The organism is Geomonas diazotrophica (genome assembly GCF_018919385.1).
Classification (GTDB): Bacteria; Desulfobacterota; Desulfuromonadia; order Geobacterales; family Geobacteraceae; genus Geomonas; species Geomonas diazotrophica.
In genome coordinates, this window is the sequence record NZ_JAHLMF010000003.1 from 229,146 (window position 1) to 270,000 (window position 40,855).

The following is a 40,855-nucleotide window of genomic DNA, read 5'->3' on the forward strand; positions in this document are numbered from 1 at the left end:
CTCCTGCTGTTTTTGGTCATCGAGGTGGCTGGGGCACGCACTTGGGTGAATCTCTTTCTGGAAATGCTGGCCCAGCCCACGAGGTACCAAGCCTCCAGCGAGCAACTGGTCGCACAGCGCTGGGGGAACCTTGTGCAGGAGACGGGGATTGCCGCCGGTCTCTCCGCATTGTTCGCCGGGGCGTATTTCTTTTACTACCGTGGGCGTTTGAGTGCCCGGATGCTCATTTACCTGCTACTCGCCCTTTTCATCTGTGACGTCGGCCGAGTGAACGCCAAATTCCTGGTTCTTACCAACGAGCCCCAGCAGGTCAAGGGGGTGAAGACACCTGAAATCCAATTCCTTTCTGCCATGCCCAAGGAATACCGGGTGATCCCCATGGACGGCGACCCGATGCAGTACGCGACTGCCGGCATACCGGTGATGTTCACCTCCAATCCGGTTCAGCAGCGCCGTTGGCAGGAGTTTCTGGACAGCTTCAACTTGCTTTCCAGTATGCCGGACATCATCAACGTGAAGTACTTGTTGCTGACCAAGCAGCAGTTCGATCAGGACAAGGGGACTTTACTCGCCAAGTACCGGCCGGCTTTCACTTCCCCGGACGGAAACAGGATGATTCTAGAGAACCCCAATGTCCTGCCCAAGGCGTGGCTCACACCGGTTGCGGTCCAGGTCCCCAGCGCCACCGAAGCACTGGGCGCCCTGCAGAACCCGCAGTTCGATCTCAGGGTGGTTGCGCTGGTGGAGTCGGCCCCCCCCATCCCGATGCTGGTTCCCGGCGCCGCTCTCCCGGTGATGGGCCCCGGGCAGGTGCGCATCAACAAGTACGAGGCGGAAAAGATAGACCTCGACGCCGCGGTGTCGATGAACTCGATGCTGGTTATGGGGGAGAAGTACTACAAGGGATGGAAGGCGACGGTGGATGGCAAGCCGACCGAGATCTACCCGGTCGACCACGTGTTGCGCGGCATCTACCTGACCCCCGGCACGCACAAGGTCGAGATGGTTTTCGATCCGACGCCGTTCAAGATCGGCAAGACCCTGACCCTGGTATCCTTCGCCATCTTCGCCCTCTTCCTCGGCCGCGAGGTCTGGCTGGCGCGCAGGGCGAAAGGGGCCAGACCATAAACCGAACACTGTCACGCAAAGCCGCCAAGACGCAAAGGAAACCGGAAGTCATTGACTTTCCCCTTTGCGCCTTTGCGGCTTTGCGTGAGTAGGCATCTATGGACTCTTGAATGCAGAATCTCAACTTTGACCTGGAAACCCTGGACGAGCTCTCCGGGTACGACCTGCGCATCATACAGCCGCGACACGGGTACCGGTTCTCGGTGGACCCGCTGCTTTTGGCGGACTTCGCCGGGGTACGAAACGGTGAGTCCTGCGTGGACCTCGGGACCGGGTGCGGTGTGATCGCGCTGCTCCTCGCACGCCTCTCCGGCAACTGCTCGGTCACTGGAATCGAGTTCCAGCCGGCCATGTTCGATATCGCTGCGCGCAACGTCGCCCTGAACGGGCTCTCGGAACGGGTCGACATCGTGCAGGACGACGTGATCTCCCTGAAGACGCGCTTCCCGGTGGACAGCTTCGACCTGGTGGTCTCTAATCCTCCGTACCGCCGTCCCGGCACCGGAAAGATCAGCCCCCGCGCCGGACGCGACGAGGCCCGACACGAGACGAGCGCGACGCTGGCCGATTTCATGGCGGCGGCAAAGTATCTGGTGAAACCTTCCGGCCGCATCTGTTTCATCTACCACACCTGCCGACTGGCTGAGCTTATGGCCCAGGCGGCTCAGCAAAAGCTCGCGCCGCTGCGGCTGCGCATGGTGCACGGCAACAGCTCGATGGACGCCAGGATGTTCATGATCGAGTTGGCGAAGGGAAGAACGGGAGAGCTGAAAGTGGAGCCCCCCCTGATGGTCAGAGGTGAGGGGAGTGGTTATTCAGATGAAAAGCTGAGAATCTATAGGCTTCAACGCAAAGACGCGGAGCCGCAAAGTCGCGGAGACGAAACGGGTGCAACCCCTTAAGCCTCCTTGGCGCCTTTGCGTTAATGCTTTTAGCCTTTGTCCTGGTGTTCTTTGTCTTTACGGATGAGGCTTTCGAAGACGGCGCGGAGTTCGGGGTCGGTGACTGTTTCGGCTTGTTCCTTGATCCAGGCCTGTTCGTCCTCACTCAGCTTGCGCCGCTTCGGCGCCTGCTGGGGCTTGGCGGCCGCTGATCTGACCTTGCCCCCCTTGAGCTGGATCTCTTTTACCAACTCCTCGTCCAGGGCTTCATTCACCTTGGCGATGAGGTCTTTCTTCAGGTAGGTGAGCTGCTGCAGCCACGGGGAGCTGTCGACATGAAGGGTGAGGGTGCCTTCGCGGAAGGAGGCAGGTTGGGCGTGTAGGGCGATCTTGCTGCCGACCGCTTCGTCCCACACTTCCCAGATGCGCCCCTCTTTGAGCCGCAACTCGGCAGGGGTGCCGCGCAAAAGGGCGGTCAGGAGATCGGTGACCGGGGCCGGCCGTTTCATCTTGGGGCGTTTACTGCTCGTCTTCAACGGGGTGTCTCTTGCGGTACATCCTGCCGCCGATGATCTGCCCGAACACGGCGCTGGATATGCTGAAGGGGATGAATCCCCACCCCAGACCGGTCTTGATCCTGAAGTAGATAATGGCGGGGATGGAGATGTGGACGTAGAAGTACCAGCCGAAGGAAAACTTCGGGTAGGACTGCCTCTGGTACCCCAAGGGGATGTTGATCAACGTGGCCACTACTACGAGTGCCGCTGCGTAAAGCACGGTTTCCATGTTTACCTCTCGGGTCGGTAATACTATGGGTTTGACCTCTCTTTGTCAATGTGCTTCTATGGCGTTGCTTTGCGCTCAGTATAAGGAGTTGTTGTGATAAAAGACGGAGACTTCGTGGCCATCTTCAATTCCATCCACCGCGTGATGGAGGCGGAGCGGCTGCTCAAGGATAAACAACTCAAGATCCTGCTCATTCCGGCGCCGCGTGCGCTCGCGGCCGACTGCGGTCTGGCGATCCGGTACGCCGAGGACGTGCGGGGCGAGGTTGAAGGGACGCTTGCCGCCGCGGGGCTCTTGCCACGCGACCTGTACAGAAAAAACGGAGACAGCTTCGAGAAGATAGGAGAAGAGCAATGAACAACCTTGACGTGAGGGGGATGGCCTGCCCGCTGCCGGTCGTGCAGGTGAAGAGGGCGCTCGAGGCGGCACAGGGCGCGGAACTGCGCGTGCTGCTCGATGACGGCGCGCCGCGCGAGAACGTGAAGCGTTTCGCCCAGGGGCGCGGCTACCGGGTGCAGGAAGAACAGCTCGAAGGCGGCTTCGCCTTCACCATTACCGGCCCCGGCACCCCGACTGCACGCGAAGCGGCTCCCGCTGCTGCCGTTGCCGCAGGCCCGACGGTGATGCTGATCGGCTCGGACCGTATGGGGGACGGCCCCGAGGATCTGGGACGCCTCTTGATGAAGAACTTCATCATGACGCTTCTGGACCTGAGCGAACTGCCGGACCGGATCTTCTTCGTCAATACCGGCGTGCTGCTCGCAGTCGAGGGGTCCGAGGTGGTCGAGACGCTGAACGAGCTGGGCAACCGCGGCGTCGAGGTGCTCTCCTGCGGCATCTGCCTCGACTTCTTCAAGAAGAAGGAATCGCTCGCCGCCGGCGGGGTGACCAACATGTTCACCATCGCGGAAACCATGCTCAACGCACGCTCGGTCCTGCGGCCGTAACTGACGTTGTCACCGATAATTTCGCTTGACAATTTGCGACTATATCCACTAAAGTGACTCTCTTGCCGCGGGATACCTGTGCGCTTTTGCCGGGCCGTGCGGTTTTTTCTGGAAAATAAATACGTCATTTCGACGACTTATAGGCTTATAGATGTTCGCGACTCTTTCCGATAAACTCGACCTGGTCTTCAAGAAGCTCCGCGGGCAGGGGGTGATGACCGAGGACAACGTCAAGGATGCGTTGCGCGAGGTTCGTCTTGCGCTGCTCGAAGCCGACGTAAATTTCAAGGTCGTCAAGGATTTTGTCGAAAAGGTGCGCACGCGTGCCGTCGGCACCGAGGTGCTGCAGAGCCTTGCCCCCGGGCAGCAGGTGATCAAGATCGTCCACGACGAGCTGGTGCTCCTCATGGGCGGCAGCGAGGACAACTCGCTCGATCTTGCGGCCAAGCCGCCGGTGGCGATCATGCTGGTCGGCCTCCAGGGCGCCGGTAAGACCACCTCGTGCGGCAAGCTGGCCAAGTACCTCAAGGCGCAGCGGAAGAAGCCGCTCCTCGTCCCGGCCGACGTGTACCGCCCGGCCGCGATCGAGCAGTTGAAGGTGCTCGGCCGCCAGCTCGACATCGAGGTGTTCAACTCGCTAGCAAGCCAGAAGCCTTTGGACATCTGCCGCGAGGCGCACCGCTACGCGACCCTGAACGGTTTCGACGTCATCATCTACGATACCGCCGGCCGCCACCAGATCGATGATTACCTGATGGAGGAGCTGGAAGGTATCCGCGACGAACTCGCCCCGCGCGAGACCCTGTTCGTCGCCGACGCCATGACCGGCCAGGAAGCGGTCAACGTGGCGCAGGGGTTCAACGACCGTCTCGGCATCACCGGTGTCATCCTGACCAAGTTGGACGGCGACGCCAAAGGCGGCGCGGCGCTTTCCATCAAGGCGGTTACCGGGAAACCTGTTAAATTTGTAGGCTTGGGCGAGAAGCTCGACGCGCTGGACGTGTTCCACGCCGACCGCCTGGTCTCCCGCATCCTCGGCATGGGCGACGTCCTCACCCTGATCGAGAAGGCGCAGGCCACCTTCGACGAGAAGGAAGCCGAGCGTCTGCAGCAGAAGATGAAGAAGAGCGGTCAGTTCGACCTCGAAGACTTCAGAAGCCAGCTGCAGCAGATCAAGAAGATGGGCTCGCTCGAATCGATCATGAACCTGATCCCCGGCATGGGGAAGGCGATGAAGCAGATGCAGGGCGCCCAGCCTTCCGAGAAGGAGCTGAAACGGATCGAGGCGATCATCGACTCCATGACTCTCAAGGAGCGCGCCAACCACACCATCATTAACGGCAGCCGCCGCTTGAGGATCGCCAAGGGTAGCGGCACCAGCATACAGGAAGTGAACCAGCTCCTGAAGCGCTTCACGGAAGCTCAGAAGGTCGTCAAACAGTTGCAGAAAATGGGCCCCAAGGGATTGATGAAAGGAATGAAAGGCATGGGTAAAGGGATGCTCCCCTTTTAGGCCGCTTGCCTTTGACTATTGCACCAACTCAGATACAGTTACCAGAATCGTAAACACAATACACGCAATGGCGGATCCCAAGGATCCGAGAATACCAGGAGGAAGAAATGGCAATAAAGATCAGACTTGCACGTGCGGGCGCTAAGAAGAAACCCTTTTACCAGGTAGTGGTTGCTGACTGCCGTAGCCGCAGGGACGGACGCTTCATCGAGAACGTCGGCACCTACGACCCGAACAAGAACCCGGCGGTTTACAACCTGGAAGAAGGGAAGACTCTGGAGTGGCTCGGCAAGGGCGCTCAGCCGACCGACACGGTCAAGCAGATCCTGAAGAAGACCGGCATCTGGGAGAAGTTCGTCGCCCCTGCCGCTTAATATCTCTTAGTACCGGCCAGCCGGATATCCCACACTACAGAGGATAGCGACATGAAAGAGCTTGTTGAGACCATCGCCAGGGCACTTGTAGACGATCCGAACCAGGTGAGAGCAACCGAGGAGTTGGAAGAAGAAACCAACGTAATCAAGCTGACCGTCGCAAAAGAGGATATGGGACGTATCATAGGCAAGGAAGGTCGCACAGCTAAAGCGATCCGCACTTTGCTCAACGCTGTCTCCACAAAGGACAACAAGAAAGCCATCCTTAAGATTGTAGAGTGATAGATGTCCGGTAGTAACAAAGTATTGATTGGCAAGATCCAGGGTACGCACGGGATCAGGGGACAGTTGCGGGTCATTCCCTTTGCGGGGGATGCCTCGAGTATCTCGCAGCTAAAGAGCGTTTCCATCACGTCTCCGAAAGGGGTCATGGAGGAATTCTCCGTGGTCTCCGCCAAGCCCAACGGCAAACGGGTCATCCTGACCCTGAAGCCGTTTGACAACATCAACCAGGTGCTGCACCTGGTCGGCAGCGAGATCTACGCCGACCGGGTGGCGCTCCCGAAACTCCCCGATGACGAGTTCTACTGGTCCGACCTCCTGGGGCTCCAGGTTGTTACGTCGGATGGGGAAGAGCTGGGAGAGCTGGTCGACATCATCGAAACCGGCAGCAACGACGTCTACGTGGTCAAACACGACGGGCGCGAGGTACTCATCCCCGCACTCGAGGACGTCGTATTGTCTGTTGACCTGGCAGCAGGTCGCATGACGGTCTCTCTTCCCGAGGGGCTGCTCGATCTATGAAATTCGACATCCTGACCCTGTTCCCGGCTATGTTCGAGGGACCGCTGACCGAGAGCATCCTGAAGCGCGCTAGCGACAAGGGGCTCATCGAGATCGGCCTGCACAACATCCGCGACTGGGCCTTGGACAAGCACGCCACCGCCGATGACTCCCCTTACGGTGGGGGCGCCGGGATGGTGATGAAGGTCGAGCCGCTCTCGGGCGCCATCGAGGCGGTCAAGGAAAAACGGCCGGGTTCTAAGGTGATCCTCACCACACCGGGGGGGCGCCCTTTCACCCACCAGGTGGCGCAGGAGCTTTCCCGCGAGGAAGGGCTCATCATCATCTGCGGCCGCTACGAAGGGGTCGACGAGCGGGTGCGCACCCTGTTCGTGGATGACGAGATCTCCCTGGGGGATTTCGTGTTGACCGGCGGGGAGATCGCCGCCATGGTGATCGTCGACGCTGTGTCCCGGCTGGTGCCGGGGGTGCTGGGGCACGAAGAGTCGGCCCAGTACGATTCGTTTGCAGACGGGCTTTTGGAGTACCCGCAGTACACCAGGCCTCCCGAATTCAGGGGCGAGAAGGTTCCCGACATCCTCCTTTCCGGCAACCATGCCGAAATCGCCAAGTGGCGCAGGAAGGAGCAGATCAGGAGAACGCTCGCCTCCCGTCCCGAGCTCCTCGACGGGATCGAGTGGAGCAAGCAGGACAAGAAACTTCTGAAAGAGCTGGGGCTGGACCCCAACGTGAAGGCGAAGCCGGCGAAATTGTCCGCCGACGAGTCCACCGAAACTTCAGTGAAGGTGGAAGCCTTGGCGAAGGCGGACCTGTCCACCGAAGCTTTAGCGAAGGCGGAAGGTGGAAGCGCATGACCTCGGCAGCTAACTTCAGCCTGGCGCTGATCCACTTCCCGGTGTACGACAAGCACAAGGACGTGGTTGCGACCTCGGTAACCAACCTGGACATCCACGACATGGCGCGGTTGACGCGGACCTTCGGTCTGGCCCGCTACTACATCGTGACCCCGGTCGTGGAGCAGATCAAGCTCGTTGAGAAGGTGCGGGAGCACTGGCTCACCGGCTGGGGTTCCACCTACAACCCCAAGCGGAAGATGGCGCTTGAGACGCTGCAGTGTGAAGAGTCGCTGGAGTCGACCATCGCGGACATCGAGAGCCGTAACGGACGCAGGCCCAAGGTGGTCGTGACCGGCGCCTCAGGCAGACCCAACAGCGTGACGTTCGCAGAGCTGAAGGGGCTCATCGACGCCGATCCCGAGCAGCCCTATCTGCTGCTTCTGGGAACCGGTTGGGGGCTCATCGAGCAGGTGTTCAACAAGAGCGATCTGGTGCTGGAGCCGATCAAGGGAGCGGGTGATTACAACCACCTCTCGGTACGCTCCGCGGCATCGATCATGCTGGACAGGCTTTTCGGGCGCTAGGCGCCAAATGGATAGATTGGTAGTCGAGTAACGCAGGTCAACTGTCAGTATTAAGTCTTATGGCTAGAGGTTCCAGATAAGGGAGGAAGTACCAAATGAACAAGATTGACATGATTGAAATGGCACAGATGAAGAAGAACATCCCGGTTTTCGTTCCGGGCGACACCATCAAGGTGCAGGTTAAGATCGTCGAGGGTGACAAGAGCCGTATCCAGGCTTTCCAGGGCGTGTGCCTTGGCCGTCAGAACGGCGGCATTCGTGAGTCCTTCACCGTGAGGAAGATCTCCAACGGCGTCGGCGTGGAGAGGGTGTTCCCGCTGCACTCCCCGTCCATCGAGGCGATCGAGGTGGTGACCCGCGGCCAGGTCCGTCGTGCGAAGCTGTACTACCTGCGCAAGCTGCGCGGCAAGGCTTCCAGGATCAAGGAAAGAAAATACGTCGCCGGCCAGTAACAGGCTCGCAGTCGAAAAAGCCCCGGTCCGGCGACCGGGGCTTTTTTTGTTCACCCCGAAAGCGCAAAACCGTCAGCCACGGAGAAAATCGGAGAAAATCGGAGAGAGGCGAAAGACGTTAGGGGTAACCCAAAAGCTTCGCTTCTGTTTGGGTTTCTCAGAAGTTCTCAGATTTTCTCCGTGGCCAATGGTTCAGGTTTTACCATGACCGGTCTTTTCCCCGACAACCCGGACGCTCCCATCGACATGCTGGCACTGGAAGGGCAGGTGCTGCGGCGCGGCTACGCTCGCATCGCCGGCGTGGACGAGGCCGGGCGCGGTCCTCTGGCGGGTCCGGTGGTCGCTGCCGCAGTCATCCTCCCCACGGGCATGCTTCTCCCCGGGGTGAACGACTCGAAGCAACTCACCGAGGAGAAACGGGAAGAGCTCTTCGACGTCATCTACCGCGAGGCCCTGGCTGTGGGCGTCGGCATCGGGGATCATGCCCTGGTGGACCGCATCAACATCCTCCAGGCCACGCTCTCCGCGATGGGCGACGCCGTGCGTGCCCTGAGCGTCGCCCCCGACTTCCTCCTCATCGACGGCATCTCCAGCGTTCCCATGAACATCCCGCAGCGCACGGTGAAAAAGGGGGACTCTTTGAGCCTTTCCATCGCCGCCGCTTCCATCATCGCCAAGGTCACCCGGGATCGCATGATGGTGCAGTACGACGCCCAGTTTCCCGGTTACGGCTTCGCCAGCCACAAGGGGTACGGCGCCGCCTCGCATCTCGCCGCCATCGCGGAACTGGGGCCCTGCCCGATCCACCGCAAGAGCTTCAGCGGCGTCAAGGAACACTGCCCCGCCGAGCCGGGTGCAGCCCCCTGCGAGCCTTCTACCGGACTTTTCTCCTTCTAGCTGACTATTTTCCAGCCTTCGCTATCAGGTCACTGTACTTGCTGTTACACTGTTGTCTTGTTCACCGGGCGGCACTATCACTGCGGGGGGCGGCTATGCCAGTCAACAAAAGCAACGGTTCTGTCGGCGGCACCGGCGAATCCATCGCAGCCACCTACCTGAAAGGGCAGGGTTTCAAGATAGTCGAGTGCAACTTCCGCTGTCCCTGCGGGGAGATCGATATCGTCGCCCGTGACGGACGCACCATCGTCTTCATCGAGGTGAAGTGCCGCAAGAACGACAATTACGGGCCGCCTCAGCTCGCGGTGACGCCCTTCAAGCAGCGTCAGATTTCCAAGGCGGCGCTGGTCTGGCTCTCCAGGAAGAAGCTCTACGATGCCGAGGCGCGCTTCGACGTGGTCGCCATCGTGCTGCACGACCACGACCTGCCGGACATCGACCATATCCGTAACGCCTTCGATCTCGCCTACTAGAGCGGGTGCAGATTCCTTCTCATTCCCTATTCCCGGGAGAGAATCCCCTCTCCCAGGGGAAGAGGGAGGAGATCCCTGAGCATCCCCGCTCATCCCGGGAGAGGGAGAAGCCATCGCTACCGCACTGTAGGGGCGGATAATCATTCGCCCTGCTTAAAAGAACCACCAAGGAGGAACGTACATGCAGGTTGTTGCAGCGATCTACCGTCTGGCCATCTCCCTCTGGCTCGGAGGGGCCGCCCTCTTCACCTTCGTGCTCACACCGATCCTGTTCCGCTCCGAGAGCCGGGACGTCGCGGCTCGCATTGTGGGGCTCTTTTTCCCAGGCTACTTCCGCTGGGGTGTCGCCTGCGGCGTCATCGCTATCATCTGCCGCGTGGTCATGGCCGGCAAGGGTACGGTCCTCGCGGCCGCCATCATCGCCGTCATGCTGACGCTCTCCTCGATTCAGGCCTTCTACATCGAGCCGAAGGCCGCCGAGATCAAGAAGCAGATCCCTTCATTTGAAACGACCCCGAAGGAAGATCCCATGCGCCGCCAGTTCTCCAAGCTGCACGGTGTCTCCGCCGTCTGCAACCTCTCGGTGATCGCCGGCGGGGTCGTCCTCGTCATACTGCTCTAGCCGCTGTCCTCGCTCGCCGTCACTTCCTCCCCACGAAGGGGAGGGGGGCGGGGAGGGGTACGCCAACTCTCATGAAGCATTCAGGTTTACAAAGCCTCTTTCGCTGTGCTAGTAATGAGAAAAAAATTGCGGAGAAGCTCATGGATTTTACCGTTGCCCTGGCCCAGATAAAGCCTAAGCTGGGCTGCCTGGACGACAACATGGCCCTCGCCGAGGCCGCCATCGAGAAGGGTGTCGCCGCCGGCGCCGACCTGGTCGTATTCCCCGAGTTGGCCCTCACCGGCTACTTCCTGAAGGACTTGGTGCCCGAAGTCGCGCTGCGCCTGGATTCTCCCCAGATGGAGAAGCTGAAGAAACTTTCCGAGCGCATCTCGATAGCCATCGGCTTCGTCGAGGTGTCGACCGATTTCCGTTTCTTCAACTCCGCGGTCTACCTCGAGGGGGGCGAGATACGCCACGTGCACCGCAAGGTCTATCTGCCGACCTACGGCCTCTTCGACGAGCAGCGCTACATGGCCCGCGGGGAACGCTTCCGCGCCTTCGACACCCGCTTTGGCCGCATCGGGATGCTGATCTGCGAGGACATGTGGCACCTCTCCGCCCCCTACATCCTGGCGATGGACGGCGCCATGACCCTGATCTGCCTCTCCTCCAGCCCCGGCCGCGGGGTGACCGAGTCCGAGGGGCTGGGCTCCGCTGCCGCATGGCAGAAGCTGACCACCACGACCGCCATGTTCCTCAACTGCCGGGTCTTTTACTGCAACCGCGTCGGCTACGAGGACGGTATCAACTTCTGGGGGGGCTCCGAGGCGATCTCTCCCTCCGGCGAGATGACCGACCGGGGCGCGATCCTCGAAGAGGACTTCGTGCTGGCCAAGGTGGATGGCGGCGCCCTCAGGCGCGAGCGGATCTTCTCCCCGATGATGCGGGACGAGAACCTAGCCATCACCGTGAAAGAGTTAAAACGCATCGACAGGGAGAAAGGCTGCTAATGGGCGGGTTGACTGTAAATACGAAGCTGTTGCGCCAGATCCTGGTCGGGTTCGTGCGCGACGAGGTGTACAAGGTCGGCGTGCGCAAGGGGGTGCTCGGGCTCTCCGGCGGGATCGACTCAGCGCTGGTCGCCTACATCGCGGCCGAGGCGCTCGGGCCCGAGAACGTGCATGCCTACTGCATGCCGTACCGGACCAGCAACCCCGAGAGCGAGGCCCACGCCAGGCTGGTCGCCGAGAGCCTGGGGATAAACTTCAAGGTCATCGAGATCACCCCGATGATCGACGCGTACTTCACCCTGACCCCGGATGCCGACAACATGCGGCGCGGCAACAAGATGGCCCGCGAGCGCATGACCATCCTGTACGACCATTCCGCGGCCGTCGGCGGGCTCGTGCTCGGGACCAGCAACAAGACCGAGTTGCTTCTTGGGTACGGCACGCTGCACGGCGACATGGCGAGCGCGCTGAACCCGATCGGGGACATCTACAAGAGCCAGGTCTGGGCGCTTTCCGAGGCGATGGAGGTGCCGCGCGAGGTGATCGAGAAGAAGCCCTCCGCCGACCTCTGGGCCGGGCAGACCGACGAGCAGGAGTTGGGCTTCACCTACCGGGAGGCCGACGAACTCCTGTACCGGATGGTGGACCAGCGCATGAGCCGGGAGGAGCTGGTGGCCGCCGGTTTCGACGCGCAGTTCATCGACAACGTGCACAAGAAGGTGCAGGGGTCGCACTTCAAGCGCCGTCTCCCCATCATCGCCAAGGTCTCCAACCGCACCATCGATCGTGACTTCCGCTACGCGCGGGATTGGGGGAAATAGAACCTATTCTACGTTCTACGTTCTATGTTCTACGTAAACCCGAGAGGCTTTAAACACAGAACATAGAACGTAGAACATAGAACGGCTTCTTGCCGTTATGCCCGGAACTCTTTACATAGTAGCCACGCCGATCGGCAACCTCGAGGACATCACGCTGCGCGCCTTGCGCATCCTCAAGGAGGTCGACCTGGTCGCCGCCGAGGACACGCGCCACTCGCGCAAGCTCCTCACCCACTTCGGCATCTCCAAGCCGCTCACCTCCTATTTCGACCACAACAAGGAACTGAAGGGGGACCAGATCCTGGACCGGCTGCGCGAGGGGCTAAGCGTCGCCTTGATCACGGACGCGGGCACTCCCTGCATCTCCGACCCCGGCTATCAGCTCGTGCGCGACGCGGTGGCCTGCGGCATCTCGGTGGTTCCCATTCCCGGCGCCTGCGCCGCCATCACCGCGCTCTCCGCCTCGGGCCTTCCCACCGACTACTTCAGCTTCGCCGGCTTCCTTCCCAACAAGCAGGGGAAGAGGCGCGAGAGGCTGCAGGCGCTCGCTGGGGAGCGGGCCGTGCTGATCTTCTATGAATCTCCCAAGCGCCTGCTGGCGACCCTCGAGGACATGCTGGAGACGCTCGGCGACCGCGAGGTGGTGGTGGCGCGGGAGCTGACCAAGATGTTCGAGGAGTTTCTGCGTGGCACCCTCTCGGGGCTCATCGAAGAGGTGCGCGGGCGGGAGGTCCGGGGCGAGGTCGCCATACTGGTGACCCCCGCGCAGGAGCCGGAGTCGAATGCCGGCCCGGGGATGGAGGAGTTGCTGCAAAAGTACCTGGCGTCGGACGAGATGTCCCTGAAGGATGCGGTGAAGCGGGTGACTCTGGAAACCGGGCTCCACAAGAGCGCGGTCTACGCGGAGGCGCTGAGGATCAAGGGGTAGGTAGGATGAGCGGCAAGCCTTCCTCCCTCTCCCTCCGGGAGAGGGGCGGGGTGAGGGGCCTCTTTCTCTGCGGAGAAGGCTGGGCCGAAACGGCATCTCCCTCACCCGGCCTTCGCCCCCCCTCTCCCGGTGGGCGAGGGTGCAAGGGGTGAACCTTAACAAACGAGATGGGGCGAACGGTGATTCGCCCCATCTTTTTTTTTCTAGCAGAGTCGGCTGCCGTTGGGGACCGGGCGCTCCGGGGCGGCGAGCACGATGTCGCCGTTATCGTCTGCAAACCCGGTGATGAGCACCTCGGAGAAGAAGCGCCCGATCTGCTTTCTGGGGAAGTTGCACACCCCGAGCACCTGCCTCCCCACCAGCTCCTCACGCGTGTAGTGCTTCGTGATCTGGGCGCTCGACCTTCTCACCCCGGCCTCGCCGAAATCGACCACCAGCTTGTAGGCGGGCTTTCTCGCCTCGGGGAATTCCTCCACCTCCAGCACGGTTCCCACCCTGATCTCCACCTGCTCGAAATCGTTCCAGGTTATCTCTGCCATGTCAGTTGCCCCTGCTCGCGAAGAAGCGCTTGAAGGCTGATACGGTGCGCTCCACGCCGGCGCCGTCCACGTCCAGGTGGGTGACCAAGCGGATCACCTCGCCTCCCCCGATCAGGATCCCCTCGGCGGCCAGGGCCTTGCACAGTTGCGGGGCGGTTCCCGCCGGGGGGGTGACGAAGAGGATGTTGGTGCGCGCCGGGGTCACCAGGAGCTCGTCGATGTGACCCAGCCCGCTGGAGAGGAGCTCCGCGTTCTCGTGGTCCTTTGCCAGCCGTTCCACGTTGTGCTGCAGGGCGTGGATGCCCGCTGCCGCCAGGATCCCCGCCTGCCTCATGCCTCCGCCGGCCACCTTGCGCCAGCGGTGTGCCCGCCCGATCAGCTCGGCGCTGCCGCAAAGGACGGAGCCGACCGGCGCGCCGAGCCCCTTGGAAAGGCAGACCGACACGGAATCGAAATGCCGGGCGATCTCCCCCACCGGAACCCCGAGATAGACCGCGGCGTTGAAGACGCGTGCGCCGTCCAGGTGCATGGCGAGCCCCAATTCACTGGCCACGCCGGCCGCTTCCTCGAGGTAGGGGAGGGGGAGCACCCGTCCCCCCTGGGTGTTCTCCAGGCAAAGGAGTCGGGTCACGGCGTGGTGATGGTCCGCCGGCTTGACGGCGCGGCGCACCCGGTCCAGGCTCAGCGTCCCGTCTTCCTCGAAGTCCAGGGGCTGGGGCTGGACGCCGCCGAAGATGGCGCCCCCCCCGCCTTCCCAGCGGTAGATATGGGCGTCCTGCCCGGCGATGTACTCGTCGCCGCGCCCGCAGTGGGAAAGGAGCGCGGTCAGGTTGCTCATGGTGCCGCTGGGGACGAAGATGGCCTTCTCCTTGCCAAGGAGCTCGGCCGCCATCGCCTCCAGCCTGTTCACCGTCGGGTCCTCTCCGTAAACGTCGTCGCCCACCTCGGCGGCTGCCATCACGCGGCGCATGGCCTCCGACGGGCGTGTTACCGTGTCGCTTCTCAGGTCTACTGTCTTCATCTGCTCCTCTGCGTCTGGCTTATTGGAGGTCCACCGTTTTTCCACTCTTCGTTTCTGCGTTAGGGGTTGCGGCTATTTATTCGGCGCGGAACCTGTTCTCCCAGACCTTGTCCCCGGGGGTGACGCCGACCCCGTGGGCGGGGTTGGCGGCCAGGTGCCGCAGAATGATGAACACGGTCTCGACTTCTTCCGGACGTGCCAGGGTCATGGCCATGTCCGTGCAGGTGAAGTCGCGGTTGGGCTGGCGCCGCAGCATCTCCAGGATCTCCCCCTGCAGCTTCAGCACGCTGCCGGCGGCCTTCTTGCCCGCCTCCACCCCCGGCTGGTGGTACGCGTTCACGTTGATGAGCGACGCGTACAGGCCGACTGCCCGCTCGTAGAGCGCGATCAGCGCGCCGACGGTCGCGGGAGAGATTTCGCGGACGGTGATAGTAACCGATTCGCGCTCCTTTTCATAGAGGGCAGACCTGGTTCCCTGGAAAAAGCCGGAGAGGTAGTCTCCCGAGGTGGCTCCCGGCTCGACCAGCATGGACGCCCCTTCCCGGTCCTTAAGTATCTCGATGAAGGTGACGAAGAAGTTGGGAACCCCTTCGCGCAGCTGCTGCACGTAGGCGTGCTGGTCGGTGGAGCCCTTGTTGCCGTAAACCGTGATTCCCTGCAGCACCCTGTTCCCGTCCCGGTCCAGTTCCTTGCCGAGCGACTCCATGATGAGCTGCTGCAGGTAGCGGGAAAAAAGGATCAGCCGGTCTTTGTAGGGGAGGAGCACCATGTCGCGCTTCCCCTTGCCGCCGGTGGCGTGGAACCAGGAAAGGGCGAGCAGCGCCGCGGGGTTCTCCCTCGTCACGCGGCTGCGGGTCGCCTGGTCGCAGCTCCTCGCGCCGGCCAGGAGCTGGTCTATGTCGATCCCCTGCAGCGCTGCCGGGAGGAGGCCGACCGCCGAGGTCACCGAGGTGCGGCCGCCGACCCAGTCCCACATGGGGAGCATGCCCAGCCACCCCTCCTGCGAGGCGGTGCGGTCGAGCTCGCTGTCACTGCCGGTCACGGCGACCGCGTGGCCCGCGAAATTAAGTCCGGCCTTCTCGAACGCCTGGCGCGCCTCCAGCATGCCGTTGCGGGTCTCCTTGGTGCCGCCGCTTTTGGAGATCACCACGGCCAGCGTCCGTGGGAGCCCCGTGCCGATCTCGGCCAGCACCTTGTCCATCCCGTCGGGATCGGTGTTGTCGAAGAAAAACACTTTCATGCGGTCCTTTGCCCCCCCGAGGCTGTCCGCCACGAACTGGGGGCCGAGGGCGGAGCCGCCGATCCCGACGATCAACAGGTTCTCGAAGCGGTGTCCGTCGGGAGCCGCGATGTTGCCCTGGTGCACGGAGGAGGCGAAGGCCTTCACCGAGGCGAGCGTGGCCTGGATCTCCTCGGCGAGTTCCGGTGTCGGCGCCAGTTCCGGCGCCCTGAGCCAGTAGTGCCCCACCATGCGCTGCTCGTCGGGGTTCGCCACCGCCCCCGCTTCCAGTTCGGCCATTTCCTCGAAGGCCTTCTGCAGGCGCGGTTCCATCTCCTCCAGATAGGAGTCGGGAAAGTTCATGCGGCTGGTATCGACGGTTAGGTCCAGTTCGGAATGGTGGTAGAGCCGGTTCTTGTAGCGCTCCCAAAGCTGCAGCTTTTGCATGTACCCTCCTGCTTTGATTAGGGTGTTGCCCGCTTCGTTCTCATGTGTGTCGGGGCATGATAACACAGATTAAATTTTATTCAAGTACGAGGGCGGGCGGCGCTTGGGGGGGGAGGGACCTCCCACGCGAGGTATTATATTGCACAGCCGGAGTGGTCGATGTGCAACATGTGAACAAGGTTTTCAGCAGAGCGCCGGGGCGGCCGTTGCCGCCTCGGGGGTGGAGTCGCGCAGAATCCGGCACTTGGCGCACCAAGGCGTCGGCCCGCGGAATTGGTACGGCAGTTGAATCGGAAAGGGTGCCATCAAGAAGAACAGGGAGCGCGGTCCGGGCTCCTGATTCGATACCGCGACTGGGAGGTGGGACATGGTTAGCAATCATAGAGGGGCCTGTACGGCGGGAGACGGGTTCGGCGCGATGGAGGTGGTGCTGGTCAAACGGCAACAGCCTCCTGACGCGCAACGTGTCGCCGTGGTGTTGACCGTGGCCTACGATCCGGATGTCTGGCGGCTGGTGAACGAGGATATGGACGAGATCGCATCCAACTTGATGAGGGTGAGAAACATGAACAAGGACAGCAAAATGCACGTCGACGAGAGCGCACAGCTCTTCCAGAGAAGCCTGCAACCGTTTTTCGCCCTGATCTCGGCGACCTCGAAGGAGCACGTCATGGACAAACTCTCGGTCTCGCTCAGGAAGGCGCTGCTGCTCATGGCCATGGAGCGCTACGGCTGTAACCGGGAGAAAATGTGCCGGGCCCTGGGGTTGACCAAGGCGAAACTCGAAAAGGAAATGAAGCTCTGCGGCCTGGTGAACCAGGAACAGCGCGCAGCCTGAACGAAGGGGGCGGGACCGTCCCGGTCCCGCCCTTTCTTCGCCGTCTCCGCACCCCCCTCCCCGCCCGTTTTCCCTGCTTCCGCCTCATCTTTGCAGACGAAATGCCTTGAATAATGAATACGGATTTGTTAGAGTGCTGCGTCGTTTCCCATTAAAATTTCCAGCCCGGCTGGTGCAAAAAAACGGCGCGATTTCGTGCCGTTAATATTTTCTAAGTGTAAGACAGCCCTAGTGCGAGTCGCAGAACCGAGGCCTTATTATGGATGCAGCGCTTGCCCTGATCGGGGAAGATCTAAAAAACGTGGAACTGCAGTTCAAGAAGGATCTGCAGTCGGATGTCCCGCTCATTCGCAAGGTGGGCGAGTACGTGCTTTCCAGCGGCGGGAAGAGGATACGCCCGGCGCTGGTGCTTCTGGCGGCCAAGCTCTGTGGCTACCAGGGGAGCCGCAGCGTGCCGCTTGCCAGCGTGGTGGAATTCATCCACACCGCCACCCTTTTGCATGACGACGTTGTGGACAACGCCAACCTGCGCCGCGGCCTGGCCTCCGCCAACACCCTCTGGGGGAACGAAGCCTCGGTTCTCGTCGGCGACTTCCTCTTCTCCAAGTCCTTCTCGCTCATGGTGACCGACGGCGACCTGGGCATCCTCAAGGTACTCGCCGACGCCACCACCATGATCGCGGAAGGGGAAGTGCTGCAGCTGGTCTGCACCAGTGACCTGGAGATCACTGTGGAGCGCTACATCGAAGTGGTGCGCAGCAAGACCGCCATCCTGCTGTCGGCGGCCTGCGAGGTCGGCGCCATCCTCGGCGGCGTGGATCCGGAACTCAGGCAGGCGGTTGCGGACTACGGCATGGACCTCGGCATAGCCTTCCAGCTCATGGACGACACCCTGGACTACACCGCCAGCGAGGAGCAGTTCGGCAAGAGCATCGGGCATGACCTCGAGGAGGGGAAGATCACGCTGCCCTTGATCCATACCCTGAAGCAGTGCAGCGAGGCGGAGCGCGATTTCATCGCTTCGGTCGTGGAGAAGGACCTGCTCTCGGACGAGGACTTCGGCCAGGTGCTGGCCTTGGTGCAACGCTACGGCGGCATCGAGCACACCGTCGCCTCGGCCGGGGAGCATGTCGCCCTTTGCAAGAAACACCTGGAGAAATTCCCGGCCTCGGTCGCCAGGGAGGCCCTTGCCGACCTTGCCGACTACGTGGTTACCCGGGTCAAATAACCGCCCCGGGATCCCTTCCCGCCATTTAGCGGCTTTGACGCCAAAATTTCGGGAAAAAGCAGACTCTACTCCTTTTCTCCCATCCTTAATGAGCGTCAGTTATTCGGCGCTCATTTGTTTTCTTCAAGAAGGATGGGGCTTTCCGCATTTCCTATCCCGTTACGCCCGGGCTTCCCTCCCCTTGGTGCATTTCTTGCTGTTAGATCCATGTCTTCATATTTAGTGTTATGGGTTCCGGGGGGAGATGTGGACGAAGAAATGCTGTTGCACTCGTCTGAACTGGAAGTGAACGGAGAGCTTTTTAGCATAAACATCTTCTGCAGCGCCGCCGGGCGCTTCTTCGCCAAGACCTGCCTGGGCGAGGACGATTTCATCATCACCGACGGCCCCTCGCTGCCGGAGACGCTGAAACGGCACGAAGACCTGCTGCCTCTGGCCGTCGGCACCCGCGAACTGACCCAAAGCTACTTCGGCGGGCCCCGCAGACCCCGGGGGCGTCGCACCTAGCGTACACGGTTCCGTGGAGCAGACCCCGCCCGGCGCCGATGCCGGGCCAATCGTGGCACCGCCCGGTTCCGGCGGCGCCAGCCGTCCCCTTTTTCCCTCGATTTTCCCCCCCGCTTCCTTTCTTGCTTCCCTCTGGCACCATCAGCTCTTCTCATGTGGGGCCCGCTGCTAATCCGCAACCGGCTGCCTCCGCGATCCGCATCGCTCGCGCCTTCGGTCTTCGCCGCCCTGCAGAGCCGGGTGCCGCGAGATTGGGCTCATTATAAAAAGGGTTGCCCTCGTTCGGTAAATCGGTTAAAAATTTACCTGTCTCCTTATACGACCCCTTTCGTCCTCATCCGGGAAACCATGCCCCCAAAGATACTGATCATAGATGACGACAGCTCGCTCAGACGCGTGCTCGAGTACAACCTGCAGCAGGAAGGGTACGACGTCTACACCGCCGCCGACGGCTCGACGGGTCTGCAGCTTTTCGAGGAGAAGTCCCCCCAACTTGTGATCACCGACCTGAAGATGCCGGGGATCACCGGGTTCGAGGTCCTCTCCACGGTCAAGGAGCGTGCCCCCTCGACCGTGGTCATCGTCCTGACCGCCTTCGGCGCCATCGACACCGCCGTCGAGGCGATGAAGCTCGGCGCTTTTCATTACCTCACCAAGCCCTTCAACAGGGAAGAGCTGAAGGTCACCGTGCTGAAGGGGCTCCAGTTGCAGGGGCTCTCCGAAGAAAACCGCCTGCTCAAGGAGGAGCTTTCCGGCCGCACCGAATTCAAGAGCATCGTCGGCACCTCCCGCGCCATGGAGGGGGTTTTTTCCGTGGTGCGCAAGGTAGCGGATACCGAGGCGACCGTCCTGATCACCGGGGAATCCGGGACCGGCAAGGAACTGGTGGCGCGGGCGATCCATTCCGGCAGTTCCCGCCGGGCCGCTCCCTTCGTGGCGGTCAATTGCGCCGCCATACCGAGGGATCTCCTCGAGAGCGAACTCTTCGGCCACGTCAAGGGCGCCTTCACCGGCGCCATCCGTGACAAGGAAGGGAAGTTCCAGCTCGCAGACGGCGGCACCATCTTCCTGGACGAGGTGGGGGATCTCCCCCTCGAATTGCAGCCGAAGCTGTTGCGGGTCTTGCAGGAGCGGGTGGTCGAACCGGTGGGGGGGACCTCGCTGCAGAAGATCGATCTCAGGGTGGTGGCGGCTACCAACGCCGACCTCGAGCGCTGGATCGCGGAAGGGAAGTTCCGCGAGGACCTCTACTACCGGCTCTCGGTGATCCCGGTCCAGCTCCCGCCGCTGCGCGAAAGGGTGGAGGACGTGCCGCTTTTGATCCGCTATTTCTGCGGCAAGTTCGGCGCCGAAGCGGTGACGTTCTCGAAGGAGGCGCTGCAGAGGCTGCAGGAGTATGCCTGGCCGGGAAACGTGCGCGAGCTGGAGAACACGGTGGAGCGCCTGCTCATCATGCGCGAGGGGGACCAGATCGGGGTGGACGAACTCCCCGCCAAGATCGCGGCCGCGGCACCTGCTCCCGAGGGGGGGGTGCTCAGGCTCCCCGCCGGCGGTTATTCGCTGGAACAGCTCGAGATGGAGGTGGTCCTGGAGGCGCTCAACCGCTGCGACTGGAACCAGACCGCCGCGGCGCGCTTCCTGCGCATCCCGCGCCACACCCTGATCTACAGGATGGAAAAGTACAATATCTCGCAACCGGGGAGGAAATGATGAAACGTTTGATCGCAGCCTTGCTGCTGATAGCTGCGCTGGCCGCCGCGGGGTGCGCAAAGAAAGCAGCCGAGGCACCTGCCGTGGAGGGAAATCCCGCCCCGGATTTCACCCTGAAGGACCTCTCCGGTAAGCCGGTGCAGCTCTCCACCCTGAAGGGTAAACTGGTGCTGGTCAACTTCTGGGCCACCTGGTGCCCCCCCTGCCGCGAGGAGATCCCGTCCATGGTGAAGCTAAACCAGGCGATGCAGGGCAAGAACTTCCAGATGCTGGCGGTTTCCATCGATGAGGGGGGCAAGACCGCCGTCGAGGATTTCTTCAAGCGCGGCGGCGTCACGCTCCCCGCCCTGCTCGACACCGACGGCCAGGTCGCCAGGCGCTACGGCACCACCGGCGTCCCCGAGACCTTCGTGGTCGATCCCAAGGGGGTGATCAGGAAGAAGGTGGTGGGGGGGCTGGACTGGAGCCATCCCGAGGTGATGCAGGCCCTGCAGCAGCTGATGGCCGACAAGTGATACCGTAATCGCCCCTGAAGTCGCTGGGGCGCAACCGCTAAACGCCAGGAGGAAAGTATGGAAACGAACAACATCAGCATGATCGGCGCTTTCGTGGCGGGGCTGCTGTCGTTTCTCTCCCCTTGCGTGCTGCCGCTCATCCCCTCCTACATCACCTACATCACCGGGCTTTCCTTCGCCGACCTGAACGCCGAACACCCAAGCCACAAGGTGCGGCAGCAGACCATCATCCACTCCCTGCTCTTCATCGCCGGCTTCACCTGCGTCTTCGTCCTCCTGGGCGCCTCGGCCACCCTGGTCGGGGATTTCCTGCACGAGCACAAGACGGCCATCCGGCGCGTGGGGGGGATACTGATCGTCATCTTCGGTATCCACGTCTCGGGACTGTTCGACATCACCATGCTGCTCGGGGAGAAGAAGCTGACCCTGCATCGCAAGCCGGCGGGCTACCTGGGGAGTTTCGTGGTGGGGGTGGTCTTCGCCGCCGGCTGGACCCCCTGCATCGGACCGATCCTCGCCACCATCCTGGCCGTCGCCGCCACGGAAGGGCGCGGGGTCTGGCTCCTTTTGTCCTACTCGATGGGGCTCGCCATACCGTTCTTCATCGCCTCCCTCGCGCTGCACCAGTTCCTGCTCTTCTTCCGCCGCTTCAAGCGGCATATACGGCTTTTCGAGATCATCACCGGAGGGTTCATGGTCGTGGTGGGGATCCTGATCTTCACCAACTCGATGGTGCTGATCAGCAGGTACACCAGCGCCTGGTTCGGCGAGTAGGTACGTCGGGGGGAGTCCGTGGAGGAGATCGCGCTCACCATCCAGCTCTGCGTGTCCGACCTCGGGACCACCGAGGCCTTTTATGCGGGGATTCTCGGGCTGCCGCTGCAGCGCCCGGTCACCGTGCTGGGGGCGCCGGAGCACCTGCTCCTGGAGACCGAGTTGTGTCAGGTCATCTTCGTGGAGGATGCGGCGGTGGGGCAGCTGCACCCCATACTGCAGGCGCGCCTGGAGGGTTTCCCGCGCGGGGTGGGTATGACGCTGCACCTCGTGGTCGAGGGGATCGAGGAGATCTACCAGGAGCTTCTGGAAGAGGACCTGGAGATTCTCTACCCCCTGGAGCGCAAGCCCTACGGCACGTGGGAGCTCTGGTGCTTCGATCCCGACGGCTACCTCGTGGTGCTCGAGGAGCCGGTCGACTAGCGGGTCAGGGGGCGCTGATGGTGAAGAGGGCGCTTTCCTCGCCGTTTTGGTTCACCACCTGCAGGGTGATCTCCTTAAGGGTCGGGTCGTAGGGGAACCTCAGGTAGGTGATCTGGTTGCAACCGCCGTACACGAGCTGCTCCCTCTCGCCCACCAGCTGTTTCCCTGTGGCGAGCCTCTTGCCGTCCACGACCAGCACCGAATTCTGCTGGAAGTTCCTCCCGCTCACGATCAATTCGTAGTAGTTCACGAATTCCCTCCCCACTGACACGTTCGCTATCTCGGGTTTTGCGTCGATGAAGAGCGCCAGCGCCGTGGAGAGGGCATCGGCCGGGTTTCTCACCTGGACCTGGTGCATCCCCGCGGGGAGCGTCGGTGTGGTGAATGCGAGCATGACCGGGGAGATGAAGCGGGTGGTGACCACGGCGCCGTCCAGTATGACGCGGGTGCCGTTTCTGAAGTTGGCCCCGTTGACCAGCACCTCGCGTTCCCTGCCGGTGGCGCAGCTGGTGACCGTGTCGGGGATGAGGGAGGAGACGACCGGCTTCTGCGCCTGCAGCACGAAGTTGAAGGGGCGGGTGGTGGCGCCGTCCTCCCGTTTCAGGAACAGGGCGTAGGCGCCCGGGGGGAGCTCGGGGATTTCGAAGGTCATGATGCGCCCCCCCACCGCCTGGGCCGGGATCTCGCGGCTCCCGAGCACGACGCGGGTGGCGGAGGTGAACCCGGTACCGTTCAGGGTCACCGTCGTTCCCGGCTCGCCCTGGGCGGGGAGGATGCTCAGTACGCCCAGTGGTGCCTGCCGGCCGGAGTCAGCCGCCGGGGGGGGGGTCTGCTGGGCGGGCGCCACTGCGGCGCAGAGCAGAAGAAGCAGCAAGGTTATGGCGAAGTTGCGGGGCATGGGACTCCCTCCCTAGAAGCTTCATGTGATATCGGCAGCCTGAAGGCCGGGAGCCATTTTCGGCCCTGGCCGATCAGTTGTCAATAGTAAGAGCGAGCCACCCCCCCGCGGCCAGGAAGATGAAGTTGGTGGCCCAGGCGGCGACCATGGGGGGGAGCAGGCCGACCTGCCCGACCGAGATGATGACGGAGTTGATGATCACGTAAAGAAAACCGACCCCGATCGAGAGCCCCACGCCGAATGCGATGCCGCTCGACCTCCCGCCGCGCAAGGCGAAAGGGATGCCTAAAAAGGCCATGACGGCGCAGCCGAAGGGGAGCGAGATCCTGCTGTGGAACTGGGTGATGTAGCGGGTGGCGTCGTATCCACCGGCCTGGATCTTCTTGCAGTAGCTGTTGAGCTGCCGCAGGGTCATGCTGTCCGAGTATTTTCCCAGCACCTTCAGGTCGGCCGGCTTCAGTTTCAGGGGAAGCGCCAGTTCCGGGTACTTCCGGGTCTGGACCACCTCGCCGTCCCGGAAATCCCGCACCGTCACCTGTTGGAAGCTCCAGCCGCCCGGCCCCAGCTGTCCGAGGGAAGCGTCCGCCCGCCGGAGCGGCAGACCGGTCTTTGGCTGCACCTCCCAGAGCGTCACCCCCTTGAGCTGGTTCTGGCTCGGCTCGAACAGGCTCGCCCGCAGCACGGTCTCCCCTTCCCGGTACCAGATGTTGTGCTGACGGAAGTACATGGAGGGACTCTTTTTCTGGATCAGCACCTCCTGGATGTAGAGGCGCTGGGCGTAACTCTTCGGGATCACGAACTCCCCAAGCATCAGGACCACCAGGCTCATCAGCAAGGAGATGGCGAGGATGGGGGCGCTTATGCGCACCAGGCTGACGCCGCAACTGCGCATGGCGGTAAGCTCGGAGCTGAGCGAGAAGGCGCCCAGTGTGAGCAGGGTCGCCATCAGCACCGCAAGCGGCGCGGAATCGTTGATCATCTCCGGGACCTTGGTGATGAAGAACAGGGCCAGGTGTTTCCACGAGGCGCCCGTGCGGGTGAAACGGCCGATCTTCTCCATGAAATCGACCACGAGGTAGATGGTGACGAAGGAACCGAGGCAAAGCCCGAGCATCCTAAGGTACGCCTTGGCCACGTAGCGGGTCAGGATCCTCATCCCTTCGCCCCCTTCGGAACACGGGCCTGGACCGCTTCCTTGGCTCGCTGGTACAGCGCGGTCAGCGGCAGTGGTTCCTCCGCCGAAGTTTTCATGAACAGGTAGCCTCCGCCCAGCAGGAACAACAGGTTCGGCCCCCAGCCGGAGAGGAGCGGCGGCAGGATGGACTTCTCACCCAGGGTGTCGAAGCCGGAAAGGGCGATGTAGTAGCAGAGGATCACGGCAATGCTGAGCGAGAAGCCGGAGGCCTTGCCGGAACGGCGGTTCTGGATCCCAAGCGGCACCCCCACGAAGGTGAACACGATGCAGGAAAAGGGAAGGGCCAGCCGGCTGTGCAGCTCCAGGCGGCGCGCCAGCACGTCCTTCTTGGGGGCCCCCGCAGGAGGGTGGCGCAGTTCCTCGATGGTCATCTCGCTCGCCTTCTTGGGCCCCTTGGGGGCGGGGTCGGTCAGGGCCACCCGCAGGATGTACTCCTGGAACTGGACCATCCGGTATCCGGCGCCTTCCTCGCTGCGGTGGATCGAGCCGTTTTTGAGCTGGAACTCCATCGAGTGGCTGCGCGGGTCGGAGAAGAGCGAGCCGGTGGCCGCGAAGATGGTGGTGGGGGTCTTGGGGTCGCGCTCGTCGTGGACGATCACCCCCGTCATATTCTGGGCCTTGGCGTCCAGCCCGTCGGCGTAGATCACCATGTCCGGGAAGGCGTTGTTGAAGACCTTCTCCTTGATGGAGACGCCGGCGCTGCTCTGGGCTATGTCCATCATCAGCTTCTTGAAGGAGCTATTGCCCCAGGGGACGGCGTAAATCGTGACCCAGAGGCAGCCCAGGGTCGCCAGCGCGGAGAAGAGCAGGGGCGGGGGGAGCAGTCCGTACAGGCTGATGCCGCAGCTCTTCATGGCGGTCACCTCGCTGTCGCCGGAGAGGCGCCCGAAGGCGAGCAGTATGGAGAGGAGCAGGGCCATCGGGATGGTGAAGAGCCAGAAGGAGGGGAGCAGGTAGCTCACCATGCGCAGGACGTCGGTGAAGGGGACCCCCTTCTCGACCACCATCTCGGCCAACCTCAGGAAACGCCCCATCAGGAGGACGAAGGTGAAGGTCACCATGCCTACCAGGAAAGGGGGGGGTATCTCGTTGAAAATGTAGCGGTACAGGGTCTTTTTCATGAATTGCCGATCTTACATGAGATGGCTGGGGAAGTAAAGGAGGGACAGAGTCAACTACCCCTTGACCTCCGTTTTCATTTTGGGTACAAAGGTGGGCATGGAAAACAAAGACATCATCAGGAAAGCGCTGCTGTTTTCGGGTCTGGAAGAGGAGTACCTGGTCGAGCTCGCCGAGATCGCGGTACGGCGCCCCTTCGCCAAGGGGGAGACGCTGTTCACCGAGGGGGAGAAGGCGGAAGGGTTCTACCTGCTCGCCTCGGGTGCGTTGAAGCTCTGCAAGATCTCGCCCGACGGGCGCGAGAAGGTGCTGCACATGGTGCACCCGGTGGAGACCTTCGCCGAGGCCGCCTTCTTCGGGGACGGCAAGTACCCCGCCGAGGCGCGCGGCGTGGAGAGGGGAGAGGTCATCTTCTTCCCGCGCGGCTCCTTCATGGGGCTCTTGGAGCGCAACCCGCGCTTCTCCATGAACCTGATCGCCTCGCTCTCGCTTTTGCTGCGGCGCTTCGCCCGGCAGATCGAGGAGCTCTCCTTCGCCGACGCCCCGTCCCGGCTCGCCTCCTACCTCCTGGACCTGGCCGCGCGCAAGAGCACCAGTTACCAGGGGAAGACCTACCTGGAGCTGGACATGCGCAAGGGCGAACTCGCCTCGCGCCTGGGCACAGTCAGCGAAACCCTCTCCCGCACCTTCAAGAAGATGAAGGACGAGGGGGTCATCGAGTTGGACGGCAACAAGGTGACCATCATGCAGATGGAGAAGCTGAAGATGATAGCCGGGAAGTAGACCCCGCGCAGAACCCAATAGAGATGGATGATAAGGGCCCCAGGTTAAGACCGCGGGGCCCTTTCTGTTAATGGTACCCTCTCCCCTTTTTCCGTCGCCCCGTCTCCCGAATTCGGACTCCTTTTCGCGTCGCACCACGCCAACGCTTGCGCCACCTGCACCTCCACGTCGACGTGCGGGGGGCGCAACCAATTGAAACCAAATTGTTAATTAATATTTTCAACTAAATTGGCCGATTGCACTTGCTTTGGCCGAAGTGGCTGCTATACTTTTGCCGTTTCGTCCTGTCATATAAATGAGCTGCATCCGGAGGGAGCTTGGATTGGGAATGCTGTTGGAGTAGGGATCAGATCGAGCCCGAGAATTGCCCGTACATAGGCGAGGGGGAAGAAGACCTGTTGGTTTCCCAGCGCCGCAGGATCGTGGAGAAGTGCGTTGAGTGCCCCCGCTTCAAGAACGACCTGGCCCGCATGAAGGGGGCGGGTTACCCGCTTTCGGACGTACTCCCGTACATACTGACCGAGTTCCAGGAACAAAAGACCCAGATGGGGGCCATGCTGAGTTTTTTGAACAGCAAGACCCGCGAGATCAAGTTCCTGCGCGAGGTAGGCCTCGTGCTGCAGACCTCGCTCGACCTGGACGAGGTCCTTTCCATAGCCATGACCGCCATCACCGCCGGCAAGGGGTTCGGCATGAACCGCGCCTTTTTGCTGATGACGGACAAGGACCGGCGCCACATCCGCGGTTACCTGGGCGTCGGGCCCAGGGACTACGAGGAGGCCTGGCGCACCTGGGAGGACATTGGCCGCAGCAACTTCACCCTGAGGCAGCTGGCGCGGGATTTCCAGAAGACCAAGCTGAGCTCGGAGAAGGTGAAGTTCCACGACATCCTGAACCAGCTCACCGTCCCCCTGGCCGACCAGGGGCACATCTTCAACCGGGCCCTCACGGGCAAAAAGCCGATCCTCGTGGAGAACGCGCTCAACAACCCCGACCTGGACCGTGGCCTGGCCCGCATCCTCGGGGTCGACACCTTCCTGGTCATGCCGCTCATCTCCAGGAACCGCCGCATCGGCGTCATCATTGCCGACAACTGCATAACGCACAAGCCGATCACCCTGCAGGACATGCAGTCCTTGGAGACCTTCGCCTTCCCGGTCGCCTTCGCGCTGGAGCGTGCCTCCCTTTACGAGCGTCTGCAGGAGGAGGTGGCCAAACAGAAGGCCGCCAACGTGAAGCTGCGCGAGCAGCAGGAGCTGATCGTGAAGATGGAGAAGATGGCGCTGGTGGGTAAGATCACCTCGAGCATCGCCCACTCCATCAGGAACCCGCTCATGGTCATCGGTGGCTTCGCCAGGACCCTTTTGAAGGCGACCCCGGAAAAGGACGAGAAGCGCGGCTTCCTGGAGTCGATCGTGCGCGAGACCCGGCAGCTTGAGGATGTTCTGAGCGAGGTGCTGGATTACTCCGAGTCTCTGTTCCCGGTCACCGACTTCTGGGATCTGAACGAGCTGGTGGGGAAGGCGATGGGCGAGCTGGAGGGGGCGCTGGAACAGGCGGGGGTGCGCTCCCGGATGGAGCTCGCCCCGGAGCTCCCCATGGTGCGCATCGACTACAAGCAGATCAGCTACTGCCTGAAGACCATCACGACCACGGCGCTTGCGGCAATGGAGCCGGGGGGGGAACTGCGCATCGAGAGCGTTTTGGACGGCGACGGGGTGCTGTTGCGCATAAGCGACGACGGCAAGTCGCTCACCCAGACCGCGCAGGAGGCGCTCACCGCCCCGTTTTTCCAGACCCAGGAGCTCGGGGAGGGGGTGGGGCTTTCGCTGTGCAAGTCCATCCTGGAGAGGCAGGGAAATTCTTTATCGATACTGAGCCGTCCCGGGGGCGGCAACACGTACAGCATCAGGCTCTTGACCAGAAAGGAGAACATCTGAAATGGCAAAACTGCTGGTGGTTGACGACGAGGCGAATATCAGGCTGCTGTACGCGCAGGAGCTGAGCGACGAGGGGTACCAGGTGGTGACGGCCGGCAGCGCCCTGGAGGCGGTGGAGAAGCTGGAGTCGGAAAGCTTCGACCTTGCCGTGATCGACATAAAGCTGAAGAACGAAAGCGGCATCGAGCTTTTGCAGCGCATCGTCAAGGAGCGCCACACCATTCCGGTGATCCTTTGCACCGCCTTTTCCTGTTACAAGGACGACTTCTCGGCCTGGCTGGCCGACGGCTACGTGGTGAAGTCGAGCGATATGCGGGAGCTGAAGGACGAGATCGCCCGGGTCCTCGCCAAGCGGCAGCGGGGCACGTACGTCTGAAAGGCAGATAAAGATTGAGATAAAGACTAAGTTTTTAGGTATGAAAACTTGGTCAGGCCCCGGCCGTCCTTGATCTCAGTCCCAGGTTTAATCTTAATCTTAGTCTTAATCTTAGTCTTAATCTCAATCTGATCCTTGGAGGCTGCAACTATGAAGGCAGTGATTATGGCGGGTGGTTTTGGTACCCGGATGCAACCGCTTACCTGCAACATCCCGAAGCCGATGGTTCCGCTTATGAACCGTCCGATCATGCTGCACATCGTCGAACTGCTGAAGAAATACGGCGTCACCGATCTGGTCATGCTCCTGTACCACCAGCCCAGCGTGATCAAGAACTTCTTCCGCGACGGCGCCGACCTGGGGGTGAGGATCACCTACGTGACGCCCCTGGAGGATATGGGCACGGCCGGCGCGGTGAAGTGCGCCGAAAAATACCTGGACGAGCGTTTCCTGATCATCAGCGGCGACCTGCTGACCGATTTCAACCTGCAGAAGGTGATCGACTTCCACCAGGCGAACAAGGCTTTGGCAACCATCACCCTCACCTCGGTCAAGGACCCGCTGCAGTTCGGCGTGGTGATCACGGACAAGGAGAAGCGCATCACCCAGTTCCTGGAGAAGCCGGGGTGGGGCGAGGTGATATCCGATACCATCAACACCGGCATCTACGTCCTCGAGCCGGAGATCTTCAAGTACATCCCGGAGGGTGAGAACTTCGACTTCTCCCAGGACCTGTTCCCCCTCCTTTTGAAGAAGAAGGCGGCGCTGTTCGGTTTCCCGGTCAAAGGGTACTGGAGAGACATCGGCAACACCGATTCCTATCGCGAGGCGCACCACGACATTCTCAAGGGGAAGGTGAGCGTCAAGGTGGACGAGCCCCGGCGGGAGATGGCGGGGGTCGATCTGCGGGTCGGGGTGGACGTGAGGCTGGGCGAGGGGACCCTGGTGGAGGGGACGGTCGTCGTGGGGGACAACTCCCAGATCCAGGGGGGGGCGGAGATCAGGGACAGCGTGATCGGCCGCAACTGCATCATCGAGCCGGGGGTCAAGCTGACCCGGGCGGTGGTCTGGGACAACGCCTACATCAAGAAGGGAGCCAAGATCAACGACTGCGTCATCTGCAACAACGTGAGCGTCGGCACCGCGACCGTGATGGAAGAGGGAGGGGTGATAGCGGACGACACCGCCATCGGCGAGGAAAGCTACATCAAGCGGGACGTGAAGATCTGGCCCAGAAAGCTTATCGAGGCAGGCTCCACCGTCACCGGCAACCTGATCTGGGGGGAGCGCTGGAAGAAGTCCCTGTTCGAGGGGGAGATGATCAAGGGGCTCACCAACATCGAGCTCACCCCCGAGTTCGTCGCGAAACTTGGCTGCGCCTACGGCACCTCCCTCCCCAAGGGGAGCCACGTCCTGGTCGGCCGCGACACGACCCTCTCCTCGCGCATGCTGAAGCGGAGCTTCCTGGGGGGGATCCTCTCCGCCGGCGTCAACGTGCGCGACATCAGGATGGTGTCGCTGCCGGTGTTGCGCTACAAGCTGCGCACCTTCGGCGAGGTGGGCGGGGTGCACTTTCGCCAGTCGCTCGAGGACCCCGCCACCACCGAGATCGTCTTTCTGGACGCGGACGGACTCGACTTCTCCTCCTCCATGGGTAAGAACATCGAGCGCATCTTCTACAAGGAGAACTTCCGGCGCGCGCACCACATGGAGCCGGGGGGGATCACCGAGCTGCCGCAGGTGATGGATTTCTATCGCGAGGGGTTCTTCCGGGGGCTGGACCAGCAGCTCATCAGGAGCTCCAAGGCCAAGGTGGTGGTCGATTTCAACCACTCGCCGGCCGGCCAGATCCTCCCCCAGATCCTGAACGACCTGGGGTGCGAGGTGATCGGGCTCAACACCTACCTGGACGAGCAGCGCGGTTCGAAGACGGTGGACGAGAAGCCGAACTCCCTGCAGCAGCTGGCCAAGATCGTGATGACGCTGGAGGCGCGGGCCGGATTCTGGCTCGATCCCACGGTCGAGGAGGTGGTGCTGGTGGACGAGACCGGCAAGATCTACCAGCCGGAGGAGTTCCTTGCGCTCATGACGTCGCTCATGCTGAAGAGCGGCTCCAGGGGCGCCTTCGCGGTCCCGGTGTCGGCCCCCTCGGTGATCGAGGAGATCGCCAACGAGAACGGCAGCTCGGTGCGCCGTACCAAGAGCATGGACCGCTCCATGATCGAGGCGGCCATCTCATCCGAGGTGGTCATGGCCGGCTCCATGACCGGGCGCTTCGCCTTCCCCAAGTTCCAGGCCGCCTTCGACGGCATGTTCACCATCGCCAAGACCATCGAGCTCTCCAGCGCCGCCGGGGTGCCGCTGTCCCGCGTCTTGAAGGATGTCCCCAAGAGTTCCTTCCTGCAGGGGAAGGTCCCCTGCGTCTGGGAGAAGAAGGGGGGGGTCATGCGCAAGATGAGCGAAGACAGCCTGGACAAGGAGGCCTCCTTCATCGACGGCATCAAGGTCTCCTTCGGCAACGACTGGGTGCTGGTGCTCCCCGACCAGTACCAGCCGGTGATCCACGTGGTGGCCGAGGCCAAGGACCCGAAGACGGCGCAGAAGCTTCTGGAGGATTACATGCAGAAGGTGCAGCGCTGGAAGAAGGAGCTGGCCCAGTAGCGGGCGCCGCGGCTTGGGCCGCGTCAAGGGGATAGGATGAGCGAACCACTGTACCTCACGCTGCTTTGGCACATGCACCAGCCCTTCTACAAGGATCCGGTCCGGGGGGAGTACCTGCTCCCCTGGGCCTACCTCCATGCGGTGAAGGACTACTACGACATGCCGGCCATCGTCGCTGAGAGCCCCGGTGCCAAGGTGGTCTTCAACCTGGTCCCCTCGCTTTTGGAGCAGATCCTCGACTACGCCTCGGGGGAGGCGGTCGACCCCTATCTCTGCCTCGCGCGGAAGGCCCCGGCCGACCTGGACCACGCGGAGCGGCTCTTTCTCCTGGAGAACTTCTTCTCCGCCAACAAGCGGCGCATGATCGAGCCCTACCCGCGCTACCTGGAGCTGTACTGGATGGCGGGGGACGGCGCCCCCGGGACGGCCGCATCACGGGTGGCACTCTTCGGGGAGCGGGACCTGCTCGACCTGCAGGTCTGGTTCTACCTCGCCTGGACCGGGGTGGCGGCCCGCCGGCGCTTCCCCGTGTTCGGCGAACTGATCCGCAAGGGACAGGGGTTTGATGCCGCGGACAAGGCCCTGCTGTTCGACACCCAGCGCGAGCTGATCTCCGAGATCATCCCGCTGTACCGCAGGCTGCACCAGGAGGGGAAGGTCGAGCTTTCGGTGACCCCGTATTTTCACCCGATACTGCCGCTTTTGTGCGACTCGCGCATAGCGCGGGTGGCGCTCCCCGCTGCGAAGCTGCCCAAGATCGACATCCGCTACCCGGAGGACGCGCGGGGGCAGGTGGCCCACGGCATCGAGAGCTTCGAGAGGTTGTTCGGCTTCAGGCCGCGCGGGATGTGGCCCCCGGAGGGGTCGGTGAGCGACGAGGCACTCGGGATCATGTCCCGGGAGGGGCTCTGCTGGACCGCCTCCGACGAGCGGGTGCTGGCCCAGACCCTTCCTGCAGGGTTGGGGGGGGAGCGGGAAGCGCTCTACCACCCCTATCTGTTCCAGCAGGGGGGAGAGGAGATCGCCCTGTTCTTCCGGGACCAGGTGCTCTCGGACCAGATCGGCTTCACCTATTCCCAGTGGGAGGCGGAGCGTGCCGTCACGGACTTCGTGGGGCGGGTCAAGGAGATCCGGCAGCAGTGCCGTTCCCCCCGCGTGGTGCCGGTGATTCTGGACGGGGAGAACGCCTGGGAGCACTACCACGACAACGGGCTTCCCTTCCTCTCAAGGCTATACGCTGCGCTGGCGCAGACACCGGGAGTGGAGCCCGCCACCTTCTCGGAGGTGCTGGAGCGGGTCTCGGAGCGGCGGGTGCTGCGGCACGTGCATCCCGGCTCCTGGATCAACGCCGACTACGGCATCTGGATCGGGCATCCCGAGGAGAACCTGGGGTGGGAATACCTCGCCAAGGCGAGGGAGGCCGCGGTCCACAAGAGCCCCGAGGTGGCACAGCTTCTCTCCGGGGGGACCAGCAGCGACGAGTCGGCCCGGCGTGCCTGCAAGGCCCTCTACGCCGCACAGGGGAGCGACTGGTTCTGGTGGTACGGCGACGATCATTTCTCCCCCCACTCCGGCCACTTCGATCTGCTGTTCCGCAGCCACCTGATCAACGTGTACCAGCTGCTGGCACTGGAGGTCCCCGGGGAGCTGCTCGAGCCGATCAAGAAGCAGCGTCCCGCCGGCTTCGTCCGGGGGCCGGCACGGCTGATCACACCATGCTTGAACGCGGCCGCCGACGACTACTTCGAGTGGCTCGCGGCGGGATTGTACGATCTGACCCGGCAGGGGGGGGCGATGCACGCCGCTGAGACGGGGTTGCAATCGTTTTACTACGGCTATGATCTGGACTACTTCTATTTCAGGATCGACGGAGCACAGTCGCTGGAGAAGCTGCTGCAGCCAGGCGACCGCCTCTCCCTGCACCTAATGGGGGGGCGCGAATACCGCATCGAGATGCAGGCCGGGGACGGCGAGGGGGAACTTCAGCTTCTGAAGGAGGGGCGGTGGCAGCCTTCCGGGGGGGTGGGGCGCTACTGGGTCGACCGCAGCGCGCAGCTGCGCATCCCGCTCTCGGCCCTGCGGCTCGCCCCCGGGGACAGGCTCTGCTGCTACCTTACCCACTCCCGCGGGGCGAATCTGCTCGGCCGCTGGCCGACCGAGGCGCCGCTCCCCCTCGCCTATGCGGGACCCTGTCTCGGGATGGAGCAGGGGGCGCTCAAGGACCTTCCCTCCTTGGAGCCCGACCCATCTTAAATTTTTCTTTTGCAAAAAAACTTTACCCGCGGGCAGTCTTAATCTAGAATGTGCCTATAATTCCAGGGTGTTAGAGGCTTTACATGAAGATTTTGTTTGTTGCGTCAGAGGTCACTCCCTTCGCCAAGACCGGAGGTCTGGCGGATGTCGCCGGCGCACTCCCGAAGACTCTTAAAACGCTCGGTCATGACGTGAGGATCATGATGCCCTTCTACTCGGTGGTCGAGCGGGGGGGGATGGCGGTCCGCAAGGGACGCAAGAGCGCGTCGGTCATGGTGGACGGCGTCGAGAAGAAGGGGTTCCTGCGCCAGGCTTCGCTCGGGGAGATCCCGGTTTACCTCATCGAGAACAAGGAGTACTTCGCCCGTGAAGAACTCTACGGCACCCCCAGCGGCGATTATCCCGACAACGCCCAACGCTTCTCCTTCTTCTGCCGCTGCGTCCTCGAGCTGTTGAAGAAGATGGACTTCCGGCCGGACATCATCCACTGCCACGATTGGCAGACCGCGCTGATCCCCCATTACCTGAAGCACGAGAGGAAGAACGATCCCTTCTTCGCAAGGACCGGGGTCATCTTCACCATTCACAACCTGGCCTACCAGGGGCTCTTCCCCAAGGAGGAGCTCCCGACCATGGGGCTCTCCAGGGAGTGCTTCAACATCGACGGGCTGGAATTCTACGGCAAGGTGAACCTCCTGAAGGGGGGCATCCTCACCGCCGACCTGGTGACCACCGTCTCCGAGGCCTACTGCCGCGAGATCCGGACGCCGGAGATGGGATGCGGCCTGCACGGTGTGCTGCAGACCAGAAAGGACGACCTGGTCGGCATCCTCAACGGGCTCGACTACGAGGAATGGAACCCCGCCATGGACCGGGAGATCATGAAGAACTACAGCCATGCCTCCCTCTCGGGGAAGATGGTCGACAAGATCGGGCTGCAGCGGCTCATGGGGCTTGCCAGCGCCCCGGAGGTCCCGGTCTTCGGCATGGTCTCGCGCATGGTGGCCCAGAAGGGGTTCGACCTGATCGCGGAGCTCCTGCCGATGATCGCCAAGGCCCCGATGCAGCTCGTTTTGCTGGGCAACGGCGAGGAGCGCTACGTGAAGGCCTTCAACGACATCAAGGCCTCCGGCGCCCGTAACATCGCCTTCGCCAGCGGCTTCGACCATTCCCTGGCCCCCAAGATCTACGCCGGAAGCGACATGTTCCTGATGCCTTCCTTCTTCGAGCCGTGCGGGCTGGGGCAGCTGATCGCCATGCGCTACGGCACCGTCCCGGTGGTGCGCAGGACCGGCGGGCTCGCCGACAGCGTCTTCGATCCCCGGGACAACGACAAGGCGCCCAACGGTTTCGTCTTCGACGAGTACAGCGCGGAGGCGCTCTGGGAGGCCATGAACCGGGCGCTGACCGCATACCAGGACAAGGCGTTCTGGAAGAAGCTGATGCGCCGCGGCATGAGCAGCGACTATTCCTGGCAGAACTCGGTGCACAAGTATCTTGAGCTGTATCGCAAGGCCTTGCTGCGCAAGGGAGGGGAGGCGTAACCCGTGGAACACGAAGATCTCGACGAACTCGCCGGTGAGATCCGGAGGCTCATAGAAAGCAACAAGGAATTTCTGAAGCGTGTTGTCGAGGAGGACTACGACGACGAGGAAGAGGCGGAGGGGGAGGACGAAAGCCCGGAGGACCCGGAGGATTTCGAAGAGTTGTAGTTAAGGCCGCGTGCGGGTGCTGAATAAAGAAGGCGGCGCCGAGAGTTGATCTCGGGCGCCGCCTTTTTGTTGTCCGCCGTTACCTAGCGGGGGGCTGTTCCGGGACGATATCGCCCGAGGTGATGGGGGGCGGACCGGCCGGTGCAGCAGGTGCTGCCGGTTGGGGAACCGGTGCTGCCGGTGCTGCAGGCGCCACACCCTGCGGGGCTGCCGAAACAGGAGCGGCAGGGGGTGGAGCGATAGGAGCGGCGGCGGCCGGCGGAGTGTAGTAGACCGGTGCGCTCACCGGAGCGGGCAGGGTCTCCTTTTCCTTCTCCTTGGCGCCGAAGAGCGGCTTGTAGGTCTGCAGCAGCGCGAGCATCTCGTCGAACTGTTTTACGTACAGGGTGGAGACCTCGGGGGCGTTGGCGACGGATGAGGGCTCGCTCTTGGCGAAGGCGGCGTTCACGCCGGCCACCGTCTTGAACTTCACGTCGACCTTCTCCGTCAGGTTCGCCGCCGCCTCGTCGAAATCCGGGTACTGCAGCGAGAAGAACATCGGGTAGGACGGCGACTCACGCCGGAAGTTCGGGTATTCCCAGATGGTGTTCCCTTCCCTGTCCAGCATCACCGCGGACATGGTGAGGTAGTTGAAGTCCGTCTCGAGGTAGGAAAGGAAGTTGCTCGAGAAGACCTTCCCCGGCTTGGTCAGGCCGCTCACCGTCACGAACAGGACGGCGTCCAGGCCGTTCTCGGTCATGAGTTGTTTCAGGTCGTCCTTTTTGAAGAAGTACTTGTTGTAGACGATGCGGGCGTCGTCGCGTTTCTCGCGGTTCCAGACCAGGGAGCTGAAGAGCCGGTCCGGTTCCGCCGTAACAGGGCGCACGGCGTAGAATATGCCGGTGCTCCTGATCCTCGCGATCAGTTCCTTCTCGTTCTTCAGGTTGTAGCTGCGCACGATGGAAACGATCGACGCCTTCTCCGGGTGCCTGATGTCGCTCTCCGCGTCGGTGAAGAAGGGGGCCACCCCGATGGTGCGCACCCTCTTCTCGAGGGTGTCCTGGGGGATGTTGTAGTAGTTGTGGGCGCAGCCGAAAAGGGCGCCGGTCGCCACCATGAGCAGGGCAAGTCTGAACAAGATCCTCATCTGTTGAAGCCTCCTGTAAAGGATTCTAACTCTCCGCCGTCTTATACCAGAAGCTCGGCCGGAGCGCTACAGTTATTGCTCCCCTTCCAGCATGATGAAGCCCACCTGCCTGCCGGTGTCCCCTTCGTCGCGGCGGTAGGAGAAGAAGAGTTCCTGGTTGCAGCAGACGCAGTGCTCGCTCACCTGGATCTGGTCGGCGCTAAGACCGGCGTCCAGGAGCAGCTGGCGGTTGGCCTTGCCCAGGTCGAGCATCCACTTCCCTTCCCCCTGCGCGGTGGCGCAGAGATCCCAGGCCATGCCTGCCTGCTTGAAGGCGTCGCGTACCGGGGCGTCCACCTCGTAGCAGCAGGCCCCGATGTGGGGACCGATCGCGGCACGGATGTTCTTCTTGTTGCAGCCGAACAGGTTCACCAGCGCCTCGACGCCCTTGGCGCCGATGTTGCCCGCGGTTCCCTGCCACCCGGCGTGGAGCGCGGCCACCACGTTCTGCACCGGGTCGTGCAGCAGGATGGGGACGCAGTCTGCGACGCAGACGGCGATCATGATGCCGGGCTGGTTGGTGACGATCCCGTCGCACTCCAGTTTCAGGAAGTGGGACAGTTCCGGGTTGGGTGCGTCGATCACCAGGAGGTCGGTCCCGTGCACCTGGCTCACGGTGAGGAAGCGGTCCAGGGTCGCGCCCAGGCTGCGGGCGAGCAGGCTGCGGTTCCCTTCGACGTTGTGCGAGGAGTCCAGGGTGTTGCTCCCCAGGTTCAGCGAGTTGTATGGGGGGCGCGACACACCTTCGTGGCGCGTGGTGAAGCCGGCGACGGCGCCGCCTGCGGCGAGCCGCGGTTTCAGGTACTGGATCTTTCCTGCTTTCTGCATTTCCATGAATGACACCTCTTGTGTATATGGGGGGTGGCTATGGTTGGGGGGGGCGGATTTTCCAGCCCCAGGCCCCGGTCCCTAGCCCCTGTTTTTCTCTTCCAGGTAGTCGATGATGCCGGCCATGTCGGGGGGGAGCTCCGTGTCGAACTCCAAGTACTCTCCAGTGACCGGGTGGAGGAAACCGAGGGTCTTGGCGTGCAGTGCCTGGCGCCCCATCGCCCTGATCATCTGCTTGAGTACAGGGTCCTTCAACTGGGACAGCCGGCTGCCGCCGCCGTAGACCTCGTCGGCCAAAAGCGGGTGTCCCGCCTCGGAGAGGTGCACCCTGATCTGGTGCGTGCGCCCGGTCTCCAGCTTCAGGCGCACCAGGGTGATGCCGGGGTACCGCGCCTCGACGCGCCAGTGGGTGATGGCGTTCTTGCCGTGCCGTGCCGTGCCCGACATCTTCTTGCGCTCCACGGGGTGGCGTCCGATCACGGACTCGATGCGTCCCCTCTCCTCCTTGGGGCTACCGTACACCAGCGCGAGGTAGATCCGCTTGATGCTGTGCACCTTGAACTGGTCGGCGAGGCCGTTGTGGGCCCGATCGCTCTTGGCGACCACCAGGGTTCCCGAGGTGTCCTTGTCGATGCGGTGCACGATGCCCGGCCGCAACTCCCCCCCGATTCCCGAGAGGTCCTTGCAGTGGGCCAGCAGCGCGTTCACAAGCGTTCCCTCGGCGTTGCCCGCACCGGGATGCACGACCATTCCCGCCCCCTTGTTCACCACGACGATGTCGCTGTCCTCGTAAAGGATTTCGAGCGGGATCTCTTCCGGTTGCGGTTGGGCGGGTGCCGGCGGCGGGATGGTCACGGTGACCGTCTCGCCCCCCTTGAGCTTGAGCGATGGCTTTTGCTGTTGCCCGTTCACCGTGGCATGGCCGGTTTCGATGAGCCTGAGGGCGGCGGAGCGGGTAAGTTCGGCGACGCTGCGGGAAATGAAGCTGTCCAGCCGTTCGGGGTCGGCGCCACAGGGGAAGATGAGTTCAATGGGTTCCATCTACGTTGGGTTCTCCTGGGAGAGGGCACTCCCGTAAAAAAAGCGCGGGCGCGTTTCTGAAAGGAAGCGCGCCCGGGACCTGTCTAGTGTTGAAGTTGTACTGCTTACCAGATGTTGGATTCGATCTTCCCTGCCCGCTTTATCAGTACGTCGACCACGGCTATATCGAAGATGTTGGATTCCGCCAGTTCTTTGCTCACCCGGGACTGGAAGTGTTCCCTTCCTTCTGCCAGTTGGTCGTTGAGGAGCTCGAAGATGTTATCTTCCTTTATTCCCTGCTCAACCTTCTCGCGGTTGTAAAGGGCGACATCCGATACGATGGCCCTGGCCAGCCTTCTGGCCTGATCCTGGTTTTCTATGAGACTCATCGATCACTCCCTGGCGGTCAAATATCAGGGGACACTATACGCAGTTTTCAATCAAGATTCTATCTTAATTTTAAGGCGAAATAGATGTTCGCGTTTCCGCGTCTCACCAGGAGCGCCACCGCACCCCGGTTGTTCGCGTCCTTCATCGCCTTTTGGTACTCCGCGAGGTTACGGACTTTCTTCTGGTTCACCGACACGATCACGTCGCCGCGCTGGATGCCGCTCTCCTCGGCGATGCCGCCGGGTTCGAGGTCGCTTACCACGACACCGGTGATGCCGCGCCGCCGCATTTCGGGGCCCAGTTCCTCGACGGAGAGTCCGAGCAATCCTGCCTCGCGCTCGGGTCTTTGCATCTGCGACTGCACCGGGGCGCTCTCCGCCGGGGCCGTGGTGACTAAAACCTTGAGCTCTCTGCCGTCGCGGTACAGGGTGATTTCGACCTTTTTGCCGATGGGGGTCTCCCCGACCAGGCGCTGCAATTGGCGCACGTCCTTGACGCTCGCTCCGTTAAAGCCGGTGATGATGTCACCCTGCATGATGCTCGCCTTGGAGGCGGGGCCGCCGGGGACCACGTCGTTCACCAGGGCCCCGCCGGCCTTGGGCAAAGCGAAGGATTTGGCCATCTCCTCGGTCACGGACTGGATCGAGACGCCGAGCCACCCGCGGCTGACGTTGCCCTTGCTGATCAGTTGGGTGACTACCTGCTTGGCCATGTTGACCGGTATCGCGAAGCCGATCCCCTGTCCGGCTGCAACGATGGCGGTGTTGATTCCGATCACCTCGCCGTAGATGTTGAGCAGCGGCCCGCCGGAGTTGCCCGGGTTAATGGATGCATCGGTCTGGATGAAGTCCTCGTAGGTTTCAATCCCCATGTTGGACCTGCCGGTAGCGGAGACCACGCCGACCGTCACGGTGCGGTCCAGGCCGAAGGGGTTGCCGATGGCGATGGCCCATTGTCCGACCTGCAACTTGCTGGAATCGCCCAGAACTGCGGCCGGCAGCGGTTCCTTCGCGTTGATCTTGATGACGGCTATGTCCGTCTTGGGGTCGGAGCCGATCACCTTTCCGGTATAGACGCTTTCGTTGGAAAGCTTCACCTGGATGGTTTCCGCATCGCGGACAACGTGGTCGTTGGTGACGATATAGCCTTCATTGTTCAGTATGAAGCCGGAGCCGAGGCTGCTCTCCCTTTTGTATTGGGGGCGACCCGTGTCGCCGAAGAAATCTTCGAAGAAGGGAGAGCCTTCGAAAAACGGCCGGACCAGTTTTTTCTTGCCGATGGTGGAGATGTTTACTACGGAAGGGGTTACCTTCTTCACCAGGGTCGTAAAGGCTTGCTGGGTGTTCAGTATGTCTTTGGGTACTTCCTGAACCGGAGCCGGGACAGATTCTTTTCGATCCGATTCATAGAGCAGAGCTCCCTCTTTCTTTTTGCAGGAAGACAGGACTGTGGAAAGGATCAGGAAGATAACGAGTAGTCGGACGCTTTTCATTTGTCGCTCCTTTAAATGAAAGGCTCAGAAGGAAGAAAAAAGCGTAGCCAAAAACTGGATTGATGTCAACCCTTTCGGTAGATTCAGGGGGTCTCTCGCCATTGTGTAAATACCCCTTGACGGCAGATGGGTATTTGAATATATATGCAGAGACGGGGGTGCTTCGTGCAAGAGAAGATCAAGCAGGAAATAAGAGAGATGAAGCTGGGTGAGAAGGTGCGTGGACTGCGCCAGGAACAACGGCTCACCCTCCAGGCCCTGGCCGACATGACTGGGCTGTCCAAGCCGCTCCTGTCGCAGATCGAGAACGACCAGGTGACCCCGCCCATTGCCACCCTCCTAAAGATCGCTAAAGGGCTCAAGGTGGGGATTCACTACTTCTTCGAGGAGGCGGGGGATCGGCAGAAGTTCATGCTGACCCGTGGGGATCAGTCTCCGCTTGGCAGTCAGCGCCGCCCCGGCAAGGACGCGGTGCAGCAGGGGTATATGTATAAGCCTCTTGCCCCCGGCATGCGTCAGAAAAAGGTGGAGCCTTTCCTGATCGAGTTCGAGCAGCGCGAATGGGACAGCAGCCTCTTCTACAGTCACGAAGGGGTCGAGTTCCTCTACCTGCTAGATGGCGAGCTGGAGTTCCACTATGCAGACGAGGTGATGCGACTCTACCCCGGCGACAGCATCTACTATGAATCCTCCGAACCTCACGGTTACGTCTCGGTCGGCGAGGTCCGTGCCCGCGCTGTGGCAGTTCTGTACACCAAGAGCTA

44 protein-coding genes and 1 pseudogene (2 of these 45 only partly in view) are annotated in these 40,855 nt (G+C 62.1%); 32 read left to right on the forward strand and 13 right to left on the reverse strand.

Annotation, left to right across the window (positions count from 1 at the left end):
* Nucleotides 1-1,128, forward strand: the end of a protein-coding gene (locus tag KOM00_RS04615) for a YfhO family protein (RefSeq protein WP_216497664.1). The gene continues 1,326 nt to the left of window position 1, outside the view; the window shows 1,128 of its 2,454 coding nt (coding positions 1,327-2,454); its start codon lies off the left edge, out of view; the stop codon is at nt 1,126-1,128.
* Between the two features lie 110 nt (nt 1,129-1,238).
* The gene (locus KOM00_RS04620) at nt 1,239-2,030 is read left to right on the forward strand and encodes a tRNA1(Val) (adenine(37)-N6)-methyltransferase (protein ID WP_216497665.1); all 792 of its coding nucleotides are present in this window, start codon (nt 1,239-1,241) and stop codon (nt 2,028-2,030) included.
* A 29-nt stretch (nt 2,031-2,059) separates the two neighbouring features.
* Here the strand turns inward: KOM00_RS04620 and KOM00_RS04625 are convergent, their stop codons facing one another.
* Together KOM00_RS04625 and KOM00_RS04630 are read right to left on the reverse strand one after the other, a co-directional pair.
* Nucleotides 2,060-2,545: a DUF721 domain-containing protein gene (locus tag KOM00_RS04625; protein ID WP_236026742.1), complete on the reverse strand. Its 486-nt coding sequence runs from the start codon at nt 2,543-2,545 to the stop codon at nt 2,060-2,062.
* Nucleotides 2,529-2,795 carry a hypothetical protein gene (locus tag KOM00_RS04630; protein WP_216497666.1) on the reverse strand — a complete coding sequence of 89 codons (267 nt, stop codon included), beginning with the start codon at nt 2,793-2,795 and terminating at the stop codon, nt 2,529-2,531. Before KOM00_RS04630 ends, KOM00_RS04625 begins: the two co-directional genes overlap by 17 nt.
* A 93-nt stretch (nt 2,796-2,888) precedes the next feature.
* Here KOM00_RS04630 and KOM00_RS04635 point away from each other — a divergent pair, with 93 nt between their 5' ends.
* From KOM00_RS04635 to rsmI, 15 genes and pseudogenes are all read left to right on the forward strand, one after another.
* Nucleotides 2,889-3,152, forward strand: coding sequence for a DUF3343 domain-containing protein (locus KOM00_RS04635; RefSeq protein WP_216497667.1), 264 nt, complete (start codon nt 2,889-2,891; stop codon nt 3,150-3,152).
* Nucleotides 3,149-3,742 (forward strand): sulfurtransferase-like selenium metabolism protein YedF, encoded by a 594-nt coding sequence (gene yedF / locus KOM00_RS04640; RefSeq protein ID WP_216497668.1) that lies wholly within the window; start codon nt 3,149-3,151, stop codon nt 3,740-3,742. Before KOM00_RS04635 ends, yedF begins: the two co-directional genes overlap by 4 nt.
* A gap of 151 nt (nt 3,743-3,893) precedes the next feature.
* Complete coding sequence (ffh, locus tag KOM00_RS04645) at nt 3,894-5,255, forward strand: signal recognition particle protein (protein WP_216497669.1); 1,362 nt, start codon at nt 3,894-3,896, stop codon at nt 5,253-5,255.
* A gap of 107 nt (nt 5,256-5,362) precedes the next feature.
* Complete coding sequence (rpsP, locus tag KOM00_RS04650; RefSeq protein WP_135869506.1) at nt 5,363-5,629, forward strand: 30S ribosomal protein S16; 267 nt, start codon at nt 5,363-5,365, stop codon at nt 5,627-5,629.
* Nucleotides 5,630-5,680: 51 nt separating this feature from the next.
* Nucleotides 5,681-5,911 carry a KH domain-containing protein gene (locus KOM00_RS04655; RefSeq protein ID WP_216497670.1) on the forward strand — a complete coding sequence of 77 codons (231 nt, stop codon included), beginning with the start codon at nt 5,681-5,683 and terminating at the stop codon, nt 5,909-5,911.
* Nucleotides 5,912-5,914: 3 nt separating this feature from the next.
* On the forward strand, nt 5,915-6,433 hold the full coding sequence (gene rimM / locus KOM00_RS04660) for a ribosome maturation factor RimM (protein ID WP_216497671.1): 519 nt from the start codon (nt 5,915-5,917) through the stop codon (nt 6,431-6,433).
* Nucleotides 6,430-7,146: pseudogene (gene trmD, locus KOM00_RS04665) on the forward strand (tRNA (guanosine(37)-N1)-methyltransferase TrmD); the annotation flags it as partial. The gene rimM and the pseudogene trmD, both read left to right, overlap by 4 nt.
* Before the next feature lie 137 nt (nt 7,147-7,283).
* Complete coding sequence (locus tag KOM00_RS04670; RefSeq protein WP_216497673.1) at nt 7,284-7,853, forward strand: RNA methyltransferase; 570 nt, start codon at nt 7,284-7,286, stop codon at nt 7,851-7,853.
* 95 nt (nt 7,854-7,948) lie between these two features.
* On the forward strand, nt 7,949-8,305 hold the full coding sequence (rplS, locus tag KOM00_RS04675; RefSeq protein WP_129124523.1) for a 50S ribosomal protein L19: 357 nt from the start codon (nt 7,949-7,951) through the stop codon (nt 8,303-8,305).
* 204 nt (nt 8,306-8,509) lie between these two features.
* Nucleotides 8,510-9,202 (forward strand): ribonuclease HII, encoded by a 693-nt coding sequence (locus KOM00_RS04680; RefSeq protein WP_216497674.1) that lies wholly within the window; start codon nt 8,510-8,512, stop codon nt 9,200-9,202.
* Nucleotides 9,203-9,297: 95 nt separating this feature from the next.
* Nucleotides 9,298-9,675, forward strand: coding sequence for a YraN family protein (locus KOM00_RS04685; RefSeq protein WP_216497675.1), 378 nt, complete (start codon nt 9,298-9,300; stop codon nt 9,673-9,675).
* Between the two features lie 181 nt (nt 9,676-9,856).
* Nucleotides 9,857-10,297, forward strand: a complete 441-nt coding sequence (locus KOM00_RS04690; protein WP_216497676.1) for a DUF4149 domain-containing protein — start codon at nt 9,857-9,859, stop codon at nt 10,295-10,297.
* Between the two features lie 140 nt (nt 10,298-10,437).
* Complete coding sequence (locus KOM00_RS04695) at nt 10,438-11,289, forward strand: nitrilase-related carbon-nitrogen hydrolase (protein WP_216497677.1); 852 nt, start codon at nt 10,438-10,440, stop codon at nt 11,287-11,289.
* Complete coding sequence (locus tag KOM00_RS04700) at nt 11,289-12,110, forward strand: NAD+ synthase (protein WP_216497678.1); 822 nt, start codon at nt 11,289-11,291, stop codon at nt 12,108-12,110. Before KOM00_RS04695 ends, KOM00_RS04700 begins: the two co-directional genes overlap by 1 nt.
* 97 nt (nt 12,111-12,207) lie before the next feature.
* Nucleotides 12,208-13,038 (forward strand): 16S rRNA (cytidine(1402)-2'-O)-methyltransferase, encoded by an 831-nt coding sequence (gene rsmI / locus KOM00_RS04705; RefSeq protein ID WP_216497679.1) that lies wholly within the window; start codon nt 12,208-12,210, stop codon nt 13,036-13,038.
* 203 nt (nt 13,039-13,241) lie between these two features.
* Here rsmI and KOM00_RS04710 read toward each other — a convergent pair whose 3' ends face one another.
* The 3 genes from KOM00_RS04710 to KOM00_RS04720 form a co-directional block, all read right to left on the reverse strand.
* Nucleotides 13,242-13,577: a tRNA-binding protein gene (locus KOM00_RS04710; RefSeq protein WP_216497680.1), complete on the reverse strand. Its 336-nt coding sequence runs from the start codon at nt 13,575-13,577 to the stop codon at nt 13,242-13,244.
* A 1-nt stretch (nt 13,578) separates the two neighbouring features.
* On the reverse strand, nt 13,579-14,598 hold the full coding sequence (gene ltaE, locus KOM00_RS04715; protein WP_216497681.1) for a low-specificity L-threonine aldolase: 1,020 nt from the start codon (nt 14,596-14,598) through the stop codon (nt 13,579-13,581).
* Between the two features lie 76 nt (nt 14,599-14,674).
* A complete protein-coding gene (locus tag KOM00_RS04720; RefSeq protein ID WP_216497682.1) occupies nt 14,675-16,264 on the reverse strand; it encodes a glucose-6-phosphate isomerase in 1,590 nt (529 codons plus the stop codon).
* 367 nt (nt 16,265-16,631) lie between these two features.
* On the opposite strand from KOM00_RS04720, the gene KOM00_RS04725 reads away from it, so the two are divergent.
* The 7 genes from KOM00_RS04725 (at nt 16,632) to KOM00_RS04755 (ending at nt 22,259) form a co-directional block, all read left to right on the forward strand.
* On the forward strand, nt 16,632-17,102 hold the full coding sequence (locus KOM00_RS04725; protein ID WP_216497683.1) for a hypothetical protein: 471 nt from the start codon (nt 16,632-16,634) through the stop codon (nt 17,100-17,102).
* A gap of 259 nt (nt 17,103-17,361) precedes the next feature.
* The gene (locus tag KOM00_RS04730) at nt 17,362-18,330 is read left to right on the forward strand and encodes a polyprenyl synthetase family protein (RefSeq protein WP_216497684.1); all 969 of its coding nucleotides are present in this window, start codon (nt 17,362-17,364) and stop codon (nt 18,328-18,330) included.
* A gap of 246 nt (nt 18,331-18,576) precedes the next feature.
* Nucleotides 18,577-18,837, forward strand: coding sequence for a hypothetical protein (locus KOM00_RS04735; RefSeq protein ID WP_239027563.1), 261 nt, complete (start codon nt 18,577-18,579; stop codon nt 18,835-18,837).
* A gap of 348 nt (nt 18,838-19,185) precedes the next feature.
* The gene (locus KOM00_RS04740; RefSeq protein ID WP_216497685.1) at nt 19,186-20,547 is read left to right on the forward strand and encodes a sigma-54-dependent transcriptional regulator; all 1,362 of its coding nucleotides are present in this window, start codon (nt 19,186-19,188) and stop codon (nt 20,545-20,547) included.
* Nucleotides 20,547-21,062 (forward strand): TlpA disulfide reductase family protein, encoded by a 516-nt coding sequence (locus KOM00_RS04745; RefSeq protein ID WP_216497686.1) that lies wholly within the window; start codon nt 20,547-20,549, stop codon nt 21,060-21,062. The genes KOM00_RS04740 and KOM00_RS04745 overlap by 1 nt, the downstream gene beginning before the upstream one ends.
* Before the next feature lie 57 nt (nt 21,063-21,119).
* The gene (locus KOM00_RS04750) at nt 21,120-21,836 is read left to right on the forward strand and encodes a cytochrome c biogenesis CcdA family protein (protein WP_216497687.1); all 717 of its coding nucleotides are present in this window, start codon (nt 21,120-21,122) and stop codon (nt 21,834-21,836) included.
* Between the two features lie 18 nt (nt 21,837-21,854).
* On the forward strand, nt 21,855-22,259 hold the full coding sequence (locus tag KOM00_RS04755) for a VOC family protein (protein WP_216497688.1): 405 nt from the start codon (nt 21,855-21,857) through the stop codon (nt 22,257-22,259).
* 4 nt (nt 22,260-22,263) lie between these two features.
* Here KOM00_RS04755 and KOM00_RS04760 read toward each other — a convergent pair whose 3' ends face one another.
* The 3 genes from KOM00_RS04760 to lptF form a co-directional block, all read right to left on the reverse strand.
* On the reverse strand, nt 22,264-23,157 hold the full coding sequence (locus KOM00_RS04760) for an IPT/TIG domain-containing protein (RefSeq protein ID WP_216497689.1): 894 nt from the start codon (nt 23,155-23,157) through the stop codon (nt 22,264-22,266).
* Between the two features lie 73 nt (nt 23,158-23,230).
* A complete protein-coding gene (gene lptG / locus KOM00_RS04765; protein WP_216497690.1) occupies nt 23,231-24,313 on the reverse strand; it encodes an LPS export ABC transporter permease LptG in 1,083 nt (360 codons plus the stop codon).
* Nucleotides 24,310-25,473: an LPS export ABC transporter permease LptF gene (gene lptF, locus KOM00_RS04770; protein WP_216497691.1), complete on the reverse strand. Its 1,164-nt coding sequence runs from the start codon at nt 25,471-25,473 to the stop codon at nt 24,310-24,312. Before lptF ends, lptG begins: the two co-directional genes overlap by 4 nt.
* A 97-nt stretch (nt 25,474-25,570) precedes the next feature.
* On the opposite strand from lptF, the gene KOM00_RS04775 reads away from it, so the two are divergent.
* The 7 genes from KOM00_RS04775 (at nt 25,571) to KOM00_RS04805 (ending at nt 35,196) form a co-directional block, all read left to right on the forward strand.
* A complete protein-coding gene (locus tag KOM00_RS04775) occupies nt 25,571-26,254 on the forward strand; it encodes a Crp/Fnr family transcriptional regulator (RefSeq protein ID WP_216497692.1) in 684 nt (227 codons plus the stop codon).
* Nucleotides 26,255-26,571: 317 nt separating this feature from the next.
* Nucleotides 26,572-28,194, forward strand: a complete 1,623-nt coding sequence (locus KOM00_RS04780) for a GAF domain-containing sensor histidine kinase (RefSeq protein ID WP_216497693.1) — start codon at nt 26,572-26,574, stop codon at nt 28,192-28,194.
* Between the two features lies 1 nt (nt 28,195).
* A complete protein-coding gene (locus KOM00_RS04785) occupies nt 28,196-28,570 on the forward strand; it encodes a response regulator (protein ID WP_216497694.1) in 375 nt (124 codons plus the stop codon).
* A 150-nt stretch (nt 28,571-28,720) separates the two neighbouring features.
* Complete coding sequence (locus tag KOM00_RS04790; RefSeq protein ID WP_216497695.1) at nt 28,721-31,231, forward strand: mannose-1-phosphate guanyltransferase; 2,511 nt, start codon at nt 28,721-28,723, stop codon at nt 31,229-31,231.
* Nucleotides 31,232-31,267: 36 nt separating this feature from the next.
* On the forward strand, nt 31,268-33,484 hold the full coding sequence (locus tag KOM00_RS04795) for a glycoside hydrolase family 57 protein (RefSeq protein ID WP_216497696.1): 2,217 nt from the start codon (nt 31,268-31,270) through the stop codon (nt 33,482-33,484).
* Between the two features lie 83 nt (nt 33,485-33,567).
* Nucleotides 33,568-35,028, forward strand: coding sequence for a glycogen synthase GlgA (gene glgA / locus KOM00_RS04800; RefSeq protein WP_216497697.1), 1,461 nt, complete (start codon nt 33,568-33,570; stop codon nt 35,026-35,028).
* A gap of 3 nt (nt 35,029-35,031) precedes the next feature.
* Nucleotides 35,032-35,196 carry a hypothetical protein gene (locus KOM00_RS04805; protein ID WP_216497698.1) on the forward strand — a complete coding sequence of 55 codons (165 nt, stop codon included), beginning with the start codon at nt 35,032-35,034 and terminating at the stop codon, nt 35,194-35,196.
* A gap of 79 nt (nt 35,197-35,275) precedes the next feature.
* Here the strand turns inward: KOM00_RS04805 and KOM00_RS04810 are convergent, their stop codons facing one another.
* From KOM00_RS04810 to KOM00_RS04830, 5 genes are all read right to left on the reverse strand, one after another.
* A complete protein-coding gene (locus KOM00_RS04810) occupies nt 35,276-36,322 on the reverse strand; it encodes a hypothetical protein (protein WP_216497699.1) in 1,047 nt (348 codons plus the stop codon).
* A 72-nt stretch (nt 36,323-36,394) separates the two neighbouring features.
* A complete protein-coding gene (pgeF, locus tag KOM00_RS04815) occupies nt 36,395-37,195 on the reverse strand; it encodes a peptidoglycan editing factor PgeF (RefSeq protein ID WP_216497700.1) in 801 nt (266 codons plus the stop codon).
* A gap of 75 nt (nt 37,196-37,270) precedes the next feature.
* Entirely contained in the window at nt 37,271-38,230 is a 960-nt protein-coding gene (locus KOM00_RS04820; protein WP_216497701.1) for an RluA family pseudouridine synthase, read from the reverse strand.
* A 104-nt stretch (nt 38,231-38,334) separates the two neighbouring features.
* Entirely contained in the window at nt 38,335-38,598 is a 264-nt protein-coding gene (locus KOM00_RS04825; RefSeq protein WP_216497702.1) for a hypothetical protein, read from the reverse strand.
* Between the two features lie 59 nt (nt 38,599-38,657).
* Nucleotides 38,658-40,091 (reverse strand): DegQ family serine endoprotease, encoded by a 1,434-nt coding sequence (locus KOM00_RS04830; RefSeq protein ID WP_216497703.1) that lies wholly within the window; start codon nt 40,089-40,091, stop codon nt 38,658-38,660.
* A 144-nt stretch (nt 40,092-40,235) separates the two neighbouring features.
* On the opposite strand from KOM00_RS04830, the gene KOM00_RS04835 reads away from it, so the two are divergent.
* On the forward strand, nt 40,236-40,855 hold the 5' portion of the coding sequence (locus KOM00_RS04835) for a helix-turn-helix domain-containing protein (protein ID WP_216497704.1). Its footprint extends 1 nt past the window's final position; the window shows 620 of its 621 coding nt (coding positions 1-620); it begins with the start codon at nt 40,236-40,238; only part of the stop codon is in view: it crosses the right edge, with 2 bases visible at nt 40,854-40,855.

Excerpts from the sequence above, each read along its gene's own strand:
- KOM00_RS04760 (WP_216497689.1), bottom strand. The coding sequence starts at position 23,157 with ATGCCCCGCAACTTCGCCATAACCTTGCTGCTTCTTCTGCTCTGCGCC.
- KOM00_RS04670 (WP_216497673.1), top strand. The coding sequence starts at position 7,284 with ATGACCTCGGCAGCTAACTTCAGCCTGGCGCTGATCCACTTCCCGGTG.
- KOM00_RS04775 (WP_216497692.1), top strand. The coding sequence starts at position 25,571 with ATGGAAAACAAAGACATCATCAGGAAAGCGCTGCTGTTTTCGGGTCTG.
- KOM00_RS04740 (WP_216497685.1), top strand. The coding sequence starts at position 19,186 with ATGCCCCCAAAGATACTGATCATAGATGACGACAGCTCGCTCAGACGC.
- KOM00_RS04720 (WP_216497682.1), bottom strand. The coding sequence starts at position 16,264 with ATGCAAAAGCTGCAGCTTTGGGAGCGCTACAAGAACCGGCTCTACCAC.
- KOM00_RS04690 (WP_216497676.1), top strand. The coding sequence starts at position 9,857 with ATGCAGGTTGTTGCAGCGATCTACCGTCTGGCCATCTCCCTCTGGCTC.
- KOM00_RS04830 (WP_216497703.1), bottom strand. The coding sequence starts at position 40,091 with ATGAAAAGCGTCCGACTACTCGTTATCTTCCTGATCCTTTCCACAGTC.
- KOM00_RS04745 (WP_216497686.1), top strand. The coding sequence starts at position 20,547 with ATGAAACGTTTGATCGCAGCCTTGCTGCTGATAGCTGCGCTGGCCGCC.
- KOM00_RS04655 (WP_216497670.1), top strand. The coding sequence starts at position 5,681 with ATGAAAGAGCTTGTTGAGACCATCGCCAGGGCACTTGTAGACGATCCG.
- ltaE (WP_216497681.1), bottom strand. The coding sequence starts at position 14,598 with ATGAAGACAGTAGACCTGAGAAGCGACACGGTAACACGCCCGTCGGAG.
- rsmI (WP_216497679.1), top strand. The coding sequence starts at position 12,208 with ATGCCCGGAACTCTTTACATAGTAGCCACGCCGATCGGCAACCTCGAG.
- rpsP (WP_135869506.1), top strand. The coding sequence starts at position 5,363 with ATGGCAATAAAGATCAGACTTGCACGTGCGGGCGCTAAGAAGAAACCC.
- yedF (WP_216497668.1), top strand. The coding sequence starts at position 3,149 with ATGAACAACCTTGACGTGAGGGGGATGGCCTGCCCGCTGCCGGTCGTG.
- KOM00_RS04785 (WP_216497694.1), top strand. The coding sequence starts at position 28,196 with ATGGCAAAACTGCTGGTGGTTGACGACGAGGCGAATATCAGGCTGCTG.
- pgeF (WP_216497700.1), bottom strand. The coding sequence starts at position 37,195 with ATGGAAATGCAGAAAGCAGGAAAGATCCAGTACCTGAAACCGCGGCTC.
- KOM00_RS04790 (WP_216497695.1), top strand. The coding sequence starts at position 28,721 with ATGAAGGCAGTGATTATGGCGGGTGGTTTTGGTACCCGGATGCAACCG.
- KOM00_RS04820 (WP_216497701.1), bottom strand. The coding sequence starts at position 38,230 with ATGGAACCCATTGAACTCATCTTCCCCTGTGGCGCCGACCCCGAACGG.
- KOM00_RS04685 (WP_216497675.1), top strand. The coding sequence starts at position 9,298 with ATGCCAGTCAACAAAAGCAACGGTTCTGTCGGCGGCACCGGCGAATCC.
- KOM00_RS04620 (WP_216497665.1), top strand. The coding sequence starts at position 1,239 with ATGCAGAATCTCAACTTTGACCTGGAAACCCTGGACGAGCTCTCCGGG.
- KOM00_RS04695 (WP_216497677.1), top strand. The coding sequence starts at position 10,438 with ATGGATTTTACCGTTGCCCTGGCCCAGATAAAGCCTAAGCTGGGCTGC.
- KOM00_RS04750 (WP_216497687.1), top strand. The coding sequence starts at position 21,120 with ATGGAAACGAACAACATCAGCATGATCGGCGCTTTCGTGGCGGGGCTG.
- lptF (WP_216497691.1), bottom strand. The coding sequence starts at position 25,473 with ATGAAAAAGACCCTGTACCGCTACATTTTCAACGAGATACCCCCCCCT.
- KOM00_RS04700 (WP_216497678.1), top strand. The coding sequence starts at position 11,289 with ATGGGCGGGTTGACTGTAAATACGAAGCTGTTGCGCCAGATCCTGGTC.
- KOM00_RS04680 (WP_216497674.1), top strand. The coding sequence starts at position 8,510 with ATGACCGGTCTTTTCCCCGACAACCCGGACGCTCCCATCGACATGCTG.
- ffh (WP_216497669.1), top strand. The coding sequence starts at position 3,894 with ATGTTCGCGACTCTTTCCGATAAACTCGACCTGGTCTTCAAGAAGCTC.
- KOM00_RS04710 (WP_216497680.1), bottom strand. The coding sequence starts at position 13,577 with ATGGCAGAGATAACCTGGAACGATTTCGAGCAGGTGGAGATCAGGGTG.
- rimM (WP_216497671.1), top strand. The coding sequence starts at position 5,915 with ATGTCCGGTAGTAACAAAGTATTGATTGGCAAGATCCAGGGTACGCAC.
- KOM00_RS04825 (WP_216497702.1), bottom strand. The coding sequence starts at position 38,598 with ATGAGTCTCATAGAAAACCAGGATCAGGCCAGAAGGCTGGCCAGGGCC.
- KOM00_RS04795 (WP_216497696.1), top strand. The coding sequence starts at position 31,268 with ATGAGCGAACCACTGTACCTCACGCTGCTTTGGCACATGCACCAGCCC.
- KOM00_RS04810 (WP_216497699.1), bottom strand. The coding sequence starts at position 36,322 with ATGAGGATCTTGTTCAGACTTGCCCTGCTCATGGTGGCGACCGGCGCC.
- KOM00_RS04630 (WP_216497666.1), bottom strand. The coding sequence starts at position 2,795 with ATGGAAACCGTGCTTTACGCAGCGGCACTCGTAGTAGTGGCCACGTTG.
- KOM00_RS04730 (WP_216497684.1), top strand. The coding sequence starts at position 17,362 with ATGGATGCAGCGCTTGCCCTGATCGGGGAAGATCTAAAAAACGTGGAA.
- glgA (WP_216497697.1), top strand. The coding sequence starts at position 33,568 with ATGAAGATTTTGTTTGTTGCGTCAGAGGTCACTCCCTTCGCCAAGACC.
- KOM00_RS04725 (WP_216497683.1), top strand. The coding sequence starts at position 16,632 with ATGGTTAGCAATCATAGAGGGGCCTGTACGGCGGGAGACGGGTTCGGC.
- rplS (WP_129124523.1), top strand. The coding sequence starts at position 7,949 with ATGAACAAGATTGACATGATTGAAATGGCACAGATGAAGAAGAACATC.
- lptG (WP_216497690.1), bottom strand. The coding sequence starts at position 24,313 with ATGAGGATCCTGACCCGCTACGTGGCCAAGGCGTACCTTAGGATGCTC.